At 62.0% G+C, this 57,671-nt stretch carries 49 protein-coding genes and 1 pseudogene (1 of these 50 running past the window's edge); 32 read left to right on the top strand and 18 right to left on the bottom strand.

The annotated features are described in order from the left end of the window. Both HRF45_10665 and era read left to right on the top strand, forming a co-directional pair. Positions 1–535: the 3' end of a beta-galactosidase gene (locus HRF45_10665; GenBank protein ID MEP0766986.1), read on the top strand. The gene continues 2,381 nt to the left of window position 1, outside the view; the window shows 535 of its 2,916 coding nt (coding positions 2,382–2,916); the start codon falls outside the window, past its left edge; its stop codon occupies positions 533–535. Positions 536–538: 3 nt separating this feature from the next. After that, positions 539–1,423 carry a GTPase Era gene (gene era / locus HRF45_10660; GenBank protein MEP0766985.1) on the top strand — a complete coding sequence of 295 codons (885 nt, stop codon included), beginning with the start codon at positions 539–541 and terminating at the stop codon, positions 1,421–1,423. A 100-nt stretch (positions 1,424–1,523) separates the two neighbouring features. Here era and HRF45_10655 read toward each other — a convergent pair whose 3' ends face one another. Further along, on the bottom strand, positions 1,524–2,192 hold the full coding sequence (locus HRF45_10655; protein MEP0766984.1) for a GGDEF domain-containing protein: 669 nt from the start codon (positions 2,190–2,192) through the stop codon (positions 1,524–1,526). A 181-nt stretch (positions 2,193–2,373) separates the two neighbouring features. Between HRF45_10655 and HRF45_10650 the strand changes: the two genes are divergently transcribed. From HRF45_10650 to HRF45_10635, 4 genes are all read left to right on the top strand, one after another. Further along, on the top strand, positions 2,374–4,092 hold the full coding sequence (locus tag HRF45_10650; GenBank protein ID MEP0766983.1) for a proline--tRNA ligase: 1,719 nt from the start codon (positions 2,374–2,376) through the stop codon (positions 4,090–4,092). Beyond that, complete coding sequence (locus HRF45_10645; protein MEP0766982.1) at positions 4,089–4,892, top strand: ABC-2 family transporter protein; 804 nt, start codon at positions 4,089–4,091, stop codon at positions 4,890–4,892. The genes HRF45_10650 and HRF45_10645 overlap by 4 nt, the downstream gene beginning before the upstream one ends. Next, positions 4,889–5,677 (top strand): ABC-2 family transporter protein, encoded by a 789-nt coding sequence (locus HRF45_10640; GenBank protein ID MEP0766981.1) that lies wholly within the window; start codon positions 4,889–4,891, stop codon positions 5,675–5,677. Before HRF45_10645 ends, HRF45_10640 begins: the two co-directional genes overlap by 4 nt. A 234-nt stretch (positions 5,678–5,911) precedes the next feature. Further along, entirely contained in the window at positions 5,912–7,414 is a 1,503-nt protein-coding gene (locus tag HRF45_10635; protein ID MEP0766980.1) for a hypothetical protein, read from the top strand. 208 nt (positions 7,415–7,622) lie between these two features. On the opposite strand, the gene HRF45_10630 is transcribed toward HRF45_10635, so the two are convergent. After that, positions 7,623–7,820 carry a hypothetical protein gene (locus tag HRF45_10630; protein ID MEP0766979.1) on the bottom strand — a complete coding sequence of 66 codons (198 nt, stop codon included), beginning with the start codon at positions 7,818–7,820 and terminating at the stop codon, positions 7,623–7,625. 249 nt (positions 7,821–8,069) lie between these two features. Here HRF45_10630 and HRF45_10625 point away from each other — a divergent pair, with 249 nt between their 5' ends. Both HRF45_10625 and HRF45_10620 read left to right on the top strand, forming a co-directional pair. Next, positions 8,070–10,553, top strand: a complete 2,484-nt coding sequence (locus HRF45_10625) for a tetratricopeptide repeat protein (protein MEP0766978.1) — start codon at positions 8,070–8,072, stop codon at positions 10,551–10,553. A 64-nt stretch (positions 10,554–10,617) separates the two neighbouring features. Further along, positions 10,618–11,415: a phytanoyl-CoA dioxygenase family protein gene (locus HRF45_10620; GenBank protein MEP0766977.1), complete on the top strand. Its 798-nt coding sequence runs from the start codon at positions 10,618–10,620 to the stop codon at positions 11,413–11,415. On the opposite strand, the gene HRF45_10615 is transcribed toward HRF45_10620, so the two are convergent. After that, positions 11,412–13,445, bottom strand: coding sequence for a hypothetical protein (locus HRF45_10615; GenBank protein ID MEP0766976.1), 2,034 nt, complete (start codon positions 13,443–13,445; stop codon positions 11,412–11,414). The genes HRF45_10620 and HRF45_10615 overlap by 4 nt on opposite strands. A 130-nt stretch (positions 13,446–13,575) precedes the next feature. Beyond that, on the bottom strand, positions 13,576–14,208 hold the full coding sequence (locus HRF45_10610; GenBank protein ID MEP0766975.1) for a PEP-CTERM sorting domain-containing protein: 633 nt from the start codon (positions 14,206–14,208) through the stop codon (positions 13,576–13,578). Positions 14,209–14,373: 165 nt separating this feature from the next. Between HRF45_10610 and HRF45_10605 the strand changes: the two genes are divergently transcribed. Next, positions 14,374–14,889 carry a sigma-70 family RNA polymerase sigma factor gene (locus HRF45_10605; GenBank protein ID MEP0766974.1) on the top strand — a complete coding sequence of 172 codons (516 nt, stop codon included), beginning with the start codon at positions 14,374–14,376 and terminating at the stop codon, positions 14,887–14,889. 26 nt (positions 14,890–14,915) lie between these two features. Here HRF45_10605 and HRF45_10600 read toward each other — a convergent pair whose 3' ends face one another. Further along, the gene (locus HRF45_10600; GenBank protein ID MEP0766973.1) at positions 14,916–15,770 is read right to left on the bottom strand and encodes a class I SAM-dependent methyltransferase; all 855 of its coding nucleotides are present in this window, start codon (positions 15,768–15,770) and stop codon (positions 14,916–14,918) included. A 119-nt stretch (positions 15,771–15,889) separates the two neighbouring features. Between HRF45_10600 and HRF45_10595 the strand changes: the two genes are divergently transcribed. Continuing rightward, entirely contained in the window at positions 15,890–16,984 is a 1,095-nt protein-coding gene (locus HRF45_10595) for a glycosyltransferase (GenBank protein MEP0766972.1), read from the top strand. A gap of 4 nt (positions 16,985–16,988) precedes the next feature. Here the strand turns inward: HRF45_10595 and HRF45_10590 are convergent, their stop codons facing one another. Genes HRF45_10590 through HRF45_10580 form a run of 3 tightly spaced genes read right to left on the bottom strand, consistent with a single transcriptional unit; the run spans position 16,989 to position 21,727 of the window. Further along, the gene (locus tag HRF45_10590) at positions 16,989–18,122 is read right to left on the bottom strand and encodes a glycosyltransferase (GenBank protein MEP0766971.1); all 1,134 of its coding nucleotides are present in this window, start codon (positions 18,120–18,122) and stop codon (positions 16,989–16,991) included. Next, complete coding sequence (locus tag HRF45_10585) at positions 18,119–19,339, bottom strand: glycosyltransferase (protein ID MEP0766970.1); 1,221 nt, start codon at positions 19,337–19,339, stop codon at positions 18,119–18,121. Before HRF45_10585 ends, HRF45_10590 begins: the two co-directional genes overlap by 4 nt. Before the next feature lie 15 nt (positions 19,340–19,354). Further along, the gene (locus tag HRF45_10580; GenBank protein ID MEP0766969.1) at positions 19,355–21,727 is read right to left on the bottom strand and encodes a beta-galactosidase; all 2,373 of its coding nucleotides are present in this window, start codon (positions 21,725–21,727) and stop codon (positions 19,355–19,357) included. A gap of 184 nt (positions 21,728–21,911) precedes the next feature. Here HRF45_10580 and HRF45_10575 point away from each other — a divergent pair. The 4 genes and pseudogenes from HRF45_10575 (at position 21,912) to HRF45_10560 (ending at position 23,868) form a co-directional block, all read left to right on the top strand. Beyond that, positions 21,912–22,536, top strand: a pseudogene (locus HRF45_10575) (HNH endonuclease). Positions 22,537–22,854: 318 nt separating this feature from the next. Then, positions 22,855–23,076: a DUF2380 domain-containing protein gene (locus HRF45_10570; GenBank protein ID MEP0766968.1), complete on the top strand. Its 222-nt coding sequence runs from the start codon at positions 22,855–22,857 to the stop codon at positions 23,074–23,076. A gap of 57 nt (positions 23,077–23,133) precedes the next feature. Next, positions 23,134–23,352, top strand: coding sequence for a hypothetical protein (locus tag HRF45_10565; protein ID MEP0766967.1), 219 nt, complete (start codon positions 23,134–23,136; stop codon positions 23,350–23,352). Between the two features lie 9 nt (positions 23,353–23,361). Further along, positions 23,362–23,868, top strand: a complete 507-nt coding sequence (locus HRF45_10560; GenBank protein MEP0766966.1) for a hypothetical protein — start codon at positions 23,362–23,364, stop codon at positions 23,866–23,868. 590 nt (positions 23,869–24,458) lie between these two features. Here the strand turns inward: HRF45_10560 and HRF45_10555 are convergent. Next, complete coding sequence (locus tag HRF45_10555) at positions 24,459–24,638, bottom strand: hypothetical protein (protein ID MEP0766965.1); 180 nt, start codon at positions 24,636–24,638, stop codon at positions 24,459–24,461. A 24-nt stretch (positions 24,639–24,662) separates the two neighbouring features. Beyond that, entirely contained in the window at positions 24,663–25,250 is a 588-nt protein-coding gene (locus tag HRF45_10550; GenBank protein ID MEP0766964.1) for a DedA family protein, read from the bottom strand. Between the two features lie 629 nt (positions 25,251–25,879). On the opposite strand from HRF45_10550, the gene HRF45_10545 reads away from it, so the two are divergent. Continuing rightward, positions 25,880–27,703 carry a hypothetical protein gene (locus HRF45_10545; GenBank protein MEP0766963.1) on the top strand — a complete coding sequence of 608 codons (1,824 nt, stop codon included), beginning with the start codon at positions 25,880–25,882 and terminating at the stop codon, positions 27,701–27,703. A 50-nt stretch (positions 27,704–27,753) separates the two neighbouring features. Continuing rightward, the gene (locus tag HRF45_10540; GenBank protein MEP0766962.1) at positions 27,754–28,035 is read left to right on the top strand and encodes a 30S ribosomal protein S20; all 282 of its coding nucleotides are present in this window, start codon (positions 27,754–27,756) and stop codon (positions 28,033–28,035) included. On the opposite strand, the gene mqnC is transcribed toward HRF45_10540, so the two are convergent. The 3 genes from mqnC to HRF45_10525 all read right to left on the bottom strand — a co-directional run bounded on the left by mqnC (position 28,020) and on the right by HRF45_10525 (position 30,356). Further along, positions 28,020–29,123 carry a dehypoxanthine futalosine cyclase gene (mqnC, locus tag HRF45_10535; GenBank protein MEP0766961.1) on the bottom strand — a complete coding sequence of 368 codons (1,104 nt, stop codon included), beginning with the start codon at positions 29,121–29,123 and terminating at the stop codon, positions 28,020–28,022. The genes HRF45_10540 and mqnC overlap by 16 nt on opposite strands. A gap of 470 nt (positions 29,124–29,593) precedes the next feature. Then, on the bottom strand, positions 29,594–29,746 hold the full coding sequence (locus tag HRF45_10530; protein MEP0766960.1) for a hypothetical protein: 153 nt from the start codon (positions 29,744–29,746) through the stop codon (positions 29,594–29,596). 235 nt (positions 29,747–29,981) lie between these two features. Then, positions 29,982–30,356: an AtpZ/AtpI family protein gene (locus HRF45_10525; protein MEP0766959.1), complete on the bottom strand. Its 375-nt coding sequence runs from the start codon at positions 30,354–30,356 to the stop codon at positions 29,982–29,984. A 69-nt stretch (positions 30,357–30,425) separates the two neighbouring features. On the opposite strand from HRF45_10525, the gene HRF45_10520 reads away from it, so the two are divergent. The 3 genes from HRF45_10520 to HRF45_10510 all read left to right on the top strand — a co-directional run bounded on the left by HRF45_10520 (position 30,426) and on the right by HRF45_10510 (position 34,726). Continuing rightward, on the top strand, positions 30,426–31,157 hold the full coding sequence (locus tag HRF45_10520; GenBank protein ID MEP0766958.1) for an HAD-IA family hydrolase: 732 nt from the start codon (positions 30,426–30,428) through the stop codon (positions 31,155–31,157). After that, on the top strand, positions 31,154–33,445 hold the full coding sequence (locus HRF45_10515; GenBank protein MEP0766957.1) for a glycoside hydrolase family 65 protein: 2,292 nt from the start codon (positions 31,154–31,156) through the stop codon (positions 33,443–33,445). The genes HRF45_10520 and HRF45_10515 overlap by 4 nt, the downstream gene beginning before the upstream one ends. Positions 33,446–33,523: 78 nt before the next feature. Next, positions 33,524–34,726 (top strand): hypothetical protein, encoded by a 1,203-nt coding sequence (locus tag HRF45_10510; GenBank protein ID MEP0766956.1) that lies wholly within the window; start codon positions 33,524–33,526, stop codon positions 34,724–34,726. A 473-nt stretch (positions 34,727–35,199) separates the two neighbouring features. On the opposite strand, the gene HRF45_10505 is transcribed toward HRF45_10510, so the two are convergent. Continuing rightward, positions 35,200–36,270 (bottom strand): trypsin-like peptidase domain-containing protein, encoded by a 1,071-nt coding sequence (locus HRF45_10505; GenBank protein ID MEP0766955.1) that lies wholly within the window; start codon positions 36,268–36,270, stop codon positions 35,200–35,202. A gap of 130 nt (positions 36,271–36,400) precedes the next feature. Next, positions 36,401–37,738 (bottom strand): bifunctional folylpolyglutamate synthase/dihydrofolate synthase, encoded by a 1,338-nt coding sequence (locus HRF45_10500; GenBank protein ID MEP0766954.1) that lies wholly within the window; start codon positions 37,736–37,738, stop codon positions 36,401–36,403. Positions 37,739–37,860: 122 nt separating this feature from the next. Between HRF45_10500 and gatB the strand changes: the two genes are divergently transcribed. The 6 genes from gatB to HRF45_10470 all read left to right on the top strand — a co-directional run bounded on the left by gatB (position 37,861) and on the right by HRF45_10470 (position 42,495). Next, positions 37,861–39,309 carry an Asp-tRNA(Asn)/Glu-tRNA(Gln) amidotransferase subunit GatB gene (gatB, locus tag HRF45_10495; GenBank protein MEP0766953.1) on the top strand — a complete coding sequence of 483 codons (1,449 nt, stop codon included), beginning with the start codon at positions 37,861–37,863 and terminating at the stop codon, positions 39,307–39,309. After that, positions 39,306–39,884, top strand: a complete 579-nt coding sequence (locus HRF45_10490; protein ID MEP0766952.1) for a hypothetical protein — start codon at positions 39,306–39,308, stop codon at positions 39,882–39,884. The genes gatB and HRF45_10490 overlap by 4 nt, the downstream gene beginning before the upstream one ends. Beyond that, positions 39,881–40,213 carry a YggT family protein gene (locus HRF45_10485; protein MEP0766951.1) on the top strand — a complete coding sequence of 111 codons (333 nt, stop codon included), beginning with the start codon at positions 39,881–39,883 and terminating at the stop codon, positions 40,211–40,213. The genes HRF45_10490 and HRF45_10485 overlap by 4 nt, the downstream gene beginning before the upstream one ends. After that, on the top strand, positions 40,213–40,758 hold the full coding sequence (locus HRF45_10480) for a DivIVA domain-containing protein (protein ID MEP0766950.1): 546 nt from the start codon (positions 40,213–40,215) through the stop codon (positions 40,756–40,758). The genes HRF45_10485 and HRF45_10480 overlap by 1 nt, the downstream gene beginning before the upstream one ends. After that, a complete protein-coding gene (locus HRF45_10475; protein ID MEP0766949.1) occupies positions 40,724–40,975 on the top strand; it encodes a DUF167 domain-containing protein in 252 nt (83 codons plus the stop codon). Before HRF45_10480 ends, HRF45_10475 begins: the two co-directional genes overlap by 35 nt. 101 nt (positions 40,976–41,076) lie before the next feature. Then, complete coding sequence (locus HRF45_10470; GenBank protein ID MEP0766948.1) at positions 41,077–42,495, top strand: hypothetical protein; 1,419 nt, start codon at positions 41,077–41,079, stop codon at positions 42,493–42,495. A 391-nt stretch (positions 42,496–42,886) separates the two neighbouring features. On the opposite strand, the gene HRF45_10465 is transcribed toward HRF45_10470, so the two are convergent. After that, the gene (locus HRF45_10465) at positions 42,887–44,860 is read right to left on the bottom strand and encodes a hypothetical protein (GenBank protein ID MEP0766947.1); all 1,974 of its coding nucleotides are present in this window, start codon (positions 44,858–44,860) and stop codon (positions 42,887–42,889) included. A 307-nt stretch (positions 44,861–45,167) separates the two neighbouring features. Here HRF45_10465 and serC point away from each other — a divergent pair, with 307 nt between their 5' ends. From serC to HRF45_10440, 5 genes are all read left to right on the top strand, one after another. Further along, a complete protein-coding gene (serC, locus tag HRF45_10460; protein MEP0766946.1) occupies positions 45,168–46,259 on the top strand; it encodes a 3-phosphoserine/phosphohydroxythreonine transaminase in 1,092 nt (363 codons plus the stop codon). A 193-nt stretch (positions 46,260–46,452) separates the two neighbouring features. Then, the gene (locus HRF45_10455) at positions 46,453–47,364 is read left to right on the top strand and encodes a radical SAM protein (protein ID MEP0766945.1); all 912 of its coding nucleotides are present in this window, start codon (positions 46,453–46,455) and stop codon (positions 47,362–47,364) included. A 256-nt stretch (positions 47,365–47,620) separates the two neighbouring features. Beyond that, the gene (locus HRF45_10450; GenBank protein MEP0766944.1) at positions 47,621–49,021 is read left to right on the top strand and encodes a PQQ-like beta-propeller repeat protein; all 1,401 of its coding nucleotides are present in this window, start codon (positions 47,621–47,623) and stop codon (positions 49,019–49,021) included. A 57-nt stretch (positions 49,022–49,078) separates the two neighbouring features. Further along, positions 49,079–50,419, top strand: a complete 1,341-nt coding sequence (locus tag HRF45_10445; protein ID MEP0766943.1) for a hypothetical protein — start codon at positions 49,079–49,081, stop codon at positions 50,417–50,419. A 300-nt stretch (positions 50,420–50,719) separates the two neighbouring features. Continuing rightward, positions 50,720–52,594: a thioredoxin family protein gene (locus HRF45_10440; GenBank protein MEP0766942.1), complete on the top strand. Its 1,875-nt coding sequence runs from the start codon at positions 50,720–50,722 to the stop codon at positions 52,592–52,594. Here the strand turns inward: HRF45_10440 and HRF45_10435 are convergent. Next, positions 52,591–53,652, bottom strand: a complete 1,062-nt coding sequence (locus tag HRF45_10435) for a DUF1385 domain-containing protein (GenBank protein ID MEP0766941.1) — start codon at positions 53,650–53,652, stop codon at positions 52,591–52,593. The two genes, HRF45_10440 and HRF45_10435, sit on opposite strands and share 4 nt — an antisense overlap. Positions 53,653–53,816: 164 nt before the next feature. Between HRF45_10435 and HRF45_10430 the strand changes: the two genes are divergently transcribed. Next, a complete protein-coding gene (locus HRF45_10430) occupies positions 53,817–54,038 on the top strand; it encodes a 50S ribosomal protein L28 (GenBank protein ID MEP0766940.1) in 222 nt (73 codons plus the stop codon). A gap of 264 nt (positions 54,039–54,302) precedes the next feature. Continuing rightward, positions 54,303–57,293 (top strand): hypothetical protein, encoded by a 2,991-nt coding sequence (locus HRF45_10425; GenBank protein MEP0766939.1) that lies wholly within the window; start codon positions 54,303–54,305, stop codon positions 57,291–57,293. 16 nt (positions 57,294–57,309) lie between these two features. Here the strand turns inward: HRF45_10425 and HRF45_10420 are convergent. Beyond that, positions 57,310–57,671 (bottom strand): hypothetical protein (locus HRF45_10420; GenBank protein ID MEP0766938.1); only part of this gene is annotated, 362 nt, incomplete at its 5' end.

The raw sequence follows: 57,671 nt of genomic DNA, 5'->3' as shown, positions 1-57,671 counted from the left end.
CTACTCTTCGGCAGGCGATGTGGTGCACGTCCGACCGCCCTTCCTAACACTCCACGTGGCGAAGGGAGGTAGGCGCGAGCTGGCGGTGCCAGATGGCTACGAAGTGCGGGATGCCCTGACCGACGAGCCGCTCCAAGACCCTTCGGCAGAACTGCGGGACGGCGAGACGCGAGTGCTGCTGATCGGCCCGCCCGAGACGCTGGATCACCTGAGTAGCCTGCCGATGCCTGCAGCCCCTGCCCTTGCACCGCCTCTGCAGGAAACCGCTCCCGGCCCGCCCCCTTCGAGACGAAGCAAACCTGCCGAGCCGGTCTTTCTGCTCGACACCGAGGAGCCATCTGCAGAGTCCGCTGCAGTCGCGACTCGATCCGAGGGGGCGAGTCCGACTTTTCACCCTCACGGCAGAGAGCGGGGCAAGGTGTCGAAGCCCGTTCGGCGACGCCGACCGACGAAGCGCGAGCCTGCACTGGCACCTCCCATCGAGCCGGTTGACGAAGAACCGCCGGTTGCCTATCGCTTTCGCAAGAAGACCTAGGGGATGGAGCATCGTTGCGGCACGGTGGCAGTGGTCGGAGCACCGAACGTCGGCAAGAGCACTCTGCTGAACGCCCTGCTCGGGCAAAAGATCGCGATCGTTTCACCAAAGCCACAGACCACGCGGCGGAACCTCCTCGGGGTGCTGACCGAACCCGGCTACCAGATCGCCTTCGTGGATACGCCGGGCGTGTCCCATCCGAAGCATCTCCTGGGGGCGCGCATGGTACAGGCAGCACATCAGGCGCTCCTCTCGGCCGACGCCGTGATGTTCGTAACCGACGTTTCTCGACTTCCCGGTGAGTTCGACTGGCGTGTGGCGAAGATGCTAGAGCGGGTGGACTCGGCGAAGCTGTTGGTGCTCAACAAGATGGACCGACTTCCGCCACAGAACGTGCAGAGCCACTACGATGCACACTGTGCGTTGGCGCCCGGCTGCCCGTGGATGATGGTCTCGGCCCGAAAGCGTGACAATTTCGATCGGCTGCTAGCCCTCCTGGTCCCCCTGCTCCCAGAAGGACCACCGCTCTACCCGGAAGATCAGATCACCGACGCGCCGATGCGCTTCCTGGCTGCCGAGCTGGTCCGTGAGCAGGTGTTGCTGCGTACCCGCCAAGAGGTGCCGCATAGCACCGCCGTGCTGACAGAGAGATGGGAAGAGCGCCCGGACGGTCACGTGTACATCGGAGCGACCGTCTACGTGGACCGTGAGGCGCACAAGGGCATTGTCGTCGGCAAGGGCGGCCAGATGCTGAAGTCCATCGGCGCATCGGCGCGCGAAGGGATCGAGGAGATGCTGCAGCAGCCCGTGTATCTGGACCTCTGGGTCAAGGTGAAGCAAGGCTGGCGCGAGCGCCCAGGTACGCTGCACGAACTGGGCCTCGACTAGCGAGCGTGTCGAGGATGGCACTGCACTCGGCGTGGTCCTTAGGTGTGGCACAGACCGTGGGTAGCCATCACTTGGCGCACTCGAGCCAGGGTATAGGTTTTCACGTGCTTGGGCTGGCGTGCAGATGCTTGAGATATGCTGGCTCGTAAGTGGAGGCTCTGCGCACGCAGTTCCCGCCGCACTTCTTGGCGTTGTGGAGCCCCATTTGCGCCTCGGCAACCAGATGCTGCGTGTCCGCGAGGTCGGACCGCCAGGCGGCCACCCCAATGCTTACGGTAAACGGGCCGAGCGGGGCGTCCATTAGTGCCGGGTTCAGGCGAAGTCGCTCTGCCACGACCTCCGCCGTTTCCAGGTTCGCTCCACGCAGTCCTACCAGGAACTCGTCGCCGCCCCACCGTGCCACGAGATCGCTCCGCCGCACCGATGCACGAAGCAGGTCCCCGAGACGGGTCAATAGCTCGTCTCCGGCTTCTTGCCCGAACCGATGGTTGTAGTTATTGAGAGCGTCTACGTCAACGAACAGCACCGAGAACAGGACCCCGGTCTGCCACGCATGTTTTTGGTATTCATCGAGGACCGCGAGCGCCTCTTGCCGACTAACCACCAGTGGGAGCGCACCGCCGGCATAGCGCTCGCATGCCGTAGGGGGCGGTGGCAAGGTACCTTCCTCGGTCACTCTGCGCTCGAGCCTGCCGCGGGCGGCACGCGTTTCAGCCAGCGGCCACATAGCCTCGTCCGTCGGCCGCCCCAGTTTGTCTATGCTCTTCATCCCTCGTTCTCATCACCACACAAGCGCATCCCTCGTCCCTCGCTAGATCATTTGCCATGTCTCAGCGTCCCATCGCACCGCAGGCCTACTGTGTCTAGTCTCGAATAGCAAAACGACGACCTATCCTGCCGCTGCGGTATCATCGTTCATTCCCAGCAGGTTAGCGCCAAGGAGTGTAACGTTGCGGGCGTCACAGAGTTATCTACCTACATTGCGAGAGGCTCCCACGGATGCAGAGCTAATCAGCCATCGGCTGTTGGTTCGCGGGGGGTTTATCCGACGGCAGGCAGCGGGCGTTTACACCTACATGCCGCTCGGCTGGCGCGTGTTGAGGAAGCTCGAACAGATCGTGCGCGAGGAGATGGACCGGACGGGTGCGTTGGAGCTGCTGATGCCAGCCCTGGTGCCCTGGGAGCTGCTCGAACAGACCGGGCGCCATACCGTGGACGTGCTCTTCAAGGTGCACGATCGCCAGGGCCGTCCTTTCTCCCTCGGATTCACCCACGAGGAGATCATCACCGACATCTTCCGCCATACCGTCCACTCGTACAAGGACCTGCCTCTCACCCTCTACCAGATTCAGACGAAGTTCCGGGACGAACCGAGACCGCGAGCGGGTCTCATCCGTGCTCGCGAGTTCATCATGAAGGACGCTTACAGCTTTCACCTAACGGAGCAGTGTCTGGACCAGACCTATCGTCGAATCGGCGAGGCTTACACACGCTCGTTCCGAAGGATGGGCCTCGACACGCTGATCTGCGATGCCGATCCTGGAGCCATCGGCGGTAGCGAGAACAAGGAGTATATGGTAGTTACTCCTGCTGGCGAGGACACCGTGTTGCAGTGCACAGTGAGCGGATACACGGCGAACGCCGAGCGTGCAGAGCTACCTGACGGCACTGCCTCCCCTGTCGAGCCAGGCGACTCGCCTGCTCACGAGGACGTCGCTACCCCAGGTGCGCATACAGTGGAGCAAGTGGCAGCGTTCCTCGGCGTTGCACCCACTAGAATCGTGAAGACGCTGCTGTACATGGCAGACGGCAAACCGGTAGGAGCGTTGATTCGAGGGGATCGGGACTTGAACGAAGGCAAGTTCCGTCGGGCGCTCGGTGCGCAAGAGATACGCATGATGGAACCCGCCGAGGTGGAGAAGCACAGCCGTGCTCCGGTCGGCTTCGCTGGGCCCATCGGCCTGGACGGGGTGCGCCTGATCGCGGACTACGAGTTGAAGACCCTGCGTGACTTCGTGGTCGGCGCGAACAAGGACGAGACGCACACTGTGCACGTGTGTCATGGTAGAGACTTCCCGGTCAACGAATGGGCGGACCTGCGTGTGGCCGTCGCAGGGGACCCGACCCTGGCAGGTGGCGTGTACACCGAGGTGCGTGGTATCGAAGTGGGACACATATTCCAGTTAGGGATCAAGTATTCCGCGTCCCTAGATGCTAACATCGTGGATGCGGAGGGTGTGGAACGTCCTGCCGTAATGGGATGCTATGGCCTCGGCATCTCCCGATGCATGTCCGCCGTGGCCGAGGTGCACAACGACGCAGACGGGCTAGCGTGGCCTGCGAGCATCGCACCTCTAGAAGTAGTAGTGATTCCCGCGTCGCCGGACGCTGCCGTGTTAGAGGCTGCCGAGCGTCTCTACACCGAGCTAAGAGCCCTTGGTGTAGAGGTGCTGTTGGACGATAGGGACGAGCGTGCAGGTGTAAAGTTCAAGGATGCCGATCTGATCGGCTGGCCTGTGCAGGTGGTCGTCGGCAAGAGTCTGTCGGAGGGCAACGTGGAGGTCGGGCTGCGTCGAGAGCGGGCTAGGAGACCGGTGCCGCTGGCCGACGCTGCGAAGGTGGCAGCCGATCTGTTGGCTAGGGAGAAGGAGCATCTCTCCACGGGATGATCGCGCTCGCCCGTAAGAGCTACGCCTACTTCCGCATCATCCTCACGGAGATGTTCATCTATCGCGGCGCTGCGTTCCTGTGGATCATCGCCGACAGCATGACGGCGCTAGTGCTGCCCCTGGTGTGGATTGCGGCCGCGAGTGGTGAGGGGTACGTCGGGGGATTGAGCGTACAACAGATCGTTCTCTACTATGTTGCGGCCCTCGTGCTGTCACAGTTCGTCGTCAGCCACATGATGTGGGACATCGCATACGAGATACGCGAGGGTATCTTCTCGGCGTATCTGGTGCGACCCATGAACTACTTCTGGTCGCAGTTCGTCCGTAACATCGCATGGCGAGTGGGTAAGCTGATCATGTTCCTACCGCTATTCGTGGCGATGCTGGTAGGCTACCACTCGCTGCTAATCGGGGCAAAGGTGCATGTATCGCCGCTGCTGATCGTGGTGATGATTCTCGGACATACGCTCAGCTTCGTTAACGCTTTCTCCTTAGGTCTGATCGCGCTCCGCACACAAGAGGCATACTCCATCATTCGCCTCTACTACCTGCCAGAGATGTTCCTTTCGGGCAGGCTGTTTCCCCTTGCCATGCTTCCCGATTGGGCTGCTACCGGCGCGATGTTCACGCCGTTTCGATACACGGTGGCCTTCCCCGTAGAGATGATGTTGGGGAGAGTGAGCGATGAGGCGGTGCTAGTGGGGATCGGGGCGCAGCTCTGCTGGATCGCGCTGATGTCGGGAGTGGGTTGGGTGCTGTGGCGCACCGGGCTGAAGACCTACACCGGGGTGGGGATGTGAGACGCTACCTGCGGCTGTACCGTGCTATGGTGCTCGCCAGCTTGCAGCGAGAGATCGAGTTTCGCGCCAACTTCTGGGCGAAGGTGGCGCAGAACCTGGTGTGGATGGGCTTCTTTATCGCGATTCTGAAGGTGTTCTACGGCCAGACCGACAGCATTGCAGGGTGGAGCGAGGGGCAATCGTTCCTGTTGTTCGCTACCTGCTACATGATGGGATCGGTGGCGGGAGCGGTATTCGGTATGTCCGTGGTGGAGTTGCCGACCATGGTGCGATTGGGCACGCTCGACTACGTGTTAGTGAAGCCGGTGGACAGTCAGTTCTGGGTGAGTGTCAGGCTGTTCAACTTCGACCAAGTGGGCACGGTGGCGGCATCATTCGGGTTGCTGGCGTATGGGCTCCGGCTGGAGAACCTGTCTCCGAGCCCGCACCAAGTGTTGGTATACGTCGTCCTGACGGTTGCGGCACTGCTACTATTCTATGCGTTGCAGTTCGTGCTGATGACGTTGGGGATATGGCTCGTTCGGGTCGAGAACCTCTGGGTGGTTGGTGAGTCGGTGTTTCAGGTGGCGCGGTTTCCGTTGGACATCTTCCCGGCGCTCCTGCAGAAGCTGTTCCTCTATGCGATTCCCCTCGCGTTCATTGCCACGGTGCCCACGCGTGCACTTTGGGGGCAGGCGGAGACGTGGGTGATTTGGTTGGGTGTGGGTTGGAGCCTCGCTGCGGTGATCGCTTGCCGCTGGTTCTGGCGCTTCGCCCTGCGCTACTACACCTCGGCGAGCAGCTAGTGCGGCGTCCGCCGAACCACTCCGCGGCCCGTGGGGGGCCGAGACATGTGTGGCCTGTCATCCCAGGATTTGCTGGCTGTCTTGCGGAGTCGCGTCTCGAGCGCTGCGGCGGAATCACGAGGCAAAGGGGCCCGGGACTTGCCGAACTCAGAAAACCGCGTGATAATGGAGTGGAAGTCTCGCTCGTCGAAGGCAGCGGCGGAGTGGGACGCAGACGAGGATAAGGAGACGCGAATGAGACCTTTGCACCTGCTGTGCGGCCTCGCCCTGATGCCGGTCCAGTTCGCAGCCGCCGATGTCACCTGGGACGTGCTTTACGGAGCCCTGAGCGACCCTGGCTACAAGGTGAACCGCATCGGCACTGACGGCACTACGCTTTTCGTCGTGTTCGACCAAGAATGGGTCCGCGAAGGCAAGTTCTACCGGTACGACTTCGATCCCAACGACCCGAGCTACGGTCTTTGGACTCAGCTCTCCGACCCCCCACGACCGATCACGGTGCCTTGGGCGGGCGGCGTGACCGGCAAACTGGCGTATCAGGACGGCTACTTCTATACGATCGGTGCTTCGCAGAACCACCCTGCCGGCGATTGGCGACGGTGCGTGATGCGATACGACACGAACTACGACACGTGGGAAGTGCTGGAGGATCCGATGAACCCCGGCTACGACCTCACGGCCATGAACCACACGGGCAATGCGCTGCACATGGACCCTGCCAACCCAGGTGTCGGCGTCGGTGTGTGGCACGCGGGAGATTGGTGGGTCCAGTTCGACTGGAATGCCCAGACGTATGACAACAACTATATGAACACTTGGTACAACCTGGGCTTCCAAGGTGTCAGTGCTCCCAAGTGGGTTTCCCGCAACGAGGATCTCGCGACCGACGGCAACGGTCGTTACTACGCGACACACAACGACTGGGAGCCCGGCGTCAGCTCGGGCGAAGTCATCTACACCTGGACCGGTGTGGCCAAAGACAACAGCGTTGACAAGCTGGTGGACAAGCCGTACGACTGGCAGTGCGGATATGGCCAGTCCATCGAGTACATCCCCGCCAGCCTTTCGCCCAGCGGTCATCCCGAGCTTTGGCTCATCCGTGGCTCGACGGGCGACGTGTCCCACGAGGGTTGGGGAGACCCGACCGACGATTGGGCACGGCTGAACTTAACCACGCTCCAGTGGACGGTGGGGAAGTTGCCGGGTGACGTTCACTATACCGGACGCATCGTGCGAGTGAACGACGTGGTGTTCATTCGAGGTGTGGACGATCTGTGGTACTACACGAAGCTCCAGGGTGCGACGACTGCGTCGCTAAGCGGTAACGTAAGCCTGACCTTCCTTGCAGACCCGACGGGCCGCACCGCTACGCTCCAGTTCCGCCAGCCCGGCACGCAGACGGTGCTGCACTCGTACGGCATCACACTGGATGGCAGCGGCAACTACAGCGTGCCGAGCGTAGCACAGGGCACCTTCGACCTTGCCCTCAAGTTCCCTGGTTTCCTGAGGCAAGTGAGCGCCAACAAGGTCATCATCCTCGGCACCAACGTGGCGAACTTCACCCAGACGAACGGAGACCCGGACGGCGACAACCTGGTCGGCCTGTCCGACCTGAACATGATCCTCCTGCAGTTCGGTACGAGCAATCCCGGGACGGACCTGAACGGTGACGGCGTGGTCGGGCTGTCCGACCTGAACATCGTGCTGCTGAACTTCGGCAAGGAGGGCGATCCGTAGGGGGCAGGCATCATACGTGAGATAAGCCCGGCGTTCGGCTGCTGAGGCTCGCTGACCGTGGCCAGAGCGACAAGTCGGCAGCCCAAACGTCAAGGCATAGAGCGTGAACGCACAGCCCGAAGCGGCGGTGTGGCACCGCCGCTTCGGTGTTGCGCAGGCTGTGTGAAACTCCTTGCCAGAGCCCCTCGGTCCCAGAGGAGTGAAGCGCCTAGCCGCTCGCAGCCTTCTTTGCCGCGGCTAGGCGACGTTTTCGAAGCTCCTCTCGCAGGTCGAAGTCTCTGCCGATCACCGATGCGTTCCCAATGTTCTGCGGGGCCAGACACGCGTCGTCGCGTACGCCCGCGGAGGCCGCTGAGAATGGGACAGTGGGCCTCTGCCGGTGTTGTCCGTTTCGAGCGGTATCCATCTATTGCACCTCCTTCGTGCACATACCCAGGCCCCATTGCCGAAGGTACTTACTCATTATAACCTAAATATCGGTCTTCCGCTGCCGATTTGCATCTTCCCGTAGCGGAATCGGTCGGACCGACAGAACGAGAGAGCAATCGAAGGTTCGGTCGGGTAGCATCCACAGTCCGAGCGAGTAGCGCCGCTCCCAGCCGAACCCGCAGGGGCGCACGAGCGTCTGACTCTCGATGGAAAGGATGACCCGAGCATGATTCGTGGGTTGCTCATCGCCGCACTGTGTCTGTCCGCCTGCGCCTTCGCGCAGAAGCTGACGAGCGCCGAGCAGAGTCTGTACGATGCCGCAGTCAATGCACAGCGTGTAGGCGACTTCCCGACCGCCATAACTCAGTACCGCAAGCTGCTCCATGCGCGCGAGAGCTACGTGCCGGCTCACCTGAACCTGGCGTCCGCCTATGTGGCTAATGGGGAGGCGGACAAGTCCGCGTATCACCTTCGTCGAGCGGCGGCATTGCAGCCGAACAACGGCCACGTGTGGCTGAAGATCGCGTCGGTCCATGCTCAGGCGCTACGTGTGAATGAGGCGGAACAGGCGCTGTCCCGTGTACCGAAGGACCTGCGGAGCAGCTCCAGCTACCTGTACGTTCGTGCTGCCATCAAGATCGGGCGAAGCGACATGAAGGGTGCGCTTTCCGACTTGCAGGCGGCGCACCGGAAGTCTCCCGATGACGTAGAGGTGTTGTTCCTGCTCGCGTCTGTCCAACTTCACTTGGGTATGAGGAACGAGGCGATTGCCCTTCTGACGAAGGCGGGCCAGCGGAACCCGAAGGAGCCCGTCATATGGCAGGCGCTCGCAGAGGCTCACCTCGGAGGCGGTAACACCGTTGCAGGGGTCGCCGCTCTGGAGAAAGCGCACGCGCTGATGCCCGAGAACATCGAGATTGCCGTACTGCTCGCTCGGTTGTACGAGCAGTCGGAGCGCATCGAAGACGCCGTGCAGTTGCTGGCCAAGATGATCCGCACCTACCCTCGCAACAGGCTCCTTCGAATCGAGCAAGGAGACGTCTTTGCACGCCGTGAGATGTGGGCCGAGGCGGAGACGCAATATCTCGTGGCTCGAGAACTGAGCCCGCGGAATCCGGAGATCGAGAACCGGCTGGCCGTCGTCGCCGTCAAGCTCGGGCGCACCGAACAGGCCAAGGAGCAGTTCGAAGCGGTTCTTCTCGTGGACCCGCGGAACACTGCAGCGTACTTAGGGCTCGAAGAGCTACATCTCAAGGCGCAGGCGCACAGCCCACTCATCCGCCTCTATCGCAAATGGATGGAGAACGTGCCGCAGGACCCGTATCCGTCCCGCCAGGTCTGCGAGATCTACAGGCAAGGGAGGGACGACGCTGCGGCTGCGCGTGAGTACCGGCGACACCTCGAGGCCTTCCCCAACGATGTCGAAGGTCTGAGGGCTTTCGCGCTCTTCTCCGAGGCGAGAGGGGACTACGACGCCGCGCTTGCGCAGCTCCGGCGGCTTGCACGACTCGATCCGCAGGACCGAGCCGCACAGGTTTCGATTGGCGAGGTGCTGATCAAAGCGGGCAGGACAGACGAGGCAATCGCTCACCTGCGCTCTTTGGCGGAGAAGAACCCGCAGGATCCGTCTCCGTGGCTGTCGCTGGGAGCCTACTACGAGCGTGCCGATCAACTCGACAAGGCCAAGGCGGTCTATGAGGAGTCGCTCGGTCACAAAAGGACCGAGATCGTGCTGGCGCAGCTCGTGCGTGTGCTCGAGCGCATGGGCGACGTGGACGGCGCGGTGAAATACGCGTGGGATCTGCTCTCCACCTCAAAGAACCCCTCTGCCGACTTTCCGCAAATCCCGAACTTGCTGTACCGCAGCGGTCGCAAGGAAGAGGCGAAGAAGGTATGGGCGGAGCGGGTTGCCACCCAGCCGAACGATACGCTTCTGCGCAGCGGCTACGGCGTGTTTCTGATGAGCGATGGGGACCTCGATGGGGCGGCAGCCCAGTTTGCGGAAATCAAGCGGCTGGAACCCCGCAACTCCTACCCCAGAATGCGCCTGGCGGAGATCTATGAGCAGCAGAAGAAGCTGGGTGCGTGGCTTGCAGAGGCTCGCGAGCTGCTCGACATCGCACCGGACGAGCTGGGTGGTTATACGTTGCTGTCCCGCTACTACGCGGCGCGCGGAGACAATCTGGGTTTCTGGAACGAGCTTTTGCCGCGAGCACGAAAGGGCAGCCCGGAGGACGTGGCCGTCCAGCGGCTTGCTGACTTCGCTCCGACCGTCGGCAAGGAGGCGGAGGCACTCGCGGTCGCGAAGAGCCGCGTAGACGCCGCGCCGCTCTCTCGCGGAGCCTGGCTCGCGTTGGCAAAGGCGCACGTCAATCTCGAGCAGTGGCCCGAGGCGATAGAAGCCTATGCAAGAACGTCCCGAATGGATCCGACGAACATCGCTGCTCTCCGCGCGTATTGCCTGCTGGCCGAGGAGCGCGGTACTCCGCAGCAGGCTCTCGATGCGTTCAGGCTGTACTCGGAGAACCACCCGAACGACTCGTGGGCAATGCTGAAATACGCCAACTTGCTGCGTGAGAACGGGAAGCCGTTGGAAGCCCTGGATGTCTACCGCAAGGTGCTGGAGCGTTTCCCGGACAACGAGACCGCACTGCAGGCAGTGAAGGATATCGAGGAGCAGAGGACCAAGCCCGGCGAGAGTAGTGGATAAGCTGTCGCATCGCCCCTTGCCGTCGGGGTATCTTTGGCCTCATTCGCTCAGAGGGGGGATGCGAATGCTGAGTGCTGAGCAGGTTGCTTTCTTTCGTGAGAACGGCTTCGTTCAAGGGCCGAAGCTGCTCGATGATTCGCAGTTGGAGGCTATGCGCGACGCTGTCGCCCGCGTGCTGCGAGGCGAGTCGGAGCGACAGGCGGAGTACACGGTCGGACTGCCGACCAAGGAAGGCCTAGAGGCCAAGGCGGTGACGCAGACGCTGAATGCTTGGCAGGCGGACGGCGTCATTCGGGATCATATCCTCGGAGGCAGAGTGGCTGAGGCGTGTGCTCAGCTACTGGGGGCAAATGAACTGCGGCTTTTCCACGACCAGATTCTCATCAAGCCACCCGGCGGCGGCAACGTGGTTCCGTGGCACCAGGATTACATGTACTGGCAGATCGTGGACCGTCCCGAGATGGTTACCTGCTGGATGCCGCTGGACGATGCCACCGAGGAGAACGGCTGCATGCTGTTCGTGCCGCGCAGTCACACGTGGGGTCTCTTCCCGACCGTGGACTTCGGCAGTGACTTCGAGTCGTTGCTGCGCGAGGCGAACGCGCCGGTGGGCGAGAAGCTGGAGATCGTGGCGCTACCGACCAAGGCCGGCCATTGCACGTTCCATCACGCACTCACTTTCCATGGCACCTCTATCAACCGGACGGACCGTTCGAGACGGGCGGTGATTGGGCACTACATGTCGGGAGCTTGTCGCTACCGAGCGGCGGGCGAGCACTACTTGAAGAAGCACATCCATCTCGAGGATGGGGCGGAGTTCGGCGAAGATCTGTTTCCCTGGGTGCTTAGGGTCTCGGGTTAGTTCGCGGCAGGTGGCGGGAACTTGCCGATACCCACGTAGGGCTTATCCGAGTAGCGCAAGAGAAGCCAGTCGAAGCTGGTTCCGTCGCCCTGACTCGAGCCGCACACGAAGGCGTGCCCACTGGGGCCTAGGGCGATCTTTTCTGCTCCATCGTCTGCGTCGCCGGGACCGTTGTACAGCCGTGCCCATATCAGTGTGCCCATCCGGTTGTACTTGAGCGTCACCGCATCCCAGTCTTGCGCGCCCAGCACGCCCTGACATCGCCCCGTTACGTACACATTGCCGTCTGCATCCGCGGCAACTGCTTCGCCGCGGTCGTAGCCGTCCACAGGGCCTTTCCAGCTTCGCTCCCAAAGCAGGTCACCGGTTGCGCTGTAGCTGACGGTCCAGATGTCTGGATTCGTGGTAGTGCTCCAACCCGTCACTACCACTCCATCGGGCGTGAGGGCGAGATCGTTGGCCTCGTCAGGATTCGCGCCATTCGCGTTTACTCTTCGCACCCACAGCTCGTCGCCATTTGGAGAGTACTTGACAGTGCCGAAGTCCCAACTCACGCCGTCGCCCCAGCTTCGGCCGGTGATGTATACGTTGCCTGCTCCGTCAATCACCATTGCGCGGAGTACATCGTCCCAGTGCCCGGGTCCGTCATAGCGCGCCTGCCAAAGCGGATCGCCCTCGTTGGAGTACTTCACGACCAAGTAGTCGAGGCCGTTTACACTGCCGCTCCATCCCGCGACGAGCACGTTGCCGTCGGGGTCGAGCGCGATGGCAATGGGAACATCACGCGCACCGTTCGTGTAGCGTCTTTCCCACAGGAGGTTGCCGAAGACATCGTACTTGAGGACCACGTAGTCCGGGCCGCTGTCATCGCCCATCGAGTGGCCCGCGACGTACACGTTTCCGTCGGCGTCCGTGGTGACTGCCGTGCCGAAGTCCACTTCGCTCGTCGGTCCGTCGTACCGACGTACCCACAGCTCCTGCCCGGTCGGCGAGTAGCGGATTGTCACTACGTCCCAGTCCGTGCCGTTGCCGACCGAGCGACCGACTGACACTGCTCCTCCATCCGGCATCAAAGCCACCGCGGAGCCAGCATCGGAGCCCGCCCCGGTGTAGGTCGTCTGCCACAGCAAGTTGCCGACCGGCCCGTACTTGACGGTGACCATGTCCCAGTCACCGGTGCCAACGGTGACGTAGCCGGTGATGTAGGAGTTACCCTTGGAGTCTACGGCCAGGTCCGACGGACGGTCCCAGTTGCTTAGGGGCCCGTCGTAGCGTGCGGCCCAATCGTGTGGCTCCGGTGGTACCCAGTCCATAGCATCGGCGTTGTTCCAGCCCACCGGGTAGCCGAGATAGCTCAGGTTGGTCGCTTGCCACGATGTCATTGTGTCCAGGTTGATGGCGTGCAGAGTCATCATCTGTGTGGGCCAGTCGAGCGATGTCATGTACAGGAGTCGCTCGGTGGGATCGTAGGCGAGCGCTACCTTGATTCCCGGCAGGCCTGCTACGGTGACCGGGTTGAAGACCACGCTGCCAGTGTCGAGCGTGAGATACCCAAGTCGTGTGAAGTCCGTAGCCCAAAGCGTGCCGTTGACCCATGCGAGCCCGTACAGCTGGCCCGTGTAGGGGTAGATGCGTAGAACGTTGCCTTGCCTGTCTGTTTCGATCAAGTCCATGCCGGCACGCCATAGCGTGTCGGTGGCGGGGTTGTAGGCACCGTCCTCATAAGCGAGGTACGGTTGCGGTGGATTGTAGGATGACACCTGCCGCACCCTGCCCGTGTAGGGGTTCAGCTTGGCGAACAAGTCGGTGGAGTTCGTGCCAGCATATAGATGCGTACCGTCGTAGGTCAAGTTGTTATATACGCGGGCTTCGACGAGGCTGAGGGTGACGATACGGTCGATCGTACGGGTGCGGAGGTTGTAGCGGTAGATGGAGTAGGGTGCCGCGTGCTCGCAACTGATCCACAGGTACCCGTCGGCACAGAGGCACGCAGCCACCGCCGTGCACAGAATGGCTCCCATCAGTCTCATCGCTCTACCCCTTTACACACACGAACCCGATTGGGACGACACGAGGTCGTCCCAATCGTCTATGCATACTCCGATATCGGCGTCTGCGGCCCGGCTAGCGCAGTGACCGTGAGGCCGACGTGCTCCGCTGTTACTTGCGCCGTCGGCGAAGGGCCACTAGACCGAGAAGTCCCGCTCCGACTGCAGCAAAGCTGCTAGGCTCAGGGGAGATCCAGATGTTCGTGGTCACCCGATCGACGTGCCAGTACGTAATCTGGCCGTTCTCATAGATATCAATCTGGTCGCTTTCGGACAGATACCCGTCTCCGTTGTCGTCCCAGGACGACAGGTGGAATCCGCCGCTGCCCGGGGGAATCCACTCCCACCACGAGCTGACCGGATTGTGCATGATATCACGCAGGTTACCGTCACCCATGAAGTCGCAGGGCCCACCAGGACCTCCACCCTTTGGTGTGAGCCAAATGGTGATGGTGACCAGGTCGACGTGCCACCAGCTAACGATGCCGGTTGCGTCGGTGATATCTATGATGTCACTCTCGCTGAGGTACCCATCCCCATTGTCATACCAGCTACTCAAGTGATACACGTTGCTGTAGTTTGGCCACAGCTCGTGCCACCACGTGGAGATCGGCTGCGTAATGGGGAACCTCGGATCGAGGTTGTCCCGCGAGTCCAGGACCTTGTCGAAATAGGCCTGTGCCGTCAAGGGCAATAGCACAATCGCGGCCAGCGCGATCATCTGACCTTTCATTCGGACTGTCATAAGTCCTCCCGTCTGCTGAGCACTCAGATTCCGTCCAGGAGGTGGCAAACAGGAGAATACTTTGGTACACTAGTTAGAGCGGTCTAGAACCGAGATGTTTTAACCCGCTCGGTGGCTTGCAGGCATTTTTTGGGGTACGGTCCAGCCAAAAGGGAGTTGGCCGCGATGTCCAAGGCGAGTGCAGCAGTACGGGTGCCCTACTCCGTCGAGCCAGTGGCGGCCCTAGTTGCGTGCCGGCCGTATGTTGTCCGCTACCTCCGTAGTCTCGGCGCGTCGGTCGAGGATGCCGAGGACCTAGTGCAGGATACGCTCTTGGTGGCGCTGCGCTCAATGCCCAGCTTTCGGGGTGACGCGAGGCTGAGCACCTGGTTGTGTCGGATCGCGCAGCGCGCCTACGCTCACTGGCGATCTCAAGCCATACCCAGCATATCCCTTTCGAAGGGGGAGGATGGGCCCGTGGTCGAGGGGCTCGAGGATGTGGCCCTGAGAAGCATGGACCTCTGTGAATGTCTCAGGCGCTTGCCGGTGCCACTTCGCCTGCTCGTCTGCAGCCACTACATTCATGGTTACAGCTATCGCGAGATTTGCCAGGGTCGAGGGCTGACCAAATCTCATCTCACGAACGAGCTAAGCGCCGCTCGCCGGCTGCTCAGGCAGCACCTAGTCTCGCTAAGCCGCTAGTCGGGAAGCGAGGAGCCGAACCGCCCTCAGCGCCTTTCAGCCTTGGTCGCGATGATCCAGAGGTTGTCCACGCCGATCGCCTTTGCCAGGACCCGCCGGACTTTGCGATTGCCTACTCGCTCGAGTACCGCTTCACAGCGGATCTTTGCTCCGGCAGGCCATAGCAGAATGGAGAGGAGAGGTCCCGCTCGGCTCATCAGTCTCGGAACCAGCATCGGTGAGCGCACACGGGTGAACCCGTGTTGCAGCAGCAGCGGGACCATCTCTCGGTACCGCCACTCCTTCAAATGAAATCCCGTAGCGACCTCATCGAAGTGCCGGGACACGTCATGTGGTCCCGTGAGCCCACAGGGCGTGTCGAAGAGATAGCGCCCTCCTGGCCTGAGCAGTCTCCATACGGCGTCCAGGTGGTCGGGGATGTCGTCGGGATGAAGGTGCTCGATGACCTGTCCGCTGATCACGGCATCGAAAGAGTTGGGCGGGAAGTCCGGCTCCACGGCGTCGCCGAGCACGAACTCGAGGTTCGAATGCCCGGAGCCCGCGAGCTTCAAGACGTCTTCGGTGGCATCGAGAGCCACGTAGTGCTCGCACTGGGGGGCGAGCGCCTTGGCGAGAACGCCGATGCCGCAGCCCACCTCCAGTACCCGGAGCCCTCGCCCGAGTACCTGGCGGTAGAAGCCGATCTGAATGCGGTGCATTGCCTGCTCGGTGCCGCCGAGCGTCACCTGCGGATGGTTCGGCACCTCGCGGAATAGCTCTGCGTAGGTTTCCTTGACCACTTGCGCCCGGTTCTCCTTCGTGGACTCCATCACGCGCTTGGCCAAGCGCTTCTCTAGCTCGTACCAGCGGCGCAGTTCTTCTGGCGACATCTGCTCGCTCACGCGGAGCAGGATACCCGCAGCGTAGCGTCCCAGTTTGGCCTGCCAACTTCTGCTCGGCGGCTCGGTGGGCCCACAATAGGAGTGATGGTTCAGCGATCAGGCAATAGGGTAGGAACATCTTGAGGCTCGTAGCATTGGTGGACGGGCATTCATCCGACGCGGATAACGCATACCTGCTTCGCGTGCGGATGCTCACGGAGGCGGTGCGGGCTCAAGGGCACGAGGTCTCGATGCTCTACCTGTTGGACCGGGGCACGATGAAGCCGTCAGTCTGCCGGGCTCTGCTGGGGTCCCGCTTCCGAGCCGAACTCCAAGGGGCCGACTTGATTCATGCGGCCAACTGCATCGCCGCCGCCGCGGCACTCCGCGGAGCCCGTGGGCAAACGCCCGTGCTGTACGACGTGCATGGCGACGCTGCTGCGGAGGCGCGATTGGAGTGGAGCACCAAGAGAAGTACGTACTCTGCCTCCGCCATGCTGACCATGCCCTATCTCGACAGGGTGGCGCGGCGCGGGGCCAAAGCGCTCCTCGTGGTTTCGCAGCCTTCGAAGGATTTGTACCTCCGGCTCGGATTGCCGGGTGAGCGGCTGTTCCTAGTTCGAAACGGGGTAGACCTGGACCTGTTCGCCCCCTCGGAAGTGCCACCCGACGGGCCCGAGGGTGAGCGGTGGATCGGATACGCGGGTGGTACGCATTGCTGGCAAGGGCTGCCGCACCTGCTGAAGGAGTTCTCGGCCCTGCGAGGCTCACCGCTTCGCCTGCGGGTCATCGGGTTCGGAGCAGGCGATGCGGCACTGAAGCGCGAGTTCGAGCAGAAGCTGGGCGCTCGAGCAGAGCTATGGGACGCGATGCCTCGCGAGCGGATGGTCGGACTTTTGCGCGAGTGTCATGCGCTGGTGATCCCGCGGCTGCCTCACCCGGCCGTGCGCGTGGCGATGCCGACCAAGTTCGGCGAGTACAGTGCCTTGGGGCGACCGGTTCTGGTGAACGACGTAGACGAGACGGCAGACCTGATTCGCAAGCATGGCTCCGGACTGGTGTCGGACTGGCGTCCGGGCGGGCTTCGGACTACGCTCGAGGCATTTGCGAACATGCCGAGAAGCGAGCTTCAGGCAATGGGGGATCGCGCGCGGTCGCTTGCCGAGCAGGAGTTCGCCTGGCCGGTACTTCGCGCTAAGTACCTCGATGCAGTCGAGTATTGCATGCGCAGTTAGGGTCTCAACTACTGCAACCTACGTACGGTGAGACGTCTAGGCCCAGCTTCTTCAGCCCTTCGTACATCGCCGATTGCATGTGTGCCCAAGTCATCTGGGTCTCTACTAGGTGACGACCGCGCTCAGCCATCGCTTCCATCTCGGCCCTCGGGGTCGAGGCGGCTTGCTCGTATCCATGCATCAGGTCTTCATGCGTCGCGGGCACCACGATCCCCGTCCTGTACTCCCGGCAGAAGTCTGCCGTTTCGTTGCTGTCGGTCATGACCACAGGCCTGCCGAGTGCGATGTACTCGGCGTACTTGTAGGGGAAGGCGTCTCGACGCAGGCGGGTGACTACGGGTGGGAAGGCGAGCGTGCCCCAGTGGGCCGTCTGCAGCTCGGCGATGAACTGCTCTCTGGGTGCATAGCCGTGAGTCAGGATTCGGCCTTCACCGACGCTCTCGCACCATTCTCGCCGCTTGGCCTGATCGCGCCCGAACCCCACCAGGTATAGCTCGAGCGGAAGCTCGGGCTTGCGGCGGACCAGCTCGGCAAACGCACCCGTAAGGAACGGAATACCTTGGTAGTCTTGCATTGCCCCGCCGTAGACAATGCGTCGCTTGCCCTCCGGCGGCAGCGGTGTGAAAGGGAACAGCTCGGGTTCGATTCCGTTGCGGACCAAGGTGATGTGCTCGGGCGGTACGCCTTTGCTTTCATAGTGCCGCCTCGCCACGTTGGAGACCACGAGGAAGTGATTCGCGTGCCGGCGAGCTATGGGCTCGACCCATGCTGCCATGAGGTAGTCCACGAGATTGCGGCGTGATGGCGCCACTTTCCATACCGCCTTGGCCTCGGGTGCCCACAACGTGTGCACGTCGAACACCACTGGGACGCCGAGGCCCCTCGCCGCTAAACCCGCAGTCGCTGCACCGACCGACTGATTGCCAATGATGAGGTCCGCACCCTTCAGCCGCTCGCGAATCAGTGAGGCGTTGCGCAGCCTTCGGATCGCCGGGCGTTTGTGGGGATAGTCCCACAGCCAGATGTCCTCGAACTGCACGCCTGCTTCGCGCAGTGCCCTGCGCAGTGCCATGGGACGGTGAATGTACGAGAAGTACGGGTTGACCGACGGTGCATCGAAAACCTCGACGATCTTCACCTTTGCCTCGCTCGGTAATCTGCCACGCACCTCACCAGGTGCTCTTCCATGCGTGCGGCGTTGATGTCCCAGTCGTACTCGCGATGGACCAGTTCCATGCCGGCCTGGGCGATAGAATCGGCATAGGCGCGATCTCGAAGCAAGGACAAGGTGTGCTGTGCGAAGGTCTTGGGGTCGTCGGCTAGCAAGATGTCCTTTCCGTGGGTGCAGGCCGTACCCTCCACGCAAAATGTGGTTGCGACCACCGGCTTTCGCATCGCCATCGCCTCTAGGTGTTTGCCCCGCATTCCTGCGCCTAGTCGCACAGGTGCGACCACTACGCTCGCTCGCCGCAGATACGGTCTCACATCAGGCACAGAGCCGGTGACCGTAACACCGGGGATGTCGGCCAGCCGCTGCACTTCGGGGGAGGGTTCGCGCCCGACGATGTTCAGACGCGCTTCGGGGACTTCGGCGCGGATGAGGGGCAGCACCTCGTGGCAGAAGTAGAGCATCGCGTCTATGTTCGGGCGGTACAGCATGATGCCGGTGAAGCACAACTCGGGGGGCTGCGCGGGTTCTTCATCGGAAGGCGCAAAGTACTGCCTGTCAATCCCGTTCGGGATGACCACAACCGGCACGCCGGGTGCCTCCTTCGCGATCCAGTCGCGCTCCACCGTGGTGATCGTAGTGATTAGGTTTGCGCGCTGCCAAGTCGGCGGTTCCATCCGCCTGAGTTGAGCGTGGCGACGGGCGGCGAAGAAGTTCTTCAGCCACGGGTCGCCCGGCTGTGGATTGTTCTCGGCAAAGCGGGAAACGATATCGGTGGCTGTGTGACTCACGGGCAGTTCGAGCCGGCGTGGGAGCAGCCACCACATGGAGAAGCCCTCGACGTGCAGAAGGTCGAATTGCTCCTCACGCAGCAAGCGATGGGCGAGAAACTTGGCTTCCCGGTTCAGCCACTGGCCCATCTGGCTGGATCTCCAGGGCATGCACCGTCGCAACTTGCGTTCCAGTCGCAGCCCGAACGATGCCGGTCGGTCGGGCACGGTGTACACCTTCTCGCACCAGCTCTCGGGTGGGTCGAAGGCTGGGTCCGGCTCGTGTGGGACGGTGTCGGTGAGGAGAACGGTGAGACGATGATTGCGGGCGATGCGTCGCCAGCGATTGTAGCAATAGAGCTGCGAGCCGCCCCGCGGGCGGTACAGGTCGGCGTTGGCGAGCACCAGAATACGCATGGCTTTTCGGCTAGGTTACCCTGCATGAATCCGCCACGCGCTGCCGCTCTTGCGCTCGAGGTGCAGGACCGGGTCGCCGGCGAACGTATCGGTGCAGCCGGCCCATAGGTCGGTAACCCTATAAGCCCCTGTGATACCGAGAACGTCCAGTCGCACCCGGAAAGTTTGCTCCTCGTTCGCGTTGTTCGTGGCGACGAGGTAGTGCTCGTCCCCACGCTGGAAGAGCGCTGTGATCACTCCCGTGGCATCGGTCGTCGCGTACGTGCGGACACCGAACCGGCGATGTAGCGCACGCATCACGTCGGCGTTTGGCTCGATCCCTAGTACCACCAGCTTGCCCCTACCGCGCGGCTCGACATACCCGACCGTGAACCGCTTGCCCTGATACCGGAGTGCCAGTAGGTCGCTGTTCTCCACCGCCTGCAATTCACCCAGCGTCTGCTCCGCCTCGATCCACTCTCGATAAGTGCCTGCGCGTTCGTACTCGAACAGCGCACCCTCGACGACGGGTCTCTCATTGCCTAGGTTCAGGACAACGCGCTTACCTAATGCCGACAGGATTCCGATCGGCTTTGCCACGTCTAACAGGTTGAGTGGCTGTAGGGAGTCGTCCAGGACTGGCGCGCTCTTGAACACTACCAGAGTCGCGCCCTGATCCACTAGCTCGGCGAGCTTTTCTTGCTCACGCTTTCCGAGCCACTCCGAGCCTGCGTAGATGATGAGTGGCTTCGGCGTCTCGCCTGTGACGAGATCCAGCGTCTCGTAGTCCAGGTCCGCGGCATATAGGGCGTCTAGAATTGCGTTCTTCCTGAGGCTCCGGTCGGCGGCGATCTGCAGCGGATCTATCACCACCGAGGTGTCTGTTAGTTTCTGCAGCGATGGCGGGTCGAGTTCGCCGTACACCCTCACGATGTCATGAAAAACACTATACATCTCGGGTCGAATTCGTCCCCACTCCTGGATCGGGCAGTAGTACCAGTTGTCCCTGTTGACCAACATATACCAATTCCAACCTGCGATGCCTGCCGCGAGAGCGGTGAAGCAGATAAGCCGATAGTGATTGGGGGACATCACCCCTGCCATCTCGTGGAGGCCGTGCCATGCACCCGCTTCGAACTCGGCGATGTAAGGAATGGGTGATACGTTCCGCTGACATCTACACACATCGAGGCACAGGCGTTGATCGCCTGGGTATCCGGTTTGCTCGAACTCGTTCCCCGGATAGACGTCTATCCCGAGGAAGTCGCAGTGCGCAGACAGCTCCCGCCAGTTCTGAACATCGCCGCCATAGTAGTAGTTGTGATAGATGGGAACATCAATGCCGCACTCCCGATACACTTCGACGTGCCAGCGAACGCACTCTGCCACCGACCAGTGCTGGAATCGCCAGTAGTCCAGCACTCTCGCTCGTTCGCCCGCAGTCGCTCCGGGTGGTAGCTCGGCATATGCCCGTGCCTCTGCGAAGTCCACATAGCTGCATTGCCATGCGTTGTTAAGTCCCTCGATGGTCCCATATCTCTGGCGTAGGAATCGCTGAAACAGCCCGTCACCGCCGCGCAGGCCCAGTTCGTCCTCGAACCAGTGCGTGAAAAGGTCCATCTCGTTGTCGGGCTGGAATGCCACGATTGGGCCGCCGTGCGTAGCCAGGTAGGGCTTGATCACAGCGGCGACGGCTTCCATCCAGGGCCGTGCCTCGGCCTGATACTCGGGTGACAGACGGTGGTAGGTGGCAACCCTATCCGGCACCCCAGCGTTCTGCCACTCGGAATAGATGTAGGGCCCCGGGCGAATGAAGAGCCAGAAGCCCATCTCGCGCACCAGATCGAGGAAACCCACTAAGTCACGCTGCGGTTCGGTCGCGCCAGTGAAGTCATACCTTCCCGGCTCCAGCTCATGGTACTCCCAGCACACATAGGTGGCGATAGTGTCGAGGCCCATCTCGCGCACGCGCTCCAATATCGCGCGCCATCTCGCAGGCGCGAGTCGCCAGTAATGAACTTCTCCGGAGATGAGCGGAATGGGGGTGTCGTCAACGTAGATTCGTCGGTCTCGGACTCGGACGGTGGGCACGAGCAGAACTCCTTGGAAGTCGCGAATGGGTGTCCGTTCGACGTGGAGCGTATCGGACCTTCGCAGGCTGGGGCTTTCGACACCGGCGGGCGCCCCACGATTGGCCCCGCCGGTCATCCGCACCCGCTGGGGTTCACCAACCATCCCGAAGTTCTTGAGCACGACGTTCAAGTCGAGCGTGTTCACCCAGCCATCGCAGTTCACGTCGGCTCCGGGGTCAGGGGGAGGCAACAGGAAGTCCGCCCGGGCCACGAGGTTCTCGATGAAGTCGGCCCCGTCCAAAAAGCTTGCCACCGAATGCAGGTGCAGATGAATCATGGTAGACATTCGTCTGCTCTGTTCTCGCCCTTGCCGTCCCCTTGTCAAGCCCCAGTATCGCACTGACAAATTGCGCCTGGGCTACAATGACGAAGGCCTCTAAACCACCGATATGGTCAGCCAAGGCGATATCCTTACCTACCTAGAGATGTGCCAACTCGAGGGCAAAAACCTCCAGCAGGGCATGAACTTCCGAATTCACGCCGACCACAGCGTCATCCTCATGTCCCGACGTTCTGATGCTCCGTATCGGGACCGAATCGAAGACGACGGATGCACCCTCATCTACGAGTCACGACGCACCAAGAACGCGAGGCGGTCCTGACCCGAAGACCCAGGACCAACCCCTCACTACCCCCGCCGGACAGCCGACCCAGAATGGCCGCTTCTGGGACGCAGCACACCGCCATAAGTGCGGGTTAGCCCCTCCGCACCCGGTCCATGTCTACGAGAAGCTCAGACGGGGGATATGGGTGTTCAACGGGGTGTTCGATTTGCGAGATGCCTGGCTCCAAGAGGTCGGTGGACGCGCGGTGTGTCGGTTCCGCCTCACACTTCGCGAGCGTGAGCCGCCGTTGACACAGAACAGTGTTATGCGGGACCTCGAGCACACCCGCCTGATCCCCCCGAGCGTGAAACAGGCAGTCTGGAAGAGGGATGGTGGGAGATGTCGTCTGTGTGGGGCTACCGACAACCTGCACTTCGACCACATCATCCCGTATTCCAAAGGCGGCTCATCCCTCGTTGCGGACAACATCCAGCTCCTCTGCGCGCGGCACAATCTGGCTAAGCACGATCGTATCGAGTAACTCGGTGCCTCAGCAGTTCCCATACCCAGACGTTGCGGCTGACGTCTGCCGCGTACGGGCGAGGGGGAGGTCACCTCCGTCTCCCGCCTCTCCGGTCCTGCGCTGGTATACAACCTCTCGGTAGAGGGCCCACACACGTATCCCCGCATTCGCGAGGACGAGCTTCACCGGCCCCGAGTAGGCACTCTCCCACAACAAGGTTGCCGACTGGCTGGGCAGCGTTGTCCGGAATTGTTACGACGAGGGCATCGATGCGCTACGCAACCTTCGTCACCTCGGCAAAGGCGAGGAACGCCTCACGGACCTGGCAGCCCGGCTGTGGCAGCACGCGGTGGACCGGGAGAGGCGCATCACCTGTTCCCAAAGCAGTTCAGGGAGCGGTTCCGTGCGATGGGGATTGACATAGACACGTATATTCTGCGTGTGCCGAAGGAGAAGCACCGCCTGAAGCCGGGAGGACTGCACACGGGTCCCGAGCACTGGAACAAGTGGTGGAAGGAGTTCTGGGAGCAGCCTCGCAAGGTCCCGCCCTCGATATAGACGAGGTGATGGACCAGTTAGAGAAGATGAAGAAATGGTTCGGATTGGACTGGTAGCATGAACTTCTACCACTTCTACAAGCCGGCCTCGACGCGGGGTCTTGCCGAGGTGGAGGGCAGCCGCTATGAGAAAGGTAAGGGCTGCCCCATCAACCCGCGCCACAATGTCACTGGCCGCAGAATCTGGTACGAGTTGTTGCTGACCCGGCGGCCCGTGCCCGACGTGGTGTGGGCTTGGACCAGCGAATGCTTCATTCAAGACCACGTTCTGCAGTAGTTCCGGGAGATGGGCTTCACGGGCTACGAGGTCCGGGAGGTGCCCGCGGTTCGTTTCAAGGTCCGTGCGAAGGAGCGGGATTGGTGTGACGACAATCCGGGTCTACGGCCGGAGGATGCTGAGTCTGCGGCGATACCGAAGCTGTGGGAGTTCGTGGTGACGGGTTGGGGTGGTGTAGCGCCGGAGCAGTCGGGCATTCGGTTGGTGGAAAGGTGCCCGGGCTGCGGTTCCCGCAAGTACACGGCCGAGCAGGACGCTACGAAGCTGGTAGATTGGTCGCAGTGGGACGGGAGCGATTTCTTCAGGGTGTATCCATTGACGGCGTACCTCTGGGTTACGGAGCAAGCTGCACGCGTGCTTCGCAAGAGGAAGCTGCGGGGTGTGCGGCTCATGCCTCCAGCGCATCTCAACGGCCGACCGAGTACCCCCGACTACTGCAGCGGGGAGCGCCTGAAGTATTGGATGCCCGATGAGAAGGCTCGTGCCATCGGTATACCCTTGGGCATCTACGGCTAACACCCGGCTGCCTTCGCACAGCTCGCTCGCCCCGCACGCGGCAGCCTTTGATCCCGACGGACCGGCACGGGACGCTGTCGTCTGCACACAACCCTGGCAGGCGAAACATCGAGGCGTGCAAGTGCGGGCTGGCCTCCACCACAGGGGCAGTGGAGGCATCGCAGACGCAGTGGAAGAAGGTATACGGCTCCTGTGGCCTTTGCCTAGCTCGTCATGCTGAGCCCGTCGAAGCATGACGCCGGATGCCGCCTCCGTAGCACCTGAAGGCGTGACGTGCTGCCTGCGAACGCATGCTTCGACGGGCTCAGCATGACGGGACGTGCCGAACGATATCGTCTTCCGGTGCCACGTTCGCGGCTTACGGCTGTATGCTTCGACGGGCTCAGCATGACGTTTGCTTCGACGGGCTCAGCATGACGTTTGCTTCGACGGGCTCAGCATGACGTTTGCTTCGACGGGCTCAGCATGACGCTGTCGGCGGTGACGACGCGATGACGGTGTGGGTTGGAAGTTACCCATGTGCCCATCCGCCCTCGGATGGACACAGCACTGCTACTCCGCCGCTGTGAGTGGCGACGAGGCCGGTCGCGCTACACGCTCCAGGCCCCACGCATCGTGCGGGCGACCATCTGGCTCGCCTCGGCGTCTGCCCGGAAGTCCTCCTTCACAGGGTCCCACTCCAGCCGCCTACCACCCAGTCGCAGGCAGATGTTGCCCAGATGTTCGGGCTCTGCTTTGCGGCAGTGGATCGGCGGCACCTGACCGGGCAAGACGAAAACTTGCTCTGATCCCCGCTAGAAGAGGTACTTGATGGCGAGAAAGCCGCCAATCAGCAGGGCGGCGAAGGCAAGTGCCAAGGCGTCGAAGTACTTCTCCACGAAGGTCCCGATGCGCTCGCCGAAGATTCGAAGCAGGCCAGCGACCAGGAAGAACCTGCCGGCTCTGCCTAAGAGCGAGGCGACGATCACCGTGGGAAGGGATACGTTGTAGAGTCCGGCACCAATGGTGATTACCTTATACGGGATCGGGGTGAAAGCGGCAGTCAGCACGGTCGGAAAGGCGTTCCGTGAGTAGCTGTCGCCAATGGCCTTCATCGGTTCGTGCAAGTTGTACGCGTCCACGATCTGGCGACCGACGGATTCGTAGAACGCCCATCCGATGCAGTAGCCGAGCACGGCTCCACACACCGAGCCGATGGTGCAGATGGCCGCGATTCGAATCCACGCCTTGGGTCGGCTGAGCACCATGGGAATGAGGAGCGCATCTGGCGGAACGGGGAATACCGAGCTCTCGGCGAAGGCCACAGCGAACAGTGCGTAGGGCGCGTGCCTTGTTCTTGCCCATCGAATGGTCCAGTCGTATAGGCGCCTGATCGGGTGCATCGGCAGCCGAGCGATGTAGATTAGTCGTTGGAGCGGTCCGGCATGCTCGGGGGCGGCTCGGGCACCCGAAGATCCGGCTGAATCTTCGAGCGTCATGGTCGGCTCTGGGCCGTCGGGTGCAGAGGAGAGCATCAGCGATCTGTCGCTCCGCCGGGGGCCGGAGACTGGGAGTTGTCCTCGAGCGGTTCCTGCGGAAGCGACAGCAGGCTGCGGCGCCTCCGTCGGGCGAGCTGCTCGCACTCGAGTCTGCTTGCTCCCTGCGTCACCACGCTCCCATGATAACGCATGGGGGCGCAGCCTGTCCACAGCCCGACCGGCCCCGGACGGTCCGTTGGGATAGGACGGCTGGCTCGAGGCGCTACCTGGAAAGGTGCCCTGGAGTCTCGGTGCGAGGCAAAAAAAGAGGGCGGCAGTGAAAGGAGAGCAAAGCCTGCCACCCCCAAGGAAGGAAGGTGAACTCGATCCGTTTGATATGTTCGGCGGGTTAGGGGAAGTCCTTTAGGCCCGCCGGCGCTTTTTACCGTATTTTTTGCAGGCTGCGCCTGTGGGGCCGATCCGGCCCGCGCAGAACCCGCTTTGTGCCATAATCAGCATTCACCCACAGCGCAGCTTCCGGAGGCTACGAATCTTTGTCTACATCAACGGCTACTGCGACTAAGCAGGAGGCGCTCGGGCGCGATTACGCGGTCCGGCTCGTGCTCACCGCTATAGGCGAGCTGGACGGCATAGCGCGGCTCACCGATATCGCCGACCACCTTGCCAGCTCGGGCTTGGACACCAACGAGATTTACACTTTGATGGCCACGAACCCGGACCGGTTCGTAAACCACGACCGGCGCTGGGCTGCCAATATCGCAGCGGCACACGAGCGTGTGGCCACGGCGGCGGCAGTCGTGGGGCTGGTTCAGGGCTTCGGCGCCCCGATGACCCTCAAGTTGCTCGCCGTGCAGTGCGCGAACATGCTAGGCCGGCCCAAGGAGTACTTCGAGACCTATCTGCGCAGGTTGGTCTTGAAGGGTGACGACCTGTTTTTCTGTAAGGGAGATCACGTCGGGCTCACGGCGTGGCTGTACGTCGAGCAGTCCGAGGACGATGACGACGACCTGTTCTACAACGACTTGAAGTGGTCGGATGTCGATCCGTATCGCGAAGCTGCCGCGAGCGTGGACTGGGAGCAACTGAATGCGCCACTGGTGTTCTTGCGAGCGGTGGGCGAGCCCGTAGACGCTCGGGTGGTTGGTTACTTTGCGTCTAGGGCGTTGCGCTCGTCCGACCCATACGTTCCCCCGCGCTACGACGCCGTGAAGGTATTCGATACCGTGTATTCGTCCGACGAATACGTCTATGGCCCGGACGGTAAGTGGCACGCTATTGCCGATGCCAAGAAGTGGCTGGCCGCGGCCACCCGCCTGCTGAAGAAGCTCGAATCGACTATCGAAATCGAGGACGCCACGCCGCTCGAAGTCAAACCGGACGAGCTGGACCAGATGGTCGCCAGGGTCCTTTCGAGCGAAGATGCGACGCTGGCATCGGATCTTTTGGCGGACATGTACGGGGTCGAGCCGGGCTCGCGCACTTATGCCGATGATCTGAATACCGTGGTGGAGGCGCTGCGGAGCCGCCCTGAGGTGCTCTGGGTCGGCGGCATCCGCTTCCGGAAGCCGGGAACCGAGCCACTCTACGTGCACGAAGTGCCGGAGATCCTCCGGTACGAGAAGTACGAGTTCTATGATGACGACGGCGTCGAGATCGACCTCGAGCTGGAACCCGAGGCCTTCTCATCTTCGCTTCGCAAGGAACTCGGGCACGCTCTTGCCCAAGATGTTCTAGACGACGAGGTCGGCCCGGTTCACAAGCATCTGGCGGACGAGGTGCGATGCGTGGTGAAGGCGCACCACAAGGAACTCGGCACCTTCCCGCTTGCCCAAATACCGAATGGCTGGTTGCCTGCCGAGCCGAAGCTGCAGGAGATCATCCTAGAGGACCCCAAGGGTCGGAGGCTGCCCGTGTGGGTCAACACCGAGCTGCGACTGATGTTCGGGCTTTTCCCGTGGTACCTGGAGCAGGAGATCGAATCGGGAGCCGTCTTCACCCTGCATAAGACCGGGGACCCCAACAGGCTGCTCTTCCGCTGGATGGAGGAGCCCGATCCGCTCTGCTTCATCAGCTTCCAGCGGATGGAGGAGCTTCGGGATTTGCAGGAACGGGCGGACACGCTCTCCACCTTCGAGATTCTGGCCGAGGTGATGTCGCGCTACAACAAGGGCGCAGACTTCATCACCATCGTGACCGAGGTCAACGTGGTACGGCGGGTGACCCGCAGCATGATCGCGTCCATCCTATCCGGCTATCATTGCTTCTACCAGCGGGCAGGCTCGCCAGTGTGGCACTACGACGCGAAGAAGGTGCAGCAAGGCGCCGACAAGTCCAAAAGGAAGTACGCGAAGAAGTAGAGAGCGCGTGTGCCATAATGGCCGCGCTCTGAACTTGGAGGATTGCATCTATGCCGAACATCCGGTCCATGAAGAAGGACCTGCGCCGAAACGCGAAACGGCACCTTCGGAATCGAAGCACCCGTTCCGCGCTGAAAACTTACATCAAGAAGGCCAGGATGGCCGTAGAGAAGAACTCTGAGGACGCCACCGTGCGCGTGCTCGAGGCGGTGAAGAACCTGGACAAGGCGGCTGAGCGCGGCATTATCCACAAGAACCAAGCAGCTCGGCGCAAGTCGCGCTTGATGCGGGCGGCCAACCGAGCGGCACAGGCGGCTCAGACCAGCTCGTAGCGTGTATTCCGGCGGCGCGGCATGTAGCCCGCGTCCCGGATCAGTCGTTCGATCTCCTCGGCGTTCAGGATGAACTTGCTGCCTGCCGCCGACACCACGTTCTCCTCGATCATCACCGACCCGAAGTCGTTCACTCCATAGCCTAGCGAGAGCTGGGCGATCTTCGGCCCCTGGGTCAGGATGGAGCACTGAAGGTTGGGCACATTGTCCAGCATCAGGCGAGCTACCGCAACCGTACGCAGGTAGTCATAGCCTGTCGCTTTCTTCGGAATGGGTAGCGCAGTGTCTTCCGGCTGGAAGTTCCATGCGATGAATGCGCGGAAGGGCTCGCACTGATCTTGAAGCTCGCGGATGCGGACGAGATGCTCCACACGATCTTCCATGGTCTCCACGTGGCCGAACATCATGCTCGCGGTGCTGCGCAGTCCCACCTCGGCCGCAGTTCTCATGCACTCCAGCCACTCTTCGGTCGTGTCCTTGTAGGGGGCAATCTGCGCCCGAACGCGGTCCACCAGGATCTCACCGCCTGCGCCGGGTAGGGAGTGCAGGCCCGCTTCCTTCAGTCGGATCAGGCAGTCCCGCAGGCTCAGGCGCGAGATGTGCGCGATGTACATCACCTCGGCGGGCGAGAGTGCGTGCAGGATGACGCCAGGGTAGCGCTGTTTGATTAGGTGGAAGGTGCGCTCGAAATAGTCAATCTTCAGAGAGGGGTTGAGCCCGCCCTGGAAAAGCAGCTCCACGCCGCCCAGCCGCACCAGCTCGTCCACCTTCTGCAGTATCTCCTCGTCCGAGAGCAGGTAGCCTTCGTCGTGCTTGGGTGGGCGATAGAAGGCGCAGAACTTGCATCGCACCCAGCACACGTTGGTGTAGTTGAGGATGCGCCCAATAACGTATGTCACGGTTTCTGGGTCGGAGACCGCGCAGCGCCGGGCGTGGGCTAGGGCAGCGAGCCGGGGCAGGTCGGGGAAACCGAACAACCACACGCCCTCTTCCGGCGTGAGACGCTCTCCGGCCAGCACCTTCTCCGCAATCTCCTCGAAAGTAAGCCGCGTCACCCTATCGCGGTCAAGCACCACATTCTCTAACATGGCATCCCCGGGACGAGAGGATACCTGTTCCACAGGCCCCGGCGGCCCGACCCGGCTCGAGCTAGGCCCGATGCCGCTGGTGTACGCGGTGGTCGCCTAGACGGCACCCGCCTCGCCCCCGACTTCCGGGGAGAGGGCCGGGTTGCGTGGGCTATCTGCCGATGCTATTCATGTTGTCGGTACCAGAGCAAACGGAAGGGATTGAGACGAGTGCTTCCAGCTCCTGCCTTCCTCCTGTCATTCCGAGCGAAGCGAGGAATGACAGCTTGGTTGTTGGACGGCACATGCACCGACTACGATCGCGCTCCACGCGTGAGCAGGTGTGAGTTACTCATAACTCCCCCTCTCGTACGAAGCGGAAGGGGGAGGGCTGGGATGGGGGGCGATATGCCAACCGAGGAGGCTCGTCACTGAACCACCCTGGAGGGTGGATGGAGCGATCAATGTCATGGTGTACCATGTGGCGTGGGCTACGTGGTGAGCGACAGCCGTCTCTTGCAACACGCCATCCGAAGGTGGACCCAGCTATAGGTCACCTCGTGCTGGGTGAGTGATTTGGCCCGCATGTTTAGCCTGTCGGCGAACACTAGTACCGTCATGCTGAGATTGTCGAAGCATGACATCGTGAGTCACGTGGTCACGGCGAATGGCACTACCATGCTGGCATTCGGCTACATGCTGCGACGGCCTCAGCATGATGGGGAAGAAGTCTTTGTTGATTCGTCTTCCTCACCACCCGAAGTGGGAGGAATAGCCGGCGGGTGTGTCAACCCTCACCCGGCCCTTTCCTTTGGGAGGGAGAGGGGGCGACACATCAAGCGCGTACCTCGTAGTTGCCACGTCAGCACGGAGCTCGCCCTAATCCTCTCGCCCCAGGCGCACTACGATACGGATAAGGCTAACGAACCCGGCAAGTGCGCCGACGAGGAACCCCACACTCAGCCACGTGGGGCCGGTTCCCAGCCGCTCGTCCACGAGCCAGCCGATGAGCAGACCGCCAACCGTAGGCACCACCAGCGAGTAGAGCGCAGCGAAGCCGAGACTAAAGCCGCGCGCGCTCACGCTGCCCCCAGGCTCCACCTTGGGTGCCGGGCGCTTGAACTCCCACTCCGGCACCTCGGGCAGCGGCGAGGATGCAGCGGTCTTCACCCGCTCCAACAGCTCCTCGCGCGCCGCTTCTGTGGCGTCCTCTTCGGGCTCCTGCTGCTTGGTTTCTTCTGTGTCTTCGGCCACGACGAGACAATACCCGGATTGTGCCGTGTCCGCACGCGAGATGCCGCAGCCGGTAAGATCGTGGGACCCATGATCGAAGCCGTCGTCTTCGACGTAGATGGAGTGCTGGTCGACTCGCCTCACGAGGAGGCGTGGAGACACGCGCTTCGGCAGATGCTGAGTACGAGTTGGAAGGACTCGGCAACGAGCGGGGTGACGGCAGACGCCTTTACGACGGCATTCTATCAACAGCACGTTGCTGGTAAGCCGCGTGTAGCGGGAGCGCGAGACATGCTTCGGGGGCTCGGCGTGCAGGATCCGAGTGGGCGCCGTGCCGAGGAGTTGTCTGCTGTGAAGCAGGGCGTTCTGATGCAGCTCGTAGAGGCTGGTAGCTTCGTCGTTTTCGATGATGCACTACGGTTCTTGTGCGCGTGTCTCGATCGTGGCCTCCGCATTTGTGCGGCGTCTTCATCCAAGAATGCCAACGAAATGATGGCGCGGGTGCACGTGCCACAGCAGGCCTCGCTGCTCGTGGATCTCTTCCATGCGAACGTTTGTGGTCGTGACCTTCGACATGGCAAGCCTCACCCCGAGATATTCCTAACCGCTGCCGATGCGCTTCGAGTACCCGTCGAAAGATGCGTGGTAGTCGAGGACGCCCCATCTGGAGTGCAAGCAGCAAAGGCCGCAGGTATGTCGTGCATAGGAGTCGCACGGGTGGGGGACGAGCAGCTTCTGAACGACGCCGGAGCGGACTGGGTGGTACGCGATCTCGATGAGGTCGAGCTGTCGAGGATCCTGAACGCTGGGAGGGTGTCGTGAGCTGGTATCAGTTCTTGGATGGATGGGTGCTGCGTGAGAAGCAGTACGTACCCGAGGAAGAGAGCTCGCGGGCAACCGTGTTCGCGCTGGCCAACGGTGTGTTCGGCTGCCGCGGCGCGCCGGAGTACCTGTCACCCAAGCTGGAAGGCGTGAAAGGCACCTATATCAACGGAATCTACGATACGCCTAAGGGTCTGCTGACCGAGCGCGAGATGCCGAACGTGCAGGACTGGACCCTGATCCAGGCGGTAGTCGACGGCGACCCGCTGGACTTCACGACGGGCTCGCTCGCCGACTACCGACGCGAGCTGAATATGCGTGAGGGCACGATGATGTGGGGTGGTAGGTGGACATCGCCCTCGGGCGCGATGGTGTCGGTGGAGAGTGAACGACTGCTATCTATGACACATCCCACGGTGGGCGGCATACGGTGGAGACTGACTGCGGAAACGGATCTAGATCTCGAGCTGCTGTCCGGCGTTGACGGCGACGTGAACAACCGTTGGGCAGAGCACTTCCGGGATGTCCGATGCCGGCATCTCTCGGACGGCGTGTACGTCGAAACCGACACCTTCGACCCTGGCTTCCGAATCGGTGTGGCGACGAGAGAATACGTCACGACAGGCTCCTCAGTCGAGATGTCACAGTTGCCACCAGAGGGCCGGCGCGTGCTTCGTCAGTATCGGTTGCACCTGCGCGTCGGCGAGAGCATAACGCTCACGAAGTGGGCCGCGCTGCGTGAGAATCGATTCACACAAGGCGACCATCTCGAGGCGTGTTCGCGCGACCTCGACGAAGTAACAGCGCTCGGTTTCGGCGAGGTGCGAAGACTTCATGCCGAGCGCTGGGCGGAGCTTTGGTCGCAGGCCGGCGTACAGATCGAAGGGGACGCTGCGGCGCAGTTAGGCATACGCTTTTCGCAGTTCCACCTGCTGTCCGCGGCGCCCTACCACAACGACCGCATCAGCATGCCCGCGAGGGGGTTGCAGGGGCAGGACTACTACGGATCCATCTTCTGGGATTTCGAAATATTCGTGCTGCCCATGTTAGCGTACACGCAGCCGCAAGCGGCGCGAAACGCTCTGATGTATCGGGTGCACACTCTGGAAGGTGCATTGCGAAAGGCTGCCGCTCTCGGCTATCGCGGCGCCTACTATGCGTGGCAGAGTCAGGAAACGGGGGACGAGCAGTGCGACCTGTACGTCTTCACGAACCCCGTCACGGGCGAGAAAGTAAGGTCCTACTTCGCCGACGAGCAGATCCATATCTCTGCTGACGTAGTATACGCGATGTGGCAGTACTACGAGGCAACCGGCGATGTTAGTATTTGGTATGATGGAGGTGCGCGTGTGGCTGCCGAGGTGGCACGGTTCTTCGTCTCACGAGCCGTGTGGAACGAAGAGAAGAAGCGCTATGAGCTGCGTACCGTTCTCGGGCCCGACGAGTACCACGAGCGCATAGATAACAACGCGTTCACGAACATGATGGCTCGTCATGCCGTTCGCCGTGCCTTGCTGATAGCCGAACTCGTGGGCACAGCAGCTCTCGGAGTGGATGGAGAAGAACTAGATGAGTGGCGGAACTTCGCGGACAAGCTGTACGTCCCGCAGCCCGATTCCCAGACGATGCTGATCCCCCAATTCGATGGCTTCTTCGATCTGCCGGACGTACCACTCCAGGTCACGCTGCGCGAGTTCGAGAAGCCGGAGAATCGATTCGCCGGTGTGAACGGCCCCTTTCAGAAGTCGCAGAACAGTAAGCAGGCCGATGTGGTAATGCTGCTATACCTCTTCCGCGACCAGTACGATACGGAGGCCAAGAAGGCGAACTGGGAGTATTACGAGCCTCGCACGGCGCACCTGTCGTCGCTCAGCCCTATGGCCTATTCGCTGGTTGCTGCCGACGTCGGGCGCATGGACTGGGCGTATAAGTATTACATCCACACCTCGCACATCGACCTGGACGCGGCGGGACCGCACTGGAATCTCGGCATTCACGCTGCTAGCCTCGGCGGCGCATGGCTGGCGATTGCGCATGGGTTCTGCAAGCTGCGCCTGACGCTGGAGGGAGTGGTCTTCGATGGCTGGCCCGCTCTGCCTCCTGGCTGGTCGAAGATCGAGATGCCTTTCCGCTGGCACGGCCTGGCGATGGCTCTGGTGGTGAACCAAAAGACCGTTCGCGTCGTTAGTCGGTTCGATTCGGCTACCGTTCCCGTGCACTTTCCAGACGGTGTGGCCATTCTCGAGGCGGGCGAGACGGTGGAACGGCGGGTACCAGCGGGGCCGTGAGGCGTTTTCGCCGACATTCGCGCTCCGTCCCAGCGTAGTAACATGGTATATGGCGAATAGGAATCCAGGGGGACCGAGTTGAGACGAACCGTATTGATTTTTACCTTCGTGTTGACGGTGACCGCGTTGGCTCTCGGCGTGTCCGCAGACCTGTCCGAGGAGAGCAGGCAGGCCATCTTCGACAAGATGGTTTCCGTCATGAAGAAGACCGCTTACTTACCGGATGTCACGTCCGAGCGCCTCGACGCCATGGTGGAGGAAAAGCGAGCGAGCATTCTCTCTGCCGAATCGGATGTCGAGTTTCAGCGGCGAGTGGACGCGTGGTTCCGCACTATGGGCTTCTCCCACCTAGACCTGCTCGCTCCTGCCGAGGCTAAGCGACGCACTCAGGGTTCGATGGTGGGCCTAGGCGTAGAGCTACGCTTCGATAAGGGAGAGCCAGAGGTCGTGCACGTGTTCCCCGGCTCCGGCGCGGACAAGATCGGCCTTCAGCCCGGCGACGTCATCCTGGAAATTGATGGGGAGAAGTACGACCGGCAGAAGGGGGCGTCGGGCCCGGTCGGCACCACCTTCAGCCTGAAGTACCGCACCGCGGACGGCACCGTGCACCAGCGACGGGTCGTTCGACAAGAGTTCAAGACCGACAAGCCGCTGGTGGTGCAGAAGCTGGACGGCAACATCGGCTACCTTCGCGTCTGGTCCTTCATGCGCTACTCCTCGAAGGAAGTGGCAGCGGCGCTCGAAACGCTGAAGGACACGGACGGGCTGATCCTGGACCTTCGACTGAACGGCGGAGGCTCGGTGATGTGGATGTCCGACCTGCTCAGTCGCTTCCTGCCCGAGCGGACCAGGGTTGGGGCCTTTCTAAGCAAAGGCGAAGGCAAGGACGAGCTGATCGAGCGGCCCGTGGTGGTGGGACGAAGCGAGAAGAACCGATACAAGGGCAAGATGGTGGTGCTGATCGACGAAGGCTCGGCAAGCGCGAGCGAGATTTCGGCTGCCGCACTGCGCGAGACGGGGCGGGCCACGCTGATGGGCCGCAAGACGGCAGGAGCGGTGCTGTCGTCCACCTACATCCCGGTCGGCGAAGGGTATGTCCTGCAAGTGCCACTACAGGATTACAAGACGAAGGACGGGGTGCGGCTGGAGGGCAATGGGGTGAAGCCGGACATCGAGTTGAGCCGGGAGGTTGTTCGCCCTACACCCGGCCAACCGGACGAAGCTATCGAGGCCGCCCGCCTGACACTCCTGGGGAAGCCGGTGACCGCTGGTACGAAGTAGCATCAGCCAAGCGTCGAGGCGCCCGCTTCTCTGCTATCACGGCTCATCCTGTCACCCGTCATGCCGGGCCTGTCGAAGCAAACGTCATGCCGGGCCTGCCGAAGCTAACGTCATGCTGAGCCTGTCGAAGCACCCGTCATGCTTCGACAAGCTCGGCATGACGGTCACGATCTGCGTTAGGTAAGATGCCCCTATCAATCCATCCGCCCTCCGATTGGGCGACTGGAGGTTCCGACCGCTGCTGCCTTGTGTGAACCTCAAGCCGCATACTGAACAGGTGTCCCGCTACCGGCGGTGAGGGTCGCTACCACCCCGCAGAGGCAGGTAAGGCTGGATGGCGTGTCCTGAGGGACTGGGCCTACAGCCCTTACGGACTTGCTAAAGTCTGGTCGGGATGTAGCAGGGCATGGGGAGTGCCCCTCCTACCGAAGGAGGAGCACGTAGCACAGGGGACGGGCGTGCAGGCTTTCGCCTCAGATGCCCGGGTATGGTGTGCCGTCGTCGCGAATCGGGACGCTTCCCAACCTGACTCGTACGGTTTCCGTCTTGCCGGTCTGCTGCTTTCGCACGGTCAGCGTAACCGTCGAGCCTGGCTTGTCCGTTACCACTAACTTCCGTAGCTGCGCGGCGGAGCTGATTGTCTTGTCACCATATTTCTGGATCAGATCACCCGGCATCAGGCCGGCCGAGTCAGCCGGCTCGTTCCGGTACACCCTATACACCCGTGCTCCCGTGCTGTTGTCGCGCAGTGGCAGGAAACCGATCCACCCGCGCTCCACCTTGCCATTACGCACGATCTCTTCCACGATTTTTCGTGCCATGTTCGAGGGCACTGCAAAGCCTATGCCCTGGCTGCCACCCGACTGAGTGTAGATGATGCTATTGATGCCGACGAGCTCTCCATCTACGTTTGCGAGTGCTCCACCCGAGTTCCCCGGATTGATTGCCGCGTCGGTCTGAATAAAGTCCTCTAGTGCCAGCACCCCCAGGTCCTGCCTACCCTTCGCGCTGACGATGCCGGTAGTCACGGTTCGCTCCAGCCCGAATGGGTTTCCGACCGCGATCACCCACTCGCCCACTTGCAGCTTATCACTGTCTCCCCATTTTAAAGCGGGCAGGTTGTTCGCCTCTACTTTGACGACGGCGATGTCCGTCGCAGGGTCGGTTCCTAGCACCTTGCCGTCTACTAGTAGTCCATCCCCCAAGCGCACGCGACAGACGTCGGCGCCGCGTACGATGTGGTTATTGGTGACAATCAGCCCGTCGGAGCGCATGATCACCCCGCTGCCCGTCTCGATGACGCGGCGACTGCTTCTTCCGAAGAAGTCATCGAAGTCAGGGAAAAGGGACCATCCGCCCGTTCGTTGCTCACGCTCCACCTCGATGTACACGACCGAGGGCGTGACCTGCTTGGCTACCGCAACGAAGGCTTGCTGCTGGCCCTTTAGCATCCGCTTGGCCTCGGCGAGGGACATTTCGTCCCCCGACTGCGCCCAGACCAATCCCGCACTTACCAGCGCCCAAACACAAAACAAGGCTCTCAACTCGACCTCCGATTACCGGTTTCACCTAAGTTACGCAACGGATTCTGGCATCTGCTCCCGCCAGTGGTGCCGGAGGGCAGCGATGAGACCGCTGGTGGACCCGTTGAGCAGGGACGACGCCACCCAGTTGTCAGGGCACTCGTTGCCTAGAACGTCCTCTTCGGCCCTTTAGCAACGGGGCGCAGTCGCCTACCAAGTAGAAAGAGCCGGTAACCAGGATGGTGTCGTCTGGGTCGGCTTCGCGCTGGGCCAGTTCGATGCCCTCCAGCGCGTTCTCGGCCCGCAGGAAGTCTAGGCCGAGGTCCTCGGCCGCTTCGCACAGCGCGTCGAGAGGCAGCCGCCTCTCGTCCAGTGGTTGCGTCAGGATGAGCTTCCCCGGGATCGGTGCCATCGCGGCAAGGAAGCGACGGGGATCGTGTCCCTTCGTCATTCCTAGCACGACGTGCAGCTTGCCCGACCGGGCCAAGGCCAGCGCGGCTGGACGAAGCACGGCCGCCGCATCGCGATTGTGGGCGCCGTCCAGTACGATCGTCGGTTTCTGAGCCACCACCTGCATCCGTCCCGGCATCTCCGTGGTGGCTACGGCTTCGGCATAGGCTTCCTCGGGAATGTCGAAGCCCCAGGAGTCGGCAAAGCCCTCGGTGATGGCGATTGCCAGCGCCGCGTTCTCACGCTGGTGGGCCCCTAGCATCTTAACATGCAAGCCTTTTAGGTACATGCGGGGAGTCCGCACGTGCAGCGCGTTGCCGTCTTCCCACCACACGACAGAGCGCCCGTACACTGAGGGTCTGGTGGACGCATGGCGCACGTGCGTAATGCCTGCCATCATCTCACGGCTGAGCGCCGACAGCACCTCGAGTGCCGACGGGTCTTGCGCCGCCGTCATGAATCGCACTCCGGGCTTGATGATGCCGCCCTTCTCCCTGGCAATCTGTTCCACGGTCTCACCCAGGATCGGGGTGTGGTCCAGACCCACATTGGTGATGGCGGCCACTCGCGGCAGGATGACGTTCGTCGCGTCCAGCCGGCCGCCCATCCCGGCTTCCACCACCGCGCAGTCCACCGCCTCTTCGGCAAAGAACTTGAACGCGACCAGTGTCTTCAGCTCGAACTCCGTGACCGGTCCTAGCTCGGTGTCGCCCAGCTCCTCGCACAATGGAACGATCCGGCACATGATGGAGGCAAACCGCTGCCGGGGGATCTTCTCTCCGCCCACCAGAATGCGTTCGCACAGGTCGAACACATAGGGTGAGTGATATCGGCCCACCCGCAGCCCAGCGGCGCCAAGGATGGATGCGCAGAACGCGGTCACCGAGCCCTTGCCATTCGTGCCAGCGATATGAATGGAGGACCAGCGGTCTTGCGGGTCGTTCAGGCGGGACAGCACGGCGCGCATTCGTCCGAGGCCGGGTCGGATGCCGAACCGTTGCAGGCTGCTTAGATAGTCCACCGCCTGTCGAAAGTCCACGGAGGCAGTGTACCGCAGGGTGCCTCAGGCGGCGACTCGCATGGGCTCGTCCCGATTGCCGTCCCGGTACATCGAGGGGGGCTAGCGTGTATGCCACAATCGGAACCTAGAGAAGCACACGGATGACCCAGGGCTACATTCCCAGCATCGGCATGGAGGTTCACGCGGAGCTTAGCACGCGGAGCAAGATGTTTTGCGGCTGCCCCGTGGGCTTCGGCGGAGAGCCCAACACCCGCATCTGTCCCGTGTGCACGGGCCAGCCCGGGGCGCTCCCCGTGCCCAACAGAGGAGCCATCGAGATGGTTCTTCGGACGGCGTTGGCGCTCAACTGCACGGTGCCGGAACGCAGCGTTTTCCACCGCAAGAACTACTTCTACCCCGACCTGCCGAAGGGCTATCAGATATCACAGTACGAGGAGACCAACCCGCTCGGCTATTCGGGTTACCTCGAGCTTCCCGCCGATGAAGGCACGAAGAAGGTCCGTATCCGAAGGGTGCACCTGGAAGAGGACACGGGCAAGCTAATCCACCTGCCGGGCGGGGAGAGCGGGATTGACTACAACCGAAGCGGCGTGCCGCTGATGGAGATCGTCACCGAGTTCCCACCGGATATACACTCCGCCGAGGAAGCTCGGGACTACCTTTCTGAGTTGCGCCTTCTGCTGCTCTATCTCGGAGTGTGCGACGGCAAGATAGAAGAAGGGAGCCTGCGGGGCGAGCCCAACATCTCGGTCGCGCCGGAGGGTAGCGCGACACTCGGTGTGAAGACGGAGATCAAGAACCTCGGGTCCATAAAGGCCGTGTACCTCGGCGTTAAGTCGGAGGTTGCACGTCAGATCGAAGCCATGAGACGAGGCGAGACGTTGAGACAGGAGACACGCGGCTGGAACGAGGAGCGAGAAAGCACCTACGTGATGCGCGTGAAGGAAGAGGAGAACGATTACCGCTACTTCCCCGACCCCGATCTTCCACCCATGCGGATCGCGCGCGAGTGGCTGGAGAGCCTGAGGGCCGAACTGCCGGAACTGCCTGCAGCCAAGCGGGCGCGCTATCGTCGGGAGCTCGGGCTGCCTGCGAAGGACGCCGATCAGCTCGTCGCGGACCCGGCAACCGCGGCATACTTCGAGCAGTGCGTGCAGGCGGGTTGCGATGCAAAGCGGGCGTGCAACTGGTTGACCGGCGAACTCACGCGGCTGATGAAAGAGTCGGACGTGCAGATCGCGAACCTCAAAGTGCGGCCGGAGCACCTTCGTGAGCTGCAAGACCTGGTCGAAGCGGGAACCCTGAGCTCCACGATGGCGAAAGATGTGTTGGCGGCGTGCTTTGCGGATGGACGGTCGCCCCGGGCCATCGTGGCAGAGCGGGGCGACGCGCAAGTGTCGGACTCGGAGGAGTTGCTGCGCTGGTGCCGCGCTGCGCTCGAGGCAAACCCGTCGGAAGTCGCGAAGTACAGGGCAGGCCATCGGAACGTGATCGGCTTCTTCGTCGGACACGTGATGCGCTCGTCGGGCGGCAAGGCGAACCCGAAGATGGTACAGGAGATCCTTCGAGAGGAGCTGGAGAGGGAATGATAGCAGTGGTTCTGTCTGCGCTCGTATCGGTGACCTGGCCGACCGGGACGCCGGCCCAAAGCCGCGATGCCCTGAACGCCGTGTGGGACTCGCTCGAGTGGCAGCTAGTCAAGGCGTCCGACCTCGCGTGGCACCAAGGCGAGTACGACATGGTGGCTCGCGTGGGATACATCTGGATCGAGGTGAATCCCGACAACACCGAGGCCTTCTCTACGACCGGGTACATCCTCGAGGCGGGACTGCAGAACTATGACTACGCAGAGCAGGTGTATAAAAGGGCGGTGCAGGCGCACCCTGCTCGGTGGGAGTGCAAGCACGACCTCACCTTCTTCTACTACATGCGTAAGCGCTACGCCGAGGGTGCGATGATCGGAGAGCAGATGCTGGCACTCAAGCCGATGCCGACAGCATATCACTTAGTGGCCCACTGCTATGAGCGTTCCGGACAGTTAGCGAAGTCCATCGCTACCTGGAAGAGAGCGCTCGAGGTGGACCCGAAGAACGACGTGGCGATGATGAATCTGAAGCGTGTCGAGGAGATGTTAGAGAAGGAGAAAGCGGGAGGGGAGCCGTGATCATCGGGCGAGTTTTCATGCCCTTTCTCTTCGACCCCATCTACGTGCTGCCCCTGACCGTCGCGTACAACGCGTTAGGGCTGCTCACGGTCACCATCCTGCTCGGCGTGGTGCTGGACTTCGTGCAACACATGGGTGGTCGGGTGCCGTACAACGGGTTTACGCGAACCGTGGAACGGGTCAGCGATGCGGTGACAATGCCATTGAAGCGGTTCATCCGTCCCGTTCGTATGGGATACGCCTTGTTGGACCTGACACCCTTGGTAGCACTGATATGCCTCTCGGTTTTGCAGGGGGCGCTGCGGGCGGTGATAGGGGGTCTGCTCTGATGAACGAGAACATCGCGGAACCACGCCTAACACCACTGCAGGTGGAAAAGACCGTCTTTCCCCGGCGGGCATTCGGTTACGATCGCAAGGCGGTGGACGCATTTCGGCGCGACGTGGGCAAGGAGATGGAGCGCCTGGTGCAAAGGGTGCGGCAACTGGAGCAGTCCGAGCGCGAGCTGCTTTCCGAGGTCGGCCGCTTCCGTGAGTTGGAGACGGCGCTGAAAGAGGCTGTGTTGTTAGGCCAGCGCGCGGCAGACGAGACGCGGGCTGCGGCTCATAGTGAGGCGGACGCGGTGCTCTCGGAGGCCCGCGCGCTGGCGCGACAGCTTCAGCAGGACGCCGAACTCCAGGTGCAGCAGATACGGCAGGAGGTGGCCCGCTTGCACGCCGAGCGCGAAGGGCTAGTCGCGGGGCTGCGCGCGATGCTGGAGGGGTTTGCTGCGCGGCTCGAGACGTTCATGCCCGCCACGGCCGCGGTTAGCGTGCCGGTGCAGGAGGTCGAAGACGGAACTGTCGCTGCGAGTGACGCCCCGCGCGAGCCGTAACGAGGTTACCCTCGGGCCGGACGGGGTGCTGCATGTGCGGGTGACCGCCCCTCCCGCCGACGGGCAGGCTAACAGAGCGGTAATCGAGGCCCTCGCTCGCGAATTGCGTGTGCCGAAGACCTCCATCACCATTCTCTCCGGTTCTTCCTCGCGCAGCAAGCGGGTGCGCGTCGAGGGGTTGAAGGCCGACGTTCTGCTGCGCCTCCCCCGTAGCTAGGCGCGCAAGCCGGATTCGGTGCAACCGGCCTCCCTGAAGGCATGTATAATGCTTGTGGACCCAATGGTATGTTTGGAGCGTCATAGTCGAACGGGGTCAGCATGATATACTACGTACTCGGGATCGGCGCGGTCGTGTGGCTCATGGCTTGGCTCATCGCCTTCACCGTACTACGTAAGCGTGCCAAAGAGCGCATTCATCTGGACGGTCCAGCGCGCAAGTGGTCCTCTAGGCTGGCTTCGCGGCTGTATAGAAGCAAGATTTCGCCGGCGGAGCTCGCTTCGTACTCTGCCATGACCGGGGCGGAGTACGTAGCCGCGTGGGCAATGATCGACCCGGACGTGACCGCCGCGGCCGACTTCTCTTCGACAGCCGAGATTCATAGCGGCCTCGATTTTGCGCACTACATCCACCAGCACTACGAGTCGCTCGACGCCGCGGCGAAGGAAGGATTCCTGAACCGCCTGGTCGGCTACGTCGGCGAGCAGCAGGCGGCGGACCTCTTGGCGCACCAAGGACACGCTGTTCAGGTCGCGGCGGAGGCCAATCAGCCTGTGTGGGATCTGCTGGTAGACGGGCACCCGGCAAACATCAAGACGGTAGCCGATATCGCTGCTATCAAAGGCGAGGCTGCGGCTAACCCGGGAGTGACCTACTATGTCCCCCAAGACGCCCACGGCGAAGTCGGCGAGAACATCATCCCTCTGCCTGGCTTCAGCCACGACACCGCGAAAGAGGCGACAAAGGAGGCAATCGCCGGTGCCAAGGGCGAGATCGCAGCACACGGGCTGGGTATGCACCTTCCCTGGATCACCTTCGCTTTCGCGGCGTACAGAAACTACAAACTGGTCCGGGACTACGATCAGGATCCGCTCACTGCTGTGAAACACACTGCAATGGAGAGTGTCGGCCGCGGTGTCGGTGTCATTGCAGGTGCGAAGCTGGGTGGGGCCTTAGGTTGGTTCCTCGGACCAATCGGTGCTCTGGGCGGGGCCATCCTGGTAGGCATCGTCGGCGCGCTAACTGGCGGCGCACTCGCCGAAGAGTGGAAAATGCAACCGCTCCGGAAAGCCCAGGAGCGCTTCGAGAGTCTCTTGGAAACCTTCGGTCGCAGCTTCGCCAATCAACTCTCGACCATTCGAGAGCGTGTGCTACTACCCTATCAGGTTCGTCGGACTGCAGTAGAGGCTCTCGCCGCGCATGCCGCTCGCAGATACATGCGACCTCGCTTCTGGCTGTGGCCGGACTTCTATACTGTTCTCTTGATGGAGGCGGTGACCGCGGCGCGCAGCCAACTCACACAGGACCTGGAGAGGATCCGACCTGCCCTCGACGTGGTAGATCGAGCCCCGAGTGGCGGTTGGAAACAACTTGGCGCGCTGATGATGAACGTGCCGTGGCTCCGGCAGGGCCTCGTGCACGACGAATCCTCGCTGCAAGCCACGATGAACGCCCGAGCGGATGTATTCAGGGAGCGACGCAAACTGAATCCATCGTGGACCCCCCCGAACCTGGATTAGCGTGAACTCTGAGCGCTGCCACCTGAGCGACAGGGTCCATGCCATACAACCCTAGTCCCCCGAGTTCGCCCTGGTGACTGGTTCCCTTGAGGTATGAGTACCCTCTGGGGCAACTCACAGCCCTGATGTTCTGGAGCGGTGGCCCGCTCACGTCACGCTGAGCCTGTCGAGGCGTGCAGTCGTGTGTGGCGTGCCATCCCTTTACGCTGCTCCATTCACCAAGTGCATAAGTACGCTGCGACAGGCTCGGTGTGGCGGTTCCATCGCGCCTGTCGGAGTGCTGGCGATGTTACGCCGAGAGGCGAAACTACGTGACAACCGACGGACTGGTCCATGTAGATGACAAGCGGCCCTCCGGGGCATCGGAGGGCCGCAGGGTACAGAAGCTGCGCTACGGTGAGCCGGCTAGTCCAAAGTTGGTCAGGACCAGGTTCAGGTCAGCGAGGTCAACCACGCCGCTGCCGTCGAGGTCACCCATGAAGGCGGTGCCGCCGAAAGTGGTTAGGATGTAGTTGAGGTCGCCGAGCGAGACGCTGTTGTCATCGTTGCAGTCACCGTTCACCAACGTCAGGTTCACCGTGTTGCCCGCCGGCACGATCACCACAGAACCCTGCAGGTTTCGCAGCCAGTGCGAGAACTTGACAGCTACATCGAACGTGCCCAGCGCGACGTTCGGAAGGCTATAGTTGCCCGACCCGTCGAGGGTGATCGGATAGCTGTGCAGCACCGTCGTGGTACCAGGCGATCGGAACTCTAGGTTTGCCGTGAAGCCCGCGGGGCTAGCCACGTAGTTGAGCAACGTGATCTGCCCGGAAAGCGGTCCCGTGGTCGGGTCCAAGCTGTACGAGTAGATCTCCGTCCCCCACGATCCGGTGCCCACCGGTACCATGCCGATTGCCCAGAACGTGGTGTCGTCTGCCGGGTCCACCGCACCGCCGATGTAGTCGCCCCAGCGGCAGGGGTTCGCTTCGCCGTTGTATCCGACGGTGGCAGCGCGCTTCAAAGTGAGCGGTTTCATGGTGTTCGGTGCGTCGGAGGTTAGACGACCTGTGTAGTAAAGCGACACATATTCATTGCTACTAGACTTGGTTACACCAGTGCCAATAGTACCGTATTGGTTCATCTGCAGTGCGCCGTAGTAGATGTAGGCCGATGCATCCGAAATGTTGCCCGTCTGGGACACAGTAAAGTTGCTCGGCATGCCAGATGCATCCGCAACGTACCAGCGCACTACGCAGCCGGCTCCGCCGCTGATGTTGTGGGTCACCAGAACCTTGTTATCCCGAACGCACACGTCATAGATGCGGGTGTCCAAAGTATCTATTCGGGTGCTAGAGCCTTTCTGAACGGCAGTGGCTGCCTGACTATAACTGCTAATCGCTTTTCCTACCTTCGCCAGGGTCGGAGTACCGAGGGGGTTCTGTATGGCGAAGATGTTCAGCCGGTTGCCGCCACTAACGTTGACCACGTAAGGCAAATTGCTGGTGCCGAGGTGTCGCCCCGGCTGCAGGCTCCATGCCGTCCCGCCACTCGGATTCGTGAAACTCCAGAAGTCGGTGTACGTAATGGTAGGCGAGCCATCCAGGAACTGCTGCTTCGGGCATACGCGAATCTTGCCGTATCCGCCGCTGCCGCTGAAAGGGAACTGGTTGGAGGTGAACATGATAACATTCTGGTCGTAACCGAACCCAGGATAGTCGCCCCACGTGTTGCTGTTCGTGCTTCCGTTTAGTGTCGAGTTCAGCGCCCATTTCGCCCAGACGCCGTTCGGATCGCTGTCGTCGGACACGGCCACCAGGTAATATGAGCGATTGGCACCACTCTCGAGGGCCGCGTACATGATGAAAAACCGGCCCGAATACTGATCATAGAAGCACCGGGGATCGAACACCAAGCTGAACGAGATACCGAACCCGCTGAAGAAGTTGGTAGGGTTGAGGTTCGACGTGACGGTTCCGGCTTTCGTGTGGAACGTGAGGCGCCCGTTGATAACTCCGACCACGTGCGCCGGTCCGACTGCGACGTTCGGGTCTCCGGGCGTGAGGCCGCTTTGGGATGGACCCGGGAAGTAGCCGTTGCCGAACAGGTCGCTCACCAGATCGTTCTGACCAACGAAGCGAGGGCCGCGCCGCTGCGGAAACAGGTTCAGCACATTCGGCACGACGGTGAGCTGCTCCACCGGAGGGAAAAGATGCTCCCTGGCCTGCATCGCGTCCGTGTCGTCGAGCACGAACGGCACGTCCATCGTAACCGTGGCACTGTATCCGTCGAATTCCGTGCCCCGGTCCGCCAGGGCAGGTGCACACACGAACAACGCAAGAGTGAGACTGCCTAGCCCACGCAATCCTATGAATCTGTCCATCATTCCTCCACTTACCCGGGCCGTGCTGTTCACAAACGGCCACCGTTTGGGCGGGGGGTAGCGCCTAGGGCATGCAACCCCTCCACTTCAGGTAATAACCCGGACTGCGGTACCACGGTTCCACCTTCTCGCCCGTAGAACTACGGCAGGTTCCATGCCATACAGGGCTGTCGCAAGTGCGAGCAAGGCGGTTGCGGCACAGCCGATGTCTCTAGGCCATTCTCCTCCACCCATTTTCGGGGGCACAGGGACGTCGGGGCCGAATGTCGAACAATGGGCTACTAATCACTCGAAGCAATTGGAGGGCAAGATGGCTTCCCCCGAAACGACGCGCGTTTACAACTTCTCGGCCGGCCCGGCGGTGCTCCCGGAGCCGGTGCTACTGGAGGCTCAGCGCGACCTGTTCTCCTATCCCGGTGCCGGCATGTCCGTGCTCGAAATGAGCCACCGCGGAAAGCACTACGACGCCATTCATCAGGCTGCGAAGGACAACCTGAAGAAGCTGATGGGCGTTCCGGACAACTACCGCATCTTGTTCCTGCAGGGCGGCGCGAGCCTGCAGTTCAGCATGGTTCCCATGAACTTCCTGCCAGCAGACGGCACCGCCGACTACATCGTCACGGGGAGCTGGTCGAAGAAGGCGGTGAAGGAAGCGAAGCGAGTGGGCAAAGTGAACATCGCCGCCACTTGCGAGGAAACGAACTTCGACCGGCTGCCGACCGCAATCTCGCTGACGCCGGGCGCTGCATACGTGCACTTCACGTCCAACGAGACGATTCACGGCGTAGAGTGGCCCACGGAGCCGGACAGCGGGGGCGCACCTCTCGTCTGCGACATGTCCTCGGACATCCTCAGCAGGCCGGTGGACGTCTCGAAGTACGGCCTCATCTACGCGGGTGCGCAGAAGAACATGGGGCCCGCGGGTGTAACCGTCGTTATCATCCGCGAGGACTTACTCGAGAAGGTGCCCGAGGGGCTGCATTCGATGCTCGACTACAAGCTGCAGGCCGAGAACGACTCGCTGTACAACACCCCACCCTGCTTCGCGATCTACATCGTGGGGCTGGTAGTGAAGTACGTGCAGGCAGAGGGAGGCTTGCAGGCGATGTTCGAGCGGAACAGGCGCAAGGCAAGCGTGTTGTACAAAGTGATTGACGAGAGCGGCGGTTTCTACCGCGGGCACGCACAGCCGGATTGCCGTTCGCTGATGAACGTGACGTTCCGGATGGCCACGGAGGACCTGGAGAAGCAGTTCATCACGGAGGCTGCGGCCGCCGGGTTCGCTGGGCTGAAGGGACACCGGTCGGTGGGTGGCCTGCGCGCGTCCATCTACAACGCGTTTCCTGCGAAAGGCTGCGATGATCTAGCACAGTTCATGGTGGACTTCCAGCGCAAGTCGTAACCCCGGCGCCTTCACCGGTACACGTGACACGCTCCCATCGCTCACCCGATGGCGAGGGTGGGTCAGGGGAGGGGTGTGCGGTGTGATGCCTTGGATGCTCACGACCGATCCGGGGGAGCAGTTGGCCGGAGCGGGTGGGAAGGCCAAAACCTGCAGGTAGACAAATGTCTGCATAATGTGCTATATTGTCTATATGAGGTCGCCTGCGCTCAAGGTCATCCGATGCGGCACCATCCTCAACCGGTGCCCGCTCGACTTCGCCGACTGGACCGTGAACCCTTACGGCGGGTGCGCGTTCGGGTGCTCCTACTGCTTCGTGCCCGCCATGAAGGCTCGCCTCGGCGTGGAGCTGCCCGCGTCCTGGGGCGAGTACGTAGAAGTGAAGGGGAACGCCGCCGAGACGCTGAGGCGCCAGATGCGGGCCGTGAAGCCTGGCGAGCGGATCGCCATGGGCACGGCGACGGATCCCTATCAGCCCGCGGAGCGGACCCACCGAATTACCCGCTCGCTTCTCGAACAGCTCTGCTTCTACGACAATCCGGTTTCGATTACCACTCGCTCGCCACTGGTGCTACGCGACGTGGACGTGCTGGCCCGGCTCGCGAACGTGCGGGTGAACGTGTCTATCCCGTTCGTGGACGATGCCGTGCGCCGGGCCTTTGAACCGAACGCCCCCGCCCCCGCCGGGAGGTTGGAGTGTGTGCGAAGGCTGCGAGATGCGGGCATCCGCGTCAGCATCTTCTGGGCGCCCGTGCTGCCGGGAGTGACCGATACCGAGCGCGCGATGAGAGCCATTCTCACCGAGTTCGCAAAGATAGGCGTGCCGGTTTTGGCCATGCCACTGCGCCACCAGCCGTGGTTGCCACCCTACTACGAGCAACGACGGCGGGCATACTTGCGGGAGCGAGGTCCGGACGCAACTGCACTTCCCGGCAGAGAGGTCGGGCGAACGATGGAGCGTCTTGCTTCCGAACTGGGCGTCGCCCTGGAGGTGAGTGAAGGGCTGTGCGTGGAGCGACGTGTGCCAGCACTCCGGAGGATGCCCGGGGGCGCCGCCGGTCGCCGTCAGCGCACGTGCCAAGTGCCTGACCTCAGCAGAGCATAGCCATGCTAACAGTCCATGCTTGTGGAGAAGAGTCGGGCAGCAGGTTGCGGACGGCGAACTTTGGTGTATCCTATGCACGTCTGTATTGCTGACGGTCCGACCGGGGCCGGACGGCCGCCGGGCCGGACCGACCATCCCTAACTGGAAGGTGAATGGCAGAGATGCAATCTCGGATTGCGGCCTTGCTTACTCTATGGGGGGGGGGGCAGCCCTCCTCCTGACCCCCGTTAGCGCCGACCTTTGGGGACAATGGCCCATGGGCGGCAAGGACTATTCTCACTCCGGCTACTACCCGCAGGGGCTCGTAAGGCTGTCCGAGGGTACTGGGCAGTACGATAACTACGTCGCCGGCACGCAGAAGTGGAGCAAGGCGCTCCCTAACGGTGCCGTCGCAACGGGCGGCGTGGCCATCGGTCTCTTCCTGAGCGAGATACCCGTGGAACCCCCAGCGGAGCCGTCCGACGACGACTACGGTTACGAGTTCTTCGTGGGGGCAGACGACGGGAAGGTCTACTGCTACCGCGTGAACTCGGGCGGCATCGCCGCACCAATGGTGTTCACGGTGGACGACGACCCCGTGTGGACCTACACCTGTGACGGCGACCCCATCGGCACACCCTTGCTCGTCACGACGGGCAACACACCGGCGCGCGCTGTTTACGTCAGCGACACATCCGGCCGTCTGCACTGTATTGACGCCGAGACGGGTGACCGCATCTGGCGCTCGGCGGATCTTACGGGCCAGGGCGAGACCCTCACGGCTCCGGCTCACGGTGGCGCCAGCATCTACGTTGGCTCCTCCGCGGGCCATGTCTACGGGTTCTACAGGTACTACTCGGGCACCCCTGCCAACCAGGACTACAAGTGGGATGCCGAGACGAGCGGGCCTGTCGTGAGCACGCCTGCGGTGGCCTTCAGTCTTTCCGAGCCGGGACCTCAGGCCGAGGATGAGGCGTACCTGTACGTGACTACCGAGAACGCGCGGCTGGAGTTGTGGGAAGATGAGGGTTCGACAGTAGTCAGACACTGGCGCTGGCGCGACGAATCGGAGACCCAGGAGTGCAAAAGCTGGGCGATGCTCGCGAGCGCCACACGTGTGTACTTCGCGACGTACAACGCCGGCAACTACAAGGGCCGAATCTACTCGGTCGATCCAGACTCCAACAACCGGTGGGAGGACAACCCGAACGGGCGCGTGGACCAGATGCGCACGACTATGGTGTATCCCCCGCAGAACTATGACATCGGCAAGCTGGTTGCGAACATGTGCAACGACATGGCCGACAATGCCAACCTGTACCAAGGCACGCTGGACACCGCGTCCGGCAACGGCAAGCCGACCTTGGTGCGCGTCCTCGACCTGAACCCCGGCGAGAGCAAGGCCCAGGGGTATGTCCGCGTCAAGATGGGTGGGGACGCTGACGAGATCACCTCCGCGCCCGCCATCTGGCGGAAGAACGGCGAGACCAACTGGCTGTACGTGATCACCACGAACGGCAAGTACTACGTTATGGAGCCCGCAGGGAGCACGATCCCCTACGGGTTCCCCATCAACCTGGGTAAGACCATCCCGCGCCAAGACCTTGCGATTGACTACGATGGCGCCGTCGTGTTCACTACCTCCGACGGGTACGTAATCGCCCGTTGGGGGAAGTAGTGTTACAGGGGAGGGCCACACTTAGCGGCCTCCCCGCGTTTTGGAAAGGCAGATCCGATGAGATCAATCCTTACAGTCATCCTAGTCCTCGCGTGGTGTTCATTCGCACTGGCACAGACGCAGTGGAAGCATGAGCTTCTCCTGGCGGGAGATTACTTCTGGGTGGCGATCTCCAGCCCAACGTATCACGGCGTCAGCCCGAACGGCGTTCCCATCTACAGCACTGTGGAGTACGGGTACGGCAACCAGGCATGGAAGTACAAGACCAACCTGAACAGGCACTACTTCGGTCCGTTGGCTCAGGGTCTCGTTTCGGCGATCAACGCTTCCGATCAGGTTTCGTGGCGGGCACTAGACGCAGAGCCCCAGCGGTCGCTGCACGTGATGGTAGAGGATCGCGACTTCTACAGGGAGTTGTTCCCCCCGAGCCGGCCGACCCAAGATCACTCGCGCTTTGTTACCGCGGACGGGCGGCCACTGTGGCTCCGGCGTGACAGCGGTCAACCGGACCGTGTGTTCCTCGGGACGGACGAGCTGTCGCGCGGGCGTGCGGTGACTAGTGTTACGCTACAAGACATGAATGCGGCGGGAGTCGCAGCGTGGCACGGCTGGCTGACGGATGACCAAGGAGCGCGTTACAAGGAGATGTTCATCAACGATGTGAACTACTCTGCGCCGATACTTGGTGCCAACAGGCGTGTGTTGGGTGGAGTGAGACTCGACGCGGCAGGCAACGTGCTGTGGTCCGGCTATGGGGAAGCGACCGGTGGGGTGGGATGCCTGTTCTTGAACAGTGAGAACTTGACGCTTAGTCGGTACCCTCGCATCCGCGGGGCCCACGCCGAGGCCCTTCAGGAGGATGGTACGTTTTGGTGGTACATGTTCGACGAATCGCCGAGCGTGACGCGCCTCATGCGGAACTACGAGGACTACTCGACTCCGGTGTTTGGCGATGAGCCCTATGGCGTCATACAGACCGATACGTTCGTAAGCGCAACCGGTGACGTACTGTGGCAAGGCAGCGGCGCCGTCCGCGGACTCGTGACTTTCCGGAATCATGAAGACCTGTCAACGGCGCTGCTAGGCAAGATGAACAGCATGGATGAGCAGATCGGCGTTGGAATTGACCGCTTCGGGAATGCGGTATGGTGGGGATCCGGTGAGCTGACCAACCACCGAGCGCATGTCTTCGTGAACGGCTTCGACCTCTCCGCTGACCTGCTGGGACCGGACCACTACGCCGTAGGCATGGCAGTCGGTGAGAACGGTCACGTGCTCTGGATCACATCCGAGGGCGACATGAAGTGGATCTACCTGTCCACGCCTATCCCGGAGCCGAGTTGTCTGCTGCTGCTCGGCACCTGCCTCCTGCCGCTGATGCTACGTCGGAAGGCGTAATTCCGGCGTCTCGCCGGACATGACGGATACGCCGGGACGGCGAACTTACGGGCGTCCCGCCGGAGAGGGCTTGAGTGCGCGGCGGACGCAGGGCAGGGCATCGGGGGTCTTCGTGTGCGCAGGGGCACTGTGTTAGGCTCACTGTTCGCCTGTTGGGATGCGAGTGGGTGTGGGGGGCGATGCCCAGCTGCTGCGGCTCCACCGCATGAAACACGGGCCACCGGGCTGCCGTGAAACCGCGGGCGCGTGCCGTGCGTTTAGGGGTATGACACAGGTCACGAGACGCTCGGAGGGTTCTTCATGCGGCAGATGCTCTGCGCCGTGCTACTCACAGCCGGTGCGCTGGTCTTCTCTCAGCCTGCTCCTCAGGTCGCGCTGAAGCTCGACCCGGACGCGGCAAAGCCGGGTGCCACGGTGCAAGCCACGGTGTCCGTTACGATCCCGAAGGGCTATCACGCCTACTCCAACCCGCCGACCGGCGAAGGCCTGATACCGCTGGCGGTCACGAGCGTCTCTGGCGCAGCTCTGAAGACTGCGACCTACCCGCCCGGCAAGATGATCGAGTTCGGAGGCGAGCAGGTCGGAGCATACGATGGCACGGTCAGCGTCCAGGCGACACTGGAACTGCCGAAGGACGCATCCGGCAAGCATCCGATTTCCCTCACCGTCCGATACCAGCTTTGCGACGATGCCGTGTGCCTGCGCCCGGGTGAAGTCGCTGCACAGTCCGTGGTGTCCATCGAATCGGAATCCCCCGCGCCCAAGCCTCCCGACAGTGCAACGCAGGAGCCGACGCCACCGGACCCCACCGTGGGGCAGCAAGAGCCGGAGGCCCCAACTCAGCCCGATCAGCAGGTGGCCGCAGAGCAGGAACCACAGGTCGGCCAGCCGGAGCCTGCCGTCGAGCAGCAGCCTATGCAGACGCAAGCGGCACCGGGGTTCGAGGAGAGTTTCGCGGCCCGCCTGGCGCGCATGCATAAGGAGGGCGCGTGGATGTGGCTGTTGCCGGGATTCCTGCTGGCCGGTTTCATTCTGAACCTCACGCCATGCGTCTATCCCATCATCGCGCCCACTGCAGGCTTCATCTCGAAGCAGAGCACAACGGCCCCGGGTGGACGCGTGGCATTCGGATTGGCGTTTCTGATCGGGGCTGCAGCGGTGTTCGGCGCTTTAGGCACCTTGTTCGGCGCCACGGGACAGGTGTTCGGGGCGCTCTACCAGCACGCGTGGTTCACGGTGGGTCTCGGCGTGCTGATGATCGCCCTTGCGCTGGCGATGTTCGACGTGTATCAGATATCGCTTCCAGCAGGCCTCAGCAGCGGCTTGCGAGGTCGGGCAGGACTAGTCGGCGCGCTTATGATGGGGGGCTTCATCGGTGTTGCCGCCGTGCCGTGCGGAGGGCCGGTAATCGCGGTCACGGCGAGCTTGGTGTTCGAGGCACGCGACGTTCCCTTCGGGATGTTGGCGTTCACCACCATGGGTATCGGCCTCGGCCTGCCGGTGGCGGTGCTGATCATGACCGGTGCACTAAGCGTGCTCGCGAGGCCGGGGGAGTGGATGGTGACGGTGAAGCACATCCTGGGCCTCGCCGTCATCGCCTCGGGCCTCTACTACTTCAGCTTTGCCCTCACCCCGCTGATCGGCAAGGAGGGGATGGCGTGGGTCTGGGCTGCCTACCTGCTCGGCGCAGCGCTTTACCTTTTGGTCTTCGATCACACCGGGCGCACACAGACCGGCATGATCGCGTTGAAGAGCGTGTTCGCGTTGGGGGCTGCGTTTTACGCTGCAATCGCTCTGCAGCCGGCGCTTGGCAAGGCGGAGGTCGAGGATGTGTATTGGCAGCCGATGGACTTGGCGCAGTTCGAGCAGGTGCTCGGCTCGGGCAAGCCCGTGATCGTGGATTTCACGGCGGACTGGTGTGCGAAGTGCAAGGAGATCGAGGCGAAGACCTTCTCGCACCCAGCAGTTCGCCAGGCGCTGCGACAGATGGCTGCGTTCAAAGCGGACGGAACGTCTCGTACGGAGATGGTGGCGTCGTGGGAGCGGCGCTTCGGGGTACGGTCTTACCCCGCAGTGTTCTTCTACGACGGCGAGGGCAACCTCGTGAAACGCTTCGACACCTTCATTGACGACCAGCAGTTCCTACAGACGGCTCGCTTGGCCGGGGTCCCTTAGCCCAACACGGGCAGAGAGAAGCCCAGGAGGCGTTCCAGAAGGTCCACGACGGTAGCGCAGAGGAGCGCGCCGAGCAGAATCTGCAGCACGCCGCTGTTCACCAGTCTGGTCGGGAAGGGCGCCCGCGGGTCACCCGCCTTGCGAGCCTTGACCAGCAGATCCTTGCCTGCTTCGATTGCCTGTTCGATCTGTCTGTCGGAGGGTTCGCGCGTCGTGGCGAGGCGCTGCAGCCCCTGCCCCAGCGGCCTCCACAGCGCCACCGTAGCGAAGAGAGCGCCCAGGAGACCGATCGGCTGCCACTCCGGTGCATACCCGACACCCGCCAACATCAGGAAAAGAGCAGCCCCGGCAGCCAGGTTCGTTCCACAGCGAGCGTGCACCCGAGGCATGCGTCTCACCACTTCCAAGCTCAGTCGCTCCTGCTTCTCGATGGCGTGAACTACCTTGTGCTCGGCGCCGTGAATGGCCGAGAGTGGGATAGTGCGCAGTAGCAGCAGGAATGCTATGGCCACAACGGAGTGAGCGGCCAACCGCAGCCACTGCGAAGGGTCCGGCGTAGTCCCCACGGTGAACAGCCCCAGCGCACCGACACCGAGCAGCGAATCGGCGACCCAAGCCACCCCCGCAGCGATGGCGTTGGCTGCCAGAAACAGGACGAAGAGCAGGGCGCCCGTCGCCACCAGCGCCCACGACCCCTGGCCCGCCGAGACGAAGCCCGTGGTGAGGTAGACGCCGAACGGCGTAGCCATTCCCCCGATAAAGGTGGGCAGCAGCGGAAGCGGCGAGCGCTTGATGAGGTCCCCCGCCGTGACGATCCCGAGGTAGCGCCCTTCCTCTCCGACCACGGCAGCCGCTCCACGCCCTGCTTCGCGAATTGCTGTTGCCGCCTGCTCCGGGCTGGCGTCGGGGCCCACTGCAGGCAGGTCCACGGCCATGTGATTGCGGACCGGCTCCTCCGGAGAACACCCGGTGGCAACGGCAACGCTCAGTTCGGTCTCCCCGATGATCCCTACGGGTCGGTTGCCGTCGCAGACCACCGCGAATGGGGTAGCGGCCATGCGAAGGAACTCCGCCGCGCTGCCGATACTGTTTTCGGGTGCGAGCGGAGCAATGCGTCGGACGTGTGCGGCAATAGTGGTCTCTGGGTCCGGCATAGCTTGCGCGCGGGGCCGGCATGAGGTACAATCGCCGTCCCCTTTGTAGTATACGGAAGGACAAAAGGATTATGTACGTCTGCGACATTTGCCAGAAGGGCCTACAGCACGGCAACCACATCCGGCACAAGCACTCCGGCCAGTGGAAGCTGAAGGCACAGCGCCGCAAGCGCACCTTCAAGCCGAATCTCCAGTCCTTCCGAGCGGTCATGGACCAGGGTGGGGCACGGCGCAAGTTGCGCGTTTGCACGCGTTGCATCAAGACAGGCCGGGTCCAACGGGCTGTGTAGTCCCGACTAGCATTCCTTTCCATACCACCGATCGGGTCCGGTGCCAGGCACTTTCGTTACTGGCCGAATACCAGTCGTTTTGGGCAGCGTCCATTCTTCGCTTCGAGTCCGCGAATCTTTGGTTAACCTCCTTGACGAATCACCGCTTTTAGGCTAGGATGTAGTGGCTGGCGGGACAGTCCCAGCAGCTGTTTGCGCGTCCGGGGGTGACCGCACGGTGCGGTCGCCGTTGTGGTCCGGATGTGATTCTACGCCGGAGCCCTGGTGAGTCCGGAAGGAGAATACGAAAAGGGGATGCGCATCGGACTCTCGACGATCCTTGCGCTGATGTGGTTCGTAGTCAGCTCATTCGGCTCCCCGAACGCCGAGGGTATGGCGTTGCTCAAGGCTGCCTATCCCGGCGTGCAGCTCTCTCAAACGTCTCCCACCGATTGGCGTATCTGGGGCCGCGAGTTCGGCAGCGGCATCTCGCCTTGCGCGACTGCCGAGGGATTCATACAGGAGTTCTACGCTCCGATGTTCGGCCCACTGCCGACGGGCTTCGGCCTCATCGGGTCGTACACGCTGATGGAGGGCAAGTTCACGGTTCTGCACTTTGGGCCGGGCGGGTCTCCCTTGTCAACGAGTGTGCTCACCCTGCTCGTTCGCAACCTGCCCCATCACCCGCTAGTGCTCGTCTCTGGGAACTTCGTTGGCTCTCAGGGCCCGTCTCGCGGCCTGCAGGAAGGCCCCGGTGTGTCTGCGCTGCCTGCCATCCCGTATCCCGCCCACTGGATCGAGGATGCGCAGTTCGCAATATATGCGGAAGGCGAAGAGCCCCGACTCGCGTATCAGGTGCTCGTGGACAACCGTGAGTGGCCGCATCGGGTTCGTCGCTACATCTACGTAGACGTCGCGACGGGCGAGGTTCTCGGAGAGCGCAACCTCGTCTATCACGTGGACCTTCCCGGCAGCGTGATTGGCTGGGCAACTCCTGGCCTCCTGCCGGACAGCTATGACAACCTCCCGGAGCTTAGAGTCCTGCCCGGGGTGGGTGTTTTGGGTGGAGACAAGCGCACGTGGACCGGGTACGATGGCTCGTTCCTACTGAATGACGTAGGAACGGGGCCGATCGATGTGACGGCTTCTGTCTTGGCAGGCAAGTGGGCGCGTGTGCAAACGTGGATCGGAGCTTCCGAGGTGCAGACACTGACCGCGATGCCCCCGTCGCCTGTCGTCTTCGAGCTGAATCCCTTCCAGACGCAATACGGAACAGCCCAGATCAATGGACTCCTGCATGTTACGCTCGCACACGATTTCGTGAAGTCCTATGCCCCCAACTTCCCCGGCATCGACATTCCCATAACTGTCAACGTCAACCTCTCGGGCCCATGCTCCGACACGGACTACTCCTATGTAGACCAGTCCTTGAACTTCAAGCGAGCAAGTTCGGGTTGCATCAACACCTGCTATTCGACAGTCATCTATCACGAGTACGGGCACTTCTGCGTGGACATGGCAAATCCAAACGCCAAGCGCGACTATCACGAGGGAATGGCGGATGTGTTGTCAGCCTTTCTTACGAACGACCCGCGTCTGTTCCTCGACTTCTTCGGGCCGGGGACGGGTGCCGTGCGTAACCTGGAGACCGCAACCGAGCGCTATCCGAGCAAAGCCGAAGAGCATACTGCAGGACAAGTTATTGCCGGAGCCTTCTGGAAGGCCAAGCAGCATCTGGCGCAACGTATCGGCGACGCGGAGGCTCTCGAGGTTTTCCGTGCACTGTGGGCGAATAGCTTGTTGCTGCGGCAACCCGCGGTCTCACCCATGGTAGTCATAGATTTGCTGGTGCTCGACGATGACGATACGGCCGTGACAAACGGCACGCCGCATTGGGAGTCGATCCGCAGCGGCTTCGCGGAGCATAACCTGAACGCACCCGATCTGCCCCTGGTGAACTTCGATGTCACGCTCCCACCGCAGTTCGACCTGCCGGATGCTCCCCACTCGGCGACGGTGGTGGTCACTCCCGGGCTGTCGGATCCGGACATGAACACCCTGGCACTCAACCTCTCGGTAAATGGCTCGACCTTCGTCCGAATACCGCTGGATATGGTAAACCCGGTGGAGGTACCGTTCCCGCCTCAGGCATGCGGAAGTGTGGCGAAATGGTATCTGTCAGTGGACACCGTTGCGGGGCTGCCTGCCTATTGGCCGGCGGGGGGACCGCTAGCTCCGGCACTGACCGTGTATTCTCAGGACACTCGAACGGTGCTCTATGACGACTTCGAATCGGACCTCGGTTGGACCGTCGACAGTATAGACCTGACGACGGGTCAGTGGGAGCGTGGGGCTCCATGGCCTACCTATTACTATGATGGCAGTCTGGCGCAGCCCGACGGCGACTTCCCATACGACGAAGGCACCATGTGCTACGTGACGGGGTTAGGAAACGCCGGCGACTCACCGGGAGCGAATGACGTGGACGGCGGGCCGACGATTCTCACATCGCCGCGCTTCGACCTCTCGGGTGCAGACGGGGTGATCAGCTTTGCCACGTGGCTGTTCAACGAGGATAACGACGACTACCTGACCGTCAAGCTGTCTGCCGATGACGGTCAAACTTGGGTGACCGTGCGCCAGTTCCTGTCTGGCGACTACCTACCAGCCGGCGGCTCTGAACGCAAATGGATGCAGACCGTGTTCGTTGCGAGCGAGTACGTATCACCTAGTAATCAGATGCGCTTGCGCTTCGAGGTAGCGGACAATCCTAACAACTCAGTTACCGAAGCAGCGGTGGACGCGGTGAAAGTAGTGCGGTTCGAGTGCCTGTCGGATGAGGTGACTTTCACCGCAAGGGTGGAGCCAACGGCGTACTATGGCCCACTGATTAACGTTACTGCCACCATCGAGTTTCGTGATCCGGCCAGTGGGCTCGTAATACGAGCGGAGTCGGGACGATTGACCGCTGATGGCACTCTCTCCGTGCATGTGCCTCCAGGCAACTACGATATCGCCCTAAAGGGTGATCGCTGGTTGCGAGAGATCGTTCCTGGAGTGCTCGTAATTGACGGCGGCGACGCGACGACGTTCGTACTGTCCCTTAATGGCGATGTGGATGGTGACAATCGTGTCGGGGTAGCGGACCTGACGACGGTGCTGCTCGCCTTTGCCCAGGTGTCTGACGGGCCCGTCAACTTGGATGGCATCGGGCAGGTGGACATGCAGGACCTCGCGATCGTGCTGGGCAACTACGGCCGCATCGGTCCGGACTAGGGTCTCTAGCCTTGTGTCAGTGCTGTACTGGCACGCTCTGAGCCGAGATGTCTGTCGCCGACGTGAGGGTTTGACGGGGTCTGCCGGAGCCGTGCTTTCGCGAGAGGGCAAGGAGCACGATCCCCAAGCTTATTGCCGAACAGCCCACTGGCTCGGGGACCAGTTCGGAGTACCACACCTCCCACGGAGCGTAGTAGTCTGGGGTTCGTGCGATCCAGAGCACGTCGCCACGTGCATTGGCGGAAACATCCATTCGGGAGATCCAACGCGTCCCCGGCACGCCCTCGAAGGCGTTCTCCGTCACGTTCACGTCGTCCAAAAACACGTTCCAGCCGTCCGTGGCGGTGTAACCCATCCACACGGCGCGACCGTTCGAGG

The organism is Fimbriimonadia bacterium, assembly GCA_039961735.1.
In the GTDB taxonomy this organism is placed as follows: domain Bacteria; phylum Armatimonadota; class Fimbriimonadia; order Fimbriimonadales; family JABRVX01; genus JABRVX01.
This window is presented reverse-complemented; position numbering and strand designations above follow the sequence as displayed.

Excerpts from the sequence above, each read along its gene's own strand:
- era (MEP0766985.1), top strand. The coding sequence starts at position 539 with ATGGAGCATCGTTGCGGCACGGTGGCAGTGGTCGGAGCACCGAACGTC.
- HRF45_10655 (MEP0766984.1), bottom strand. The coding sequence starts at position 2,192 with ATGAAGAGCATAGACAAACTGGGGCGGCCGACGGACGAGGCTATGTGG.
- HRF45_10645 (MEP0766982.1), top strand. The coding sequence starts at position 4,089 with ATGATCGCGCTCGCCCGTAAGAGCTACGCCTACTTCCGCATCATCCTC.
- HRF45_10635 (MEP0766980.1), top strand. The coding sequence starts at position 5,912 with ATGAGACCTTTGCACCTGCTGTGCGGCCTCGCCCTGATGCCGGTCCAG.
- HRF45_10630 (MEP0766979.1), bottom strand. The coding sequence starts at position 7,820 with ATGGATACCGCTCGAAACGGACAACACCGGCAGAGGCCCACTGTCCCA.
- HRF45_10625 (MEP0766978.1), top strand. The coding sequence starts at position 8,070 with ATGATTCGTGGGTTGCTCATCGCCGCACTGTGTCTGTCCGCCTGCGCC.
- HRF45_10620 (MEP0766977.1), top strand. The coding sequence starts at position 10,618 with ATGCTGAGTGCTGAGCAGGTTGCTTTCTTTCGTGAGAACGGCTTCGTT.
- HRF45_10615 (MEP0766976.1), bottom strand. The coding sequence starts at position 13,445 with ATGAGACTGATGGGAGCCATTCTGTGCACGGCGGTGGCTGCGTGCCTC.
- HRF45_10610 (MEP0766975.1), bottom strand. The coding sequence starts at position 14,208 with ATGACAGTCCGAATGAAAGGTCAGATGATCGCGCTGGCCGCGATTGTG.
- HRF45_10605 (MEP0766974.1), top strand. The coding sequence starts at position 14,374 with ATGTCCAAGGCGAGTGCAGCAGTACGGGTGCCCTACTCCGTCGAGCCA.
- HRF45_10585 (MEP0766970.1), bottom strand. The coding sequence starts at position 19,339 with ATGCGTATTCTGGTGCTCGCCAACGCCGACCTGTACCGCCCGCGGGGC.
- HRF45_10580 (MEP0766969.1), bottom strand. The coding sequence starts at position 21,727 with ATGATTCATCTGCACCTGCATTCGGTGGCAAGCTTTTTGGACGGGGCC.
- HRF45_10565 (MEP0766967.1), top strand. The coding sequence starts at position 23,134 with ATGAACTTCTACCACTTCTACAAGCCGGCCTCGACGCGGGGTCTTGCC.
- HRF45_10560 (MEP0766966.1), top strand. The coding sequence starts at position 23,362 with ATGGGCTTCACGGGCTACGAGGTCCGGGAGGTGCCCGCGGTTCGTTTC.
- HRF45_10550 (MEP0766964.1), bottom strand. The coding sequence starts at position 25,250 with ATGCACCCGATCAGGCGCCTATACGACTGGACCATTCGATGGGCAAGA.
- HRF45_10540 (MEP0766962.1), top strand. The coding sequence starts at position 27,754 with ATGCCGAACATCCGGTCCATGAAGAAGGACCTGCGCCGAAACGCGAAA.
- mqnC (MEP0766961.1), bottom strand. The coding sequence starts at position 29,123 with ATGTTAGAGAATGTGGTGCTTGACCGCGATAGGGTGACGCGGCTTACT.
- HRF45_10530 (MEP0766960.1), bottom strand. The coding sequence starts at position 29,746 with ATGTCATGCTTCGACAATCTCAGCATGACGGTACTAGTGTTCGCCGAC.
- HRF45_10520 (MEP0766958.1), top strand. The coding sequence starts at position 30,426 with ATGATCGAAGCCGTCGTCTTCGACGTAGATGGAGTGCTGGTCGACTCG.
- gatB (MEP0766953.1), top strand. The coding sequence starts at position 37,861 with ATGACCCAGGGCTACATTCCCAGCATCGGCATGGAGGTTCACGCGGAG.
- HRF45_10490 (MEP0766952.1), top strand. The coding sequence starts at position 39,306 with ATGATAGCAGTGGTTCTGTCTGCGCTCGTATCGGTGACCTGGCCGACC.
- HRF45_10480 (MEP0766950.1), top strand. The coding sequence starts at position 40,213 with ATGAACGAGAACATCGCGGAACCACGCCTAACACCACTGCAGGTGGAA.
- HRF45_10470 (MEP0766948.1), top strand. The coding sequence starts at position 41,077 with ATGATATACTACGTACTCGGGATCGGCGCGGTCGTGTGGCTCATGGCT.
- HRF45_10465 (MEP0766947.1), bottom strand. The coding sequence starts at position 44,860 with ATGATGGACAGATTCATAGGATTGCGTGGGCTAGGCAGTCTCACTCTT.
- serC (MEP0766946.1), top strand. The coding sequence starts at position 45,168 with ATGGCTTCCCCCGAAACGACGCGCGTTTACAACTTCTCGGCCGGCCCG.
- HRF45_10455 (MEP0766945.1), top strand. The coding sequence starts at position 46,453 with ATGAGGTCGCCTGCGCTCAAGGTCATCCGATGCGGCACCATCCTCAAC.
- HRF45_10450 (MEP0766944.1), top strand. The coding sequence starts at position 47,621 with ATGGGCGGCAAGGACTATTCTCACTCCGGCTACTACCCGCAGGGGCTC.
- HRF45_10445 (MEP0766943.1), top strand. The coding sequence starts at position 49,079 with ATGAGATCAATCCTTACAGTCATCCTAGTCCTCGCGTGGTGTTCATTC.
- HRF45_10440 (MEP0766942.1), top strand. The coding sequence starts at position 50,720 with ATGCGGCAGATGCTCTGCGCCGTGCTACTCACAGCCGGTGCGCTGGTC.
- HRF45_10435 (MEP0766941.1), bottom strand. The coding sequence starts at position 53,652 with ATGGCCGCTACCCCATTCGCGGTGGTCTGCGACGGCAACCGACCCGTA.